Genomic DNA, 57,671 nt, shown 5'->3' with positions numbered 1-57,671 from the left:
CCTCAGCAAGATGGCCAGGCAACCCAACATGACGATTCAGGTGCTGCCGCACACCGAGTGGGCTGCTGCGCGGGTGTCGCCTGCGTTCGTCGGACTTTCGTACGCCCAGGAGACCTCACCTGAAGTGATCGTTGTTGATGCGGTCGCCAACTGCATCATCCTCGAAGAGCGGGACGTTATGGCCAGCTACGTACACGCGTTTGACACGCTCAGGTCAGCAGCGCTCACTCGGACTGAGAGCATGGCTTTCATCGAGAAGATCGCGAACAGTGTCGCCGCAGGGAACGAGGAATCGTGAGCAGCCAGGACATAGTGACTTCCTTCGAGAGGTCTTCGTATTCCTCCGGGGGGCAGGGAACTGAGTGCGTCGAGGTGGCCCATACCGCCGACGGCGGCCGCGCCGTCCGCGACAGCAAGGACCCGGCCGCCGGGCTCCAGTTCTACGGCCCCGGCCACTGGGCCGCGTTCATCGACGGCGTGAAGGCGGGCACCTTCGGCGGCTGACGGATCGGCCCGGTGCGCGCGGGCGGGCGCATTCGTGAGCCCGCCAGACCTGTCAGTGGCGGCGAGCACGTGGCTGCGATCATGTGGCGGCGCGAGTCGGCAGCTCCGCGTGAGGGGCAGGTTAGGGTCGGCGTCATGTCTGCCGAGCCCGCCCCCGTACTCACACTGCGTCCCGCGACCCGCGCCGACCTGCCTGCGGTGCTCGCTCTGCTCGCCGATGAGGATCGGGTGGTGGACCCGGCGGCCGTCACGGTCACGGAGACGTACGAGCGCGCCTTCGCGGCGATCGATACCGACCCGCGCAACGAGATGTTGGTCCTGGTCGAGGACGCCGACGGGCACGTCGGTGGGGCGGTCGTGGGCTGTGTGCAGGCGACGTACATCCCCGGGCTCGGAAAGGGAGGCGCCGAGAGGGCCCTGATCGAGGCCGTGCGGATTCGCGCGGACCGGCGAGGTGGCGGGCTGGGGCGGATCTTGATGGAGCGGGTGATCGCGAGGGCACGCGCGCGTGACTGCGGACTGGTCCAGCTGACGAGCAACAAGCAGCGCGAGCACGCGCATCGCTTCTATGCCGGGCTCGGCTTCGCCCGCAGCCACGACGGGTTCAAGCTCAGGTTCTAGGGTTCGCCGCCAGGAGAGAACATGCGGAGCTCAGGCTGCGGAGCCGGATCGCCGCCCCGTCCGGATGGGGTCCCGCGAGGCAGCTCCGCGGTGAGCGCGCGCCGTGTTCCGCCGTGCGGCGGAGGCGGATCATCATGCGGTCTGACGTGCCGGGCCGGGCGGTGCGCGAGATTCAGGGAATGACGACGACGGACCCCGCCCCGCCGGAACCCCGCGTACCGCCGCCGGCCCGGCCGCCGGTGCCGCCACCCCCGCGCTGGGCCGTCCGCGCCGCCCATGTCGCGGCCTGGTCGACCGTCCCCTCCGGGGTGTGGCGCGTCGCGCTCGTGCTCGGGGTGATGGAGCGGGAGGAGTTCCTCGCCGCGTTCCCCGACAACTCCCCGTTGATCGGCCTGGCTTACGTACTGCTGATCGGTGCGGTCGCCGAGGCGGCCTCGTACCTCACGCTCGGGCTGGTACGGCCCTGGGGAGAGACGGTGCCGCGCTGGATTCCGCTCCTCGGAGGACGTCCGGTCAACCGCAGGCTCGCGGTCCTCGCCGCTTCGCTGGGAGCCCTCACGGTCACCGTCCTGTGGTGGGTCCTCTTCTTCGGCGGACTGCTGACCGCCCCCAGCCCGGACCCCGGCATCTCGGCCGGTGAAGCCCTCTTCGTCGCCGCCTACGCTCCCCTCCTGCTGTGGGGCCCGCTCCTGGCGGCGGTGACCTGGTCGTACCACCAACGGCACCGGGCTCGCACGGGGTGGTGATCCAAGTCGCGTTCCCGTTGCATGTCCCGCTGGTAAGAGGTACTTGTCGCTTACCTGACTCCCCGCCGGACGTCCAGCTTCATGAAAGGGCGAAGCTAGGCGGATGCACCCGGGCCATGCTCGGCGGACCCCTCGGACCCGCCCTGGCCCGCCCCAGGAGCCGCCGCCTCCAGCTCCGCCACCGTGCCCGACATCACCGTACGGATGTGGCGTGTCAGGTGGTCCGCCGGCCAGTCCCACCAGGCCACGGCCAGCAGGCGTGCGACGTCCGCCTCCTCGTACCGGGTGCGGATCAGGCGGGCCGGGTTGCCGCCGACGATGCCGTAGTCCGGGACGTCCGAGACGACCACGGAGCGCGAGCTGATGATCGCGCCGTGCCCGATGCGTACGCCCGGCATGATCACGGACTCGTAGCCGATCCAGACGTCGTTGCCGATCACGGTGTCGCCACGGTTGGGGAGGCCCGTCAGCAGGTCGAAGTGGTCGGCCCAGGAGCCGCCGAGGGTCGGGAACGGGAAGGTGGACGGGCCGTCCATGCGGTGGTTGGAGCCGTTCATGATGAAGCGCACCCCCGTGCCCAGCGCGCAGAACCTGCCGATCACCAGGCGCTCCGGGCCGTAGTGGTACAGGACGTTGCGGATCTCGAACTCCGTGGCGTGCTCGGGGTCGTCGTAGTACGAGTACTCCCCGGCCTCGATCAGCGGCGAGGTGACCAGAGGCTTCAGCTGCACCACGCGCGGCTGGCCGGGCATCGGGTGCAGGACGGTGGGGTCCGCCGGGACAGGTGCGGGAGCGGAACTCATGGGGCCTCTTCAGGGGAGGGGGAGGGGAGTGGGGAGCGGGGTACGGGTAGGCGTGCGAAGGTCATCGTGGCATCCGGGCCCGGCTGGGCGGGTATTTTCCCGCCCAGCCGGAACGGCTCCCCCCGCGACCAGTCGGCCGCCACGCCCCGCATCACCAGCGCGCTGTCCAGCACCGCGCTGCCCGGCGGGAAGCGGTCCAGGTCCTCGAAGAACGATGAGCGTACGGTACGGGGCCGGCCCGCCGTCACCTTCCAGGCGTCCGTGGACAGTTCGAGGACGTCCAGGTGGGCGCCCCCTGCGTTGGGGGAGAGGCCGCGGCTGCCGAGGCGGAAGAACTCCGACGCCTCCGCCAGGTCCGCGAACAGCCCGCTGCCGTGCAGTTCCTCGGCCGGTTCCACCGTCGCGTCGACCGTCACCTCGCCGTCCCGGGTCGCGAAGGCCACCCGTACGGCGTCGGCGTCCTCCCGCACCGTGAAGTCCGCGCGGCCGTGTTCGCCCGGGTAGATCCGGCCGCCCGCGAAGGCGTTGAGGCGGGAGGCGGTGTCGCGGCGCGGGATGTAGACGCCCCGCTCGACGCCGTCCGGCCCGTCCCACTCGACGGCGATCCGGTGCGCCGCGTTCTCGCTGGTCAGCCCGGTCGCGGCCGGGGCCCAGCCGGGGCGGACACCGCCGATCCGCAGCAGGCAGATCCCGGCCACCGCCTGGCCGCGCACCAGCTGGGGCCGCAGTGGCGCGGGCAGCAGGGCCGCCGCGACGTACGGGTCGACCCGGTAGTTCACCAGGAGGCGGCGTTCGATGACGCTGGAGAGCCGGGACCGGATCATGAGGCGTCGCCTTCCGGCGCCGAGCGCCACTTGGTGCTGCGGAGCACGATCTGCTCGGGGCACACGGCGCTGAGGAAGCGCCCCACGCACATGGCGAGCCGCTCCTCGGCGAGCGAGTAGAGGATGCGGTTGGCGTCCCGGCGCTCGGTGACGAGCCCGGCCCCCTTGAGCACGCCCAGGTGGCGCGAGATGGACGGGGCGCTGATCGAGAACCGGCTCGCGATCTCCCCGGCGGCCAGCTCGCCGCCCCGCAGGTCCTCCAGGATCTGGCGGCGGGTGGGGTCGGCGAGGGCGCGGAAGGCGCTTGCCTCTTCGTCGGCGGGTGAATCCATGTGTGCGTGTTTAGCACATGAGCTAAGCAGCTAAGCGGTCGCCATGGGAAAGCCCCCGCGAGCCATGTCCTCGCGGGGGCTCTCCGTTCATCCGCCCGCCATGGTGAAGGTTGAGAAGACGATCACGAGGCAGGACGTCCGTGGTGTGCCGGTGTCACGTCAGGGGGCGAGCAGCAGTACGTCCGCGCGCTCCTTGGCGGCGGCGTAACGCTTCGCCACGTCCTGCCAGTTGACGACCCGCCACATGGCCTCGATGAAGTCCACCTTCTGGTTCTTGTACTGCAGGTAGAAGGCGTGCTCCCAGGCGTCGAACACGAGGACCGGGACCGAGCCCTGGCCGACGTTGCCCTGGTGGTCGTAAACCTGCTCGACGATCAGCTTGCCGCTCACGGGCTCGTACGCGAGCACGCCCCAGCCGGAACCCTGGGTGGTGGCCGCGGCCTTCGTCAGCTGGGACTTGAATCCCGCGTAGGAGCCGAAGGACTCGGTGATCGCGTCGGCGAGGTCGCCCACGCCGTCCGCCGCGAGGGGCTCGCCGCCGCCGTCACCGGTCATGTTGTGCCAGTAGATCGAGTGCAGGATGTGGCCGGAAAGGTGGAACGCGAGGTTCTTCTGGAGACCGTTGATCGCTCCCCAGGCCTCCTTGTCGCGGGCCTCTTCCAGCTGCTCCAGGGTGTCGTTCGCGCCCTTGACGTACGCGGCGTGGTGCTTGTCGTGGTGCAGCTCGATGATCTGCGGATTGATGACCGGTTCGAGCGCCGCGTAGTCGTACGGGAGTTCCGGGAGCGTGTACGTGGCCATGATGCGAGCCCTCCGACTGCTGGGAATGCCGTCCAGTTGTTATTGCAATCTATGTGCAGAAGCAGGCTAACAGCAGGAGTGTTCCGAAGTGATCAGCCCTTCGGCCTAGGGCCTGCGGCGCTGTGCGCGCGGCTCGCCGCCCCGCCGCCCCGCGATGCCCGCCGAACGCCGAACGCCGAACGCCGGCCGCCGAACGCCGAACGCCGAACGCCGGGCTCCGCCCCGTTCGTACGAGGAGGAGCCCGGCGTTCGGCGGACGTCGTGCGGGAACTACTTCCGCTGCGCCGGAATCTCGGCCGCGTCGCCGGCGCCGGCGCCGTCGCCGCTCTCGGCCTCGCCGTCCCTCCGCCGCTGACGTACGACACCGATGCCGATCAGCACCAGGGTCAGCGCTCCCGTGGCCAGCAGCTGGTCGCGGGTGTCCGGCTGGCGCAGCATCAGCAGGAAGATGCCCACCATGGCCACCAGGGCGACGATCGTGCCGACGGGGAAGAGCCACATCCGCACGACCAGCTTCTCCGGTGCCTCCCGCTCGGTGCGGCCGCGCAGGATCAGCTGGGAGGCCGCGATGAAGATCCACACCACCAGGATCACCGCGCCGATCATGTTCAGCAGCCAGGGGAAGACGTCGTCCGGCCGCCAGTAGCTGAGCAGCACGCAGGCGAAGCCGAAGACCGAGGAGAACAGCACGGCGTTGCGCGGCACCCCGGAGGTGATCTTCCCGAGCACGGCCGGGCCCTGACCCCGGACGACCAGCGACCGGGCCATGCGCGAAGCGCCGTAGATGTTGGCGTTCATCGCGGAGAGCAGGGCGATGAGGATGACCACGTTCATGATCTGCGCGGCGCTCCCGACGCCGAGGTGGTCGAGCATCGCGTAGAACGGGCCGACCTCGGCGACCTTCGGGTTGTCCCAGGGGACCAGCGTGACGATGACCGCCATGGAGCCGATGTAGAACACCGCGATGCGCCACATCGCCGTGCGGACCGCCTTCGCGACGCCCTGCACCGGGTTCTCGGACTCGGCCGCCGCGATGGTGACGGTCTCCAGACCGCCGTACGCGAAGACCGAGGCGAGGAGTCCGATGATGAACCCGTCCATGCCCTTGGGGAGGAAACCCCCGTCGCCCGAGAGGTTGGACAGGCCGGGCGCGTCCGTGTCGGGCAGCACGCCGAGGATCGCCAGCAGACCGAGCACCAGGAACAGCGTGATCGCGATGACCTTGAGCGCGGCGAACCAGAACTCGAACTCGCCGAAGTTCTTCACGGCGGCCAGGTTCGTCCCGAGGAAGATCACCATGAACAGGGCGACCCAGGCCCATTCCGGCGTTCCCGGCAGCCAGCCGCTGACGATCTGCGCGGCCCCGATGCCCTCCAGGCCCACGGCGACGCAGAGCAGGAACCAGAAGGACCAGCCCGCGGTGAATCCGGCCCACGGGCCGATCGCCCGTTCGGCGTGCACGGAGAAGGAGCCGGAGGCCGGGTTGGCGGCCGACATCTCGCCGAGCATGCGCATCACCATCATGACGAGCAGCCCGGAGATGGCGTACGCGACGATGATCGAGGGCCCGGCCGCGGCGATCCCGGCACCCGAGCCGACGAACAGACCGGCGCCGATCACCCCGCCGAGGGCGATCATCGAGAGGTGCCGCTGTTTGAGACCGTGGGTGAGCGCGGAGTCCGCCCGGTTCCCGGCGGGGGCCGTGGAGTCAGCAGTGGGGGCCGTGGAGCCAGCGGTGGGGGGAGACGCGGAGATCCGGGGCATGGACGAGCTCTGTTCGGTAGCCGAGACAAGGGACGAACCCACAGTCTGAGCATCCGTACCGCTCACACGGAGCGGGTGTCCGCTATGCGGTCACCTGGCTCACACAAGGTGCACGCCCGCCTACCGGCCGGTGGCGTCCGCGTTCCCGGGCGAGCCCGCCCGGCGCTCCCGCCGCTGACGCCCCACCGCCACCAGCAGCACCAACGCCGTCGCCCCGGCCGACCACAGCACCTGCGGGCGTGCCGCCTCGTCGGTCAGCATCAGCAGCAGCACGCCGAGCAGTCCGGCCAGCGTCACCCAGGTCAGATACGGGAACCACCACATCCGCAGAGTGAGCGCCTCGGGAGCCTCCTGCTCCAGCCGGGCGCGCAGTCGCAGTTGGGAGGCGGCGATCAGCGCCCAGACGAACAGCAGCACCGCGCCGACCGAGTTGAGCATGTAGAGGAACACCGTGTCCGGCCACAGCAGGTTGAGCAGGACGGAGACGAACCCGAAGGCCACCGAGGCCAGCACCGCCCGCCGCGGCACACCGCCTTCCGTTCCCTTCTCCGTACCGCCTTCCGCCCTGTTCTCCGTACCGCCCTTGCCCGAGACCTTCAGCAGACCGCGCGGGGCCTCCCCGCGCTCCGCCAGCGAGAAGATCATGCGGGAGGAGCCGTACAGATTGGCGTTGAGTGCGGAGAGCAGTGCCACGAACACCACGATGTTCATGATCTGCCCGGCCGACGGCACCCCGATCGTGTCCAGCACCTTCACATACGGGCTGAGCCCGGCCTGCTGTGCGGTCCACGGCAGCACGGTCACGATCACCAGCATCGAGCCGACGTAGAAGAAGAGGATGCGCACCACCGCGCTGCGCACCGCCCGTCCCACCGCACGCGCCGGGTCGTCCGTCTCGGCGGCGGCGATGGTGACGACCTCCAGCCCGCCGAAGGCGAAGACCACGGTCAGCACGCCGGAGACGACCCCGCCCCAGCCGTTCGGCAGGAAGCCGCCCTGGCCGGTCAGGTTGGTCATGCCGACCGGGTCGGTGTCGGGGAGCCATCCGAGGACCGCCAGCAGCCCGAGCACCAGGAAGACCACGATCGCGCCGACCTTCAAGGAGGCGAACCAGAACTCGAACTCGCCGAAGTTCTTCACCGCCGTCAGGTTCGCCGCGGTGAAGACCACCATGAACAGCAGCACCCACGCCCAGGGTTCGATGCCCGGCACCCAGCCGTGGGCGATCTGCGCGGCCGCCGTCGCCTCCACGGCGAGGACCACCACCAGCAGGAACCAGTACAGCCAGCCGACGCTGAACCCGGCCCACCGCCCGAGCGCCCGCTCGGCGTGCACGGAGAACGAACCGGAGGCGGGCATCGCGGAGGACATCTCGCCGAGCATCCGCATCACCAGCATCGCGAGCGTCCCCGCGATCAGATACGAGACGACGATCGCGGGCCCGGCCACCGCGATCCCGGCGCCCGAGCCGACGAAAAGACCGGCTCCGATCACCCCGCCGAGCCCCAGCATCGTCAGATGGCGCTGCTTGAGCCCGTGCGACAGCGGCTCGGCCGGAACGGCGGCGGGCGAGGGAGCAGAAGCGGGCGAGGGAGCAGAAGCAGGAGTGGGAGCGGAAGCAGGATTGGGGGGAGGGGCCTCGTGCATGGGCTCGTGCATGGGGGAGGGGTCACTCTCGGACTCAACGGGTCATCCGCGGGCCGATCAGCGCGAGCTGATCGTTTATGGGGAAGCTACAGTCTCGCCGATCGCCGCCCTCCCGCCAAAATGCGCCGACACCGCCCCAACCTCAGTGACGAGCGTCACGTGGGGGTGTGATTGATGCGCGAGCTTTGTGCGAACCCCACCAAGCCATCAACCGCCGCTTTGTGGGCGGCTGATGGTGATCGATCGTTAACCCGTGGGCTAACGTCGGCGGGAGCCCGACCCCACCCTGCCCGGCCGGGGGCCGTCCCGGCCCACCTGCCCTCACCCGCGGAGTCCCGATGAGCACTGCTGCCGCCCCCGTCCGCTCCGGAGCGGTCCTCGCCGACCTGCTGCCCGCAGTCCGGCACCGCTACGCCGTGGACGCGGCCCTCGTCCTCGGCGGCGCCGCCCTGACCGGCATCGCGGCCCAGATCGCCGTTCCGGTCCCCGGCTCCCCGGTCCCGGTCACCGGCCAGACCTTCGCGGCGCTCCTCATCGGCACCGCGCTGGGCGCCCGCCGCGGTTTCCTCTCCCTGGCGCTGTACGCACTCGTCGGCATGGCCGGCATGCCGTGGTTCGCCGAGGCCTCCTCGGGCTGGGCGATGCCGTCCCTGGGCTACGTCTTCGGCATGCTCCTGGCCGCCACCGTCGTCGGCGCCCTCGCCCGGCGCGGCGGCGACCGCTCGATACTGCGCACCGCGGGCACGATGGCCCTCGGCTCCGCGATCATCTACGCCATCGGCGTGCCCTACCTCGCGCTGTCCACCGGGATGTCGCTGAGCGCCGCCGTCGCGGCCGGCCTCACTCCGTTCCTGATCGGTGACGCCCTCAAGGCGGCACTGGCCATGGGCGCGCTGCCCGCCGCCTGGAAGCTCCTCGGCCGCCGCGGCTGACCCGCTACCGAAGACTCAGCCCTCGCAGGGGCCGCCGAAGAGGCCCGCCGATCGTCCTGGAAGACCGGACCGGCGGGCCTCTTCGGCGTTTCCGGGGCGTGGAAACCGGCGGTGCTGATCACCTTTGGCCACTTGGCGAAGGCCGTCGGCGTGTTCCCCGCCCGCCGAGCGAAGCGTTCACCGCACAGAATCGGCCCCCAGGCCTGCGAATCATCGAATGGGGGCTTCCGCCCCCGCTGACGGCTGCCCCGCGAAGTTCGTGCCACACTTCGCACCATGCGCGTGTACCTCGGATCCGACCATGCCGGCTACGAACTCAAGAACCACCTCGTCGAGTGGCTCGGCGCCCACGGCCATGAGGCCGTCGACTGCGGCCCCCACATCTACGACGCCCAGGACGACTATCCGCCGTTCTGCCTGCGTGCCGCCGAGAAGACGGCCGCCGACCCGGACAGCCTCGGCATCGTGATCGGCGGCTCCGGCAACGGCGAGCAGATCGCCGCCAACAAGGTCAAGGGCGTCCGCGCCGCACTGGCCTGGAGCGAGCAGACCGCCGCCCTCGGCCGCGAGCACAACGACGCCAACGTCATCGCGATCGGCGGCCGGATGCACACGGTCGAGGAGTCCACGAAGTTCGTCGAGATCTTCCTCTCCACGCCGTACTCGGGCGAGGAGCGCCACACGCGCCGCGTCGAGATGCTCGCGGCGTACGAGACCACCGGCGAGCTTCCCCCGGTCCCGGCCCACCACCCGCGGCAGGGCTGACCGCCCCGCCCCGTCGCCCGCAGCGGGGCTGACCGCCCCGCCACCTCCACCCCACGCCTTCCCGTGCCGCCGGGTCCCGGACCCGGCGGCACGGCCATGCCACCGCCGGCCCTTTCAACAGGAGCTCCACCGTGCCCGAGGGACACACCATCCGCCGCCTCGCCGACGACCACGCCGAACGGTTCGCGGGCACACCGGTACGGGTGAGCAGCCCGCAGGGCAAGTTCTCCGACAGCGCGGCCCTGCTCGACGGACGGCCCCTCACCGCCACCGACGCCCACGGCAAGCACCTCTTCCTCGGCTTCGGCGACACCGGCTGGGTCCACATCCACCTCGGCCTCTTCGGCAAGCTCGGCTTCGGCACCGCCCCGCCCTCACCGCCCACCGACACGGTCCGCCTCCGGCTGGTCAACGCCGGCCACCACGCGGATCTGCGCGGCCCCACGACCTGCGCCCTGATCACCGAGCCCGAGAAGCGCGCGATACACGAGCGCCTGGGCCCGGACCCGCTGCGCGGCGACGAGGACGGGGAGCGCGCCTGGCGGCGGATCTCCCGCAGCAGGACCACCGTCGCCGCCCTGCTGATGGACCAGAAGATCATCGCGGGCGTCGGCAACGTCTACCGCGCCGAGGTCCTCTTCCGCCACGGCATCGACCCGTACCGCACGGGCAGGGACCTCACCCGCGCCGAGTGGGACACGATCTGGGCGGACCTGGCGGAGCTGATGCGCGAAGGCGTGAGGAACAACCGGATCGACACGGTCCGCCCCGAACACCTTCCCGAGGCCATGGGCCGCCCGCCCCGCAAGGACGACCACGGCGGCGAGGTCTACGTCTACCGCCGAGCGAACCTGCCCTGCCACATCTGCCGTACGGAGATCCGCACCGCGGACCTGGCCTCCCGCAACCTCTTCTGGTGCCCCCGGTGCCAGCCCCCGGGCCCCTCCGGCGACCGATAGCCGCGAGCTCCTCCGACGACCGAGAACCGGGGGCGGGCTCCGGTGACCGAGGAACCCGGTGGCTCCGCCGGCCGACCGCCCTGGAAGGCATCCGGTGGCTGAAAACCCGGGTGGCCTCCGCGCACGCGTTCCCGTCCGCGCCCCGCGAGAACCGTGTCATATGCCACGCGAAGCGGGGTCCCGTCGTGCGAACGACCCCGTTTCGAGCGCATTGTCACCGGGGTCCCCCTGCACCGGACGCGTCCGGGTGGATAGGGTCCCGGCAATGGCCCGTAGCGGAGGAGTAGACGACTTCTGGGCCCGGTGGCGCAGAAAAATGCACCGGGCCCGCATCGGCCTGCGTAAATCCGGGGTCGACTACTTCCGCGGCGACGGCTCCGACTGGATCGCCCTGGCCGGTCTGCTGCTGACGGTCCCGGCCATCACCTTCGCCACCATCGCCAGCCCGGTCTGGATCGACCCGGCCGCCCTCGCCCTGCCCATCGTGGCGGGCGGCCTCCTGCTGCGTCCCGCCAGCCTGCTGAGCCTGTACGCGACGGCCGCCGGCGCACTGATCGTGGAGGCGCTCACCCTCGGCCCGTACCTGGACGGCCCCGCCCGGGTCACCCCGGGCACCGTGCTCGTGGTCGCCGCCTGCGGATTCTTCGGGCTGATCCTCGCCCAGTTCCGGGCCCGGGTCGGCGTGCCCTGGCGGCGCGGCGGCACGATGCTCTTCGACCTGCGCGAACGCATCCGGGTCCAGAGCGCCCTGCCCCGGCTGCCCCAGGGCTGGCACCGCGAGATGGCCCTGCGTCCGGCCGGCGGCCAGTCGTTCTCCGGGGACTTCGTCGTCGCGGCCCGCACCCACGGGGGCCGCACCCTGGAGGCCGTCCTCACCGACGTATCCGGCAAGGGCATGGACGCGGGCTCCCGGGCCCTGCTGCTGTCCGGCGCCTTCGGCGGGCTGCTCGGCTCGCTGCCCCCGCACGCCTTCCTGCCCGCCGCCAACGGCTATCTGCTGCGGCAGGACTGGGACGAGGGCTTCGCCACCTCGATCCACCTGGTGCTGGACCTGGAATCGGGCGACTACGAGATCTACTCCGCAGGCCATCCGCCCGCCCTCCAACTGCACGCGGGCAGTGGGCAGTGGGAGGAGAAGTCCGGGGAGGGGCCCCTGCTCGGCGTCTACGACGGGGCCGAGTTCGACGCCGTGAAGGGATCGCTCGCGCCCGGCGACGTACTGATGCTGTTCACGGACGGTCTGGTGGAGGCAGCCGACCGGGACATCGCCGAGGGCATCGACCGGTTGACGGGCGAGGCCGACCGCTATGTCTCCACCGGCTTCGAGGGCGCGGCCTGGCACCTGATCGAGGCCTGCGCCAAGGACGTCAACGACGACCGGGCCCTGCTGCTGCTCTCCCGCCGGGCCTAGGGCCTCTCGGCCGACCACCGGCCACAGCACGCTCGGAAGGCCGCCCGGGGCCGATGGAGAGGCCGAAGGCGAGGCGGCGTGCGGGCGTTACGCGGGCGGCGCGCGGACGCCGCGTCAACAGCCGTACGCGTAAGACGAGTTCGGATGCGCTGCCGGATGCGGTCTTGGACAGGATCCCGGACGGGCCCCGGACGGGTTCCCCGATGCGGTCGTAGGGTCGGCCCATGACCGAACGCGATCTGAGCATCTCCGAGGTGGAGGCCATCGCCCGCGAGGCCCATGCGCGGCAGACCGACAAGGCGGGCCGCCCGTACGTGGAGCACCTGGCGGCGGTGGCCGAAGGTGTACGGGTGCGGGGCGGCGACGACGGACAGATCGCGGCGGCCTGGCTGCACGACGCGGTCGAGGACGACGCTCTCTCCGCCCAGTGGCTGGCCGACGCCGCCCTGCCGCAGCAGGTGAAGGACATGGTCCTGGCGGTGACCAAACGGCCGGGCGAGGAGCTGTCCTCGTACGCCGCGCGGATCCTGGCCACCCCGGGCGCACTGCTCATCAAGGAGGCGGACCTCGCGCACAACGCGGATCCCGCCCGCCTCGCGGTCCTGGACGCGGCGACGCGTACCCGGCTGACGACGAAGTATGCGCAGGTGCGAGGCCTCTTGGGGCTGGTCGGCCGTGAATCACCCCCGGACCGAAAGAATCCGGCCAACCCGGAGACGCACTGATCCACCCGCGGCCCGGCCGCGGGTGGATCAGGGGAAAGCCGGCGAGGAGGGGCGGCCGGCCGGTCCGCCGGGGGGCTCAGTGCTTCGCGGGGTCCTTCCGGAACGCCCACGCCATGTCGGGCTCGGTGGCCCATTTCAGGGCGCGGCCCACCGGCGGGGTGCACATGAGCGTCACGGCCACCGCCGTCGCGAGCGAGACGACGACCAGCCCGACCGGGTCGGAGAGCCAGGTGTAGCGGTCGAACAGGCCCGCGTACTCGGCCCCCTTGGTCAGGAAGCCATGCAGCAGATAGCCGCAGATCGTGCCGGCGCCGAGCACCGTGAACCACCTGGCCCGGCCGGGCACCCAGGCCAGGAAGCCGATCGTCAGCGCCAGGGCGCAGCCGGACATCGCGAGCGTCATCGCCGCGCCCGACCACCACGGGGCGTCCATCTCCTGGGCGCTGTTGGCGCGGTAGAGCCAGCCGAGCTGCACGTGCGGGGCGATCCAGTACGCGAAGAGCAGCGCGCCCGCGAACAGCGGCACGGACAGCAGCCGCACCTCGCACCGCCTGACCAGCCGGAAGTGCTCGGGCTTCATCAGCAGACCGAGCACGAAGAACGGCAGGAACTGCAGCACCCGCTGGAGATCGAGGTCGTCGCCGATGTCGGGGGAGACGGAGGCGAGCAGGGCGATGGCGAGCGCCACCGGCAGCGGATGGCGCAGCGTGCGCCAGATCGGTGTGGTCACCCGCCAGATGAACAGGGCGATCAGGAACCAGGTCAGGAAGAACGGGTCGATCAGGCTGATCGCCGTGTCGGGCGAATCGTCCGCGTACCGCTTGAAGAGCGAATAGGCCGTCTCGAACAGCACGTACGGCACCGCGACTCCGGTGATCAGCCGCTTCACCTTGGGCGGTGTCATGTCGAACGACCGCGAGAAATAGCCGGAGATGAGGATGAAGGCCGGCATGTGGAACGTGTACACGATCATGTACAGCGCCCGGGTGGCGCGACTGCCGTCCATCACGGGTTCCCAGGCGTGCGCCACCGCGACGAGAACGATGGCCAGATATTTCACATTGTCGAAGTAGGGATCGCGCTCCCTCGCTGCCGCGGGCTCCAGTGCGGCTGAGCCCGGCGCGCCGGGCTCGGGGGCGGGCCGGGGTGCGGTGGTGGTGGGTGTCCGCTCGTGTCCGGGCTCCCGGGTCGCCGGGGGGAGCGGGGCCCTCTGAAATACGCTCGGAGCTTGGAACATCTCAGGAACTTTAGACCGGTCGATTGCCCCGCGTAAAACTACGGGGAAGGAAACATGTGTTCCCGTATATTCGAATGCAAAACCGTCCAGCGCTGCCCGTTATGACACTCTTGGTCCCGTTTAAATGGGGCATATCGGCAGGGTGTTGGTCGAAGTGAATTACGTCGCATTCATGCTGTCCATTAGCTGTGAATGGCGTGTGCGGATGCGGAAACGATCACTGCGGCGAATATTCGAACGCGGGTATTTCACAGTCCGCACACAGTCCGCGCACAGAAAGAGTGAAGGCGGCGAGACTTCCGCGCGCTCCCCGCGTGCCTCCCGCGTGCTCCCCGCGCTCGGGGTGGGGGCGGCCGCCGCCGATGTCTGTCGCCGCGACGGCGCCGGCCGGCGAAGGATGGCGGGATCCCGTCGCTCCGTTCCGTCACCCGGCAGCAGCCACGGAGGAGTTGGTGGCACGATGGGGAGGACGGGGCGCGCGGTGGTGCACGTTTCCGGGCCGGCAAGGCGGACCGACCGAGGATGTGATCAGACGTGGCTATTTCACTGTCTATGGTGCTGCTGTTCGCGGTCATCCTGGTGGTAATGATCCGTGGCGGCTCCATCAAGGCCGGTCCCGCGATCGTGGCCGCGCTCTTCGGCTTCTTCCTGGCGTCGACCGGCATGGCCCCGTCGATCAACAGGTTCATGGACTCGATAGCCGACACCATCAACCAGATCAGCTTCTGAGGCCGCAACGCGCGAGGGCCGGGCCGGAGGATGATCCTCCGGCCCGGCCCTCGACTGCCTGGAGCGGGCGACGGGAATCGAACCCGCGTAGCTAGTTTGGAAGACTAGGGCTCTACCATTGAGCTACGCCCGCAAGCGTCGCACCGCAGGTCCGTGGACCGCGGCACGAAGAGCATCGTAGCGGGTCGGCGGCGATGCCCGCACACCCGTTGTGCCGGCCGCCGGGCCGGACCCGCATCGAAGACCGGACCGAACCCGGACCGAACCCGACCGAACTCCGGCCGAACCCGAACCGGGCCTGGGCCGGACCGGTGGAACCGCGCGGTAAGGCGTCGGATCCATGGCTCCTGTGCATGTACCCTACGTGTCGCACCGACGGGGTGTGGCGCAGCTTGGTAGCGCGTCCGCTTTGGGAGCGGAAGGTCGTCGGTTCGAATCCGGCCACCCCGACCACCGGCAAGATCGCATTGTGGGAGTCCTCCCCCTTGCCGTTACTATGCAAAATGCGTGCCCGTGTGTCTGATGTACCGGGCTCGGTCCGCGAAGCCGCCACTCGGCGGCCGAGCAGAACCCCAAGAAGTCAGCCACCAAGGAGACCGAACCGTGAAGAGCGCCGTGGAGACCCTGAACCCGACCCGGGTTCGGCTCAGCATTGAGGTGCCCTTCGAGGAGCTCAAGGACAGCCTCGACGCGGCGTACAAGAAGATCAACCAGCAGGTCACGGTGAAGGGCTTCCGCAAGGGCAAGATCCCCGCCCGGGTCATCGACCAGCGGTTCGGCCGCGGTGCGGTGCTGGAGGAGGCCGTCAACGACGCCCTCCCGAAGTTCTACACCGAGGCGGTCAACGAGGGTGAGCTGAACGTCCTCGGCCAGCCCGAGGTCGACATCACCGAGCTGAAGGACGGCGAGCTGCTGGCCTTCACCGCCGAGGTTGACGTACGCCCCGAGATCGAGATCCCGGACTACTCCGGCATCGAGGTCACCGTCGACGCCCTTGAGGTCACCGACGAAGAGGTCGAGAAGGCCGTGGAGCAGCTCCGTGAGCGCTTCGCCGCCACCAACCCGGTCGAGCGCGCCGCCGCCGACGGCGACGTCGTCACGATCGACCTGGAGGCCAAGGTCGACGGCGAGATCCTGGAGGACGGCGTGGCCGACGGTGTCTCGTACACCATCGGTTCCGGCGAGCTCCTCGACGGCATCGACGAGGCCGTGACCGGCCTGGAAGCCGGTGGCGAGGCCACCTTCACCTCCGAGCTGAAGGGCGGCTCGGCCGAGGGCAAGGCCGCGGAGGTCACCGTCAAGGTCACCGCCGTCGCCGCCCGTGAGCTCCCCGAGCTGGACGACGACTTCGCCCAGATGGCCAGCGAGTTCGACACGCTGGAGGAGCTGAAGGCCGACAGCCGCAAGCGCCTGGAGACCACCAAGCAGTACGACCAGGCCACCCAGGCCCAGGAGCGGGTCCTGGAGGAGCTGCTGAAGCTCGCCGAGGTCCCGATCCCGGAGAAGCTGCTCGCGGACGAGGTCCAGACCCGCAAGCACAACCTGGAGCACCACCAGCTCGGTCAGATGGGTCTCGACCTCGAGAAGTACCTCGAGATCCAGGGCAAGACCCTGGAGGAGTTCGAGAACGAGACCTCCGAGCAGGCCATCAAGGGCATCAAGACGCAGTTCATCCTGGACGAGCTCGTCAACAAGGAGAAGCTGAACGTCAACCAGGAGGAGCTCACCGAGCACCTCATGCGGCGCGCGCAGTCCTCCGGCATGAGCCCCGACCAGTTCGCCCAGGCCGTCGTCGAGGGTGGCCAGGTGCCGATGCTCGTCGGCGAGGTCGCCCGCGGCAAGGCGCTCGCCGTCGTCGTCGAGGCCGCCAAGGTCGTCGACACCAACGGTGAGGTCGTCGACCTCGAGGACGAGGACGAGGCTGCCGCCGAGACCACGGAGACGGTCGAGGCCGCCGCCGAGGACAAGGCGGAGGGCAAGGCCGAGGAGAAGAACGAGGCCTGAGCCTCGTCCCGATCCACAGGGCAGCCTCCGGGCTGACCGCTACGACGGGCCCCGGACGCACCACGCGTCCGGGGCCCGTCGCCGTATCCCCGTCGCCCCCTGCCGTATCCCCGTCGCTCTCCCCGCCGTATCGCTGTGCGGCCCCGGAACCCTTGTGCCCACTGCGGACCTTGCGCTCCCAGCGAACAGTTGCGGAAGCGGGATGGCGTTGTCCCACCTGCGCGTTAGGGTCCATGAAGAGGAAGGGTGGGGCAGTGACTTCACCCGCCCGGTACGAAGACGCTGAGACGGCCGGAGCCGTCAGAGACGAGCAGGTGGATACGTGACGAATCTGATGCCCTACGCCGCCGGAGAGCCGTCCCTCGGTGGAGGCCTCGGTGACCAGGTCTACAGCCGACTGCTCGGCGAGCGCATCATCTTCCTCGGTCAGCAGGTCGACGATGACATCGCCAACAAGATCACCGCACAGCTTCTCCTCCTTGCCGCCGACCCGGACAAGGACATCTACCTCTACATCAACAGCCCCGGTGGTTCGGTGACGGCCGGCATGGCGGTCTACGACACCATGCAGTACATCCCCAACGACGTCGTCACCATCGGCATGGGCATGGCCGCCTCCATGGGCCAGTTCCTGCTCACCGGCGGCGCCGCGGGCAAGCGCTTCGCGCTCCCGAACACCGACATCCTCATGCACCAGGGTTCGGCCGGCATCGGCGGCACGGCCTCGGACATCAAGATCCAGGCCGAGTACCTGCTCCGCACCAAGACGCGGATGGCGGAGATCACCGCCCGCCACTCCGGCCAGACCGTCGAGACGATCATCCGCGACGGCGACCGCGACCGCTGGTACACGGCGGAGGAGGCCAAGGAGTACGGCCTCATCGACGAGATCATCACGTTCGCGTCGGGCATCCCGGGCGGCGGCGGCACCGGTGCCTGACCCGGTCCCCACCGGACCGGCGGCACCGCCTCCCGCGCACCTCTCGTACGCCGAGACCTCCAGCCCACAGAACGCCACCAGGATGGTGAACACCCACATGAACAACTTCTCCGGCGCCTCCGCGAGCGGCCTCTACACCGGCCCGCAGGTGGACAACCGCTACGTCGTCCCGCGCTTCGTGGAGCGCACCTCGCAGGGTGTGCGCGAGTACGACCCGTACGCGAAGCTCTTCGAGGAGCGCGTGATCTTCCTGGGCGTCCAGATCGACGACGCCTCGGCCAACGACGTCATGGCGCAGCTGCTGTGCCTGGAGTCGATGGACCCCGACCGCGACATCTCGATCTACATCAACAGCCCCGGCGGCTCGTTCACCGCGCTCACCGCGATCTACGACACGATGCAGTTCGTGAAGCCGGACATCCAGACGGTCTGCATGGGCCAGGCGGCCTCCGCCGCCGCCGTCCTGCTCGCCGCGGGCACCCCGGGCAAGCGCATGGCGCTCCCGCACGCCCGGGTGCTCATCCACCAGCCGTCCTCGCAGACGGGCCGCGAGCAGCTCTCCGACCTGGAGATCGCGGCCAACGAGATCCTCCGTATGCGTACGCAGCTGGAGGAGATGCTGGCCCGGCACTCGACGACCCCGCTGGAGAAGATCAGCGAGGACATCGAGCGCGACAAGATCCTCACGGCCGAGGACGCCCTCGCGTACGGTCTGGTCGACCAGATCGTTTCCACCCGCAAGACCACCGCGGGCGCATCGCTCTGACGTCGGTCTTTCCCCTTGGCACATTCCGTTCGCACGACCACGGCCGTGTGAACCGTGCCAAGGGGGGCCCGAACGGGGGCCCAGGCAAGGTACCGTCGGATAGAGGCACCAGGAGCCGCTGAACCAGGCGTCTCCCAGGCGAAGGGGAAGCACCTCGTGGCACGCATCGGTGATGGCGGCGACCTGCTCAAGTGCTCGTTCTGCGGAAAGAGCCAGAAGCAGGTGAAGAAGCTCATCGCGGGACCCGGTGTGTACATCTGCGACGAGTGCATCGATCTCTGCAACGAGATCATCGAGGAGGAGCTCGCGGAGACGAGCGAGGTGCGCTGGGAGGAGCTTCCCAAGCCTCGCGAGATCTACGAGTTCCTGGAGGGGTACGTCGTCGGGCAGGAGCCCGCGAAGAAGGCCCTCTCGGTCGCGGTGTACAACCACTACAAGCGGGTCCAGGCCGGGGAGAACGGCGGCGGCGCCGGTCGTGAGGACGCGATCGAGCTCGCCAAGTCGAACATCCTCCTGCTGGGCCCCACGGGTTCCGGTAAGACGCTCCTCGCGCAGACGCTGGCCCGGATGCTCAACGTCCCGTTCGCCATCGCGGACGCGACGGCGCTGACGGAGGCCGGCTATGTCGGCGAGGACGTCGAGAACATCCTGCTCAAGTTGATCCAGGCGGCCGACTACGACGTCAAGAAGGCCGAGACCGGGATCATCTACATCGACGAGATCGACAAGGTCGCCCGCAAGAGCGAGAACCCGTCGATCACCCGCGATGTCTCCGGCGAGGGCGTGCAGCAGGCCCTGCTGAAGATCCTGGAGGGCACCACCGCCTCCGTACCGCCGCAGGGCGGACGCAAGCACCCGCACCAGGAGTTCATCCAGATCGACACGACGAACGTGCTGTTCATCGTGGGCGGCGCGTTCTCCGGCCTGGAGAAGATCATCGAGTCCCGGGCCGGCGCCAAGGGCATCGGCTTCGGCGCCACGATCCGCTCCAAGCTGGAGATCCAGGCGAGCGACCAGTTCCAGGAGGTCATGCCGGAGGACCTGGTGAAGTTCGGGATGATCCCCGAGTTCATCGGCCGTCTCCCCGTGCTGACCTCGGTCCACAACCTGGACCGCGAGGCCCTGCTCCAGATCCTCATCGAGCCGCGCAACGCCCTCGTCAAGCAGTACGAGCGCCTCTTCGAACTCGACGGTGTGGAGCTGGACTTCGAGCGCGAGGCGCTGGAAGCCATCGCGGACCAGGCGATCCTGCGCCAGACCGGAGCCCGCGGTCTGCGCGCCATCATGGAGGAAGTCCTCCAGTCCGTGATGTACGAGGTCCCGTCCCGCAAGGACGTCGCCCGCGTCGTCATCACCCCGGACGTCGTCCGCAACAACGTCAACCCGACGCTGGTCCCGCGCGAGCCGCGCGCGATCGGCAAGAACGACGGCGGCCGGCACGAGAAGTCGGCGTAGCCGCAGACGGCTTGCCTGCGCCGAAGGGGCGCCCACCGGTTCAACCGGTGGGCGCCCCTTCGGCGTTGAGCGATCAGACCTTGGTGCGGGAGGTGTTGTAGAGCTTGGCGGCGAGGGCGGCCGCCTCGTCCTGAGACATCGGCTTGTTCGTCATGGCTCCACCGATGTCGAAGCCGATCACCATGCCCACCGTGCTGTAGTCGGCCCAGATACAGATCGGCATGGTCATCTCCTTGGGCCCCTTCTGCGCCGTGCCGTCCGCCTTCTCGTTGATGACCTTGACGTCCTGGCACTTCATCAGCGCGCCCTCGAAATCGGCCGGAGAGACGGACTTCGGGCTGCCCAGCAGCGACCCCTCGGTGTCCTCGCTCGCCGCCGCCTTCTTCTTGGCGTTCTCGAAGGAGTTGTCGATGACCTTCTCGGGGTCCTCGATCTCGCCCCAGACGCCGTGGAGCATGAGCATCTTCGCAAGGAGGGGGTTCGTCTTGACGTCACCGCTCCCGTACTGGGCGCCGACCTGGTGAGGGTTCTTGACTCCCATGGCCTCGGCCTTGGACTTGTCCGTGCCGGTCATCGCGGACTCGGGCTTCTTCTCGGAAGGATCCTGCTTGTAGTCGTCCACCGAGGCCGCCGGCGTCAGCTTGTACCCCTTCGTGGAGTCCGCCACGTCACTGTTGCCGCCGCCGGAGGTCAGGAAGTACACCCCGCCCGCGATGACCGCCAGCGCCACCACGGCGACACCGACGATCAGGCCGGTCTTCTTCTTGGGCTGCTGCGGCGGCTGCCCGCCGTACCCCGGCTGGCCGCCGTACGGAGGCGCCGGCGGCTGCTGGCCGTACGGGCCCGGCTGCTGGGCCTGCGGGTAGCCGTAGCCCTGCTGTGGCTGCTGCCCGTACGGGTTCGGCTGCTGCGGCGGGACGCCCTGGGGGGCCTGCTGCGGGTAGCCGTAGCCGGGCTGGCCCTGCGGGGGACCCTGGGGCGGCGGGGCCCCGTACGGGCCAGGCTGCTGGCCGTACGGTCCGGGCTGGCCCTGCGGCGGCTGCCCGCCGTACGGGCCCGGCTGGTTGTAGCTCATTGCGGTGTCCCCTCCATTTTCCTTATGCGTTGCCAACATCCTGACGGAAGCCGCCCTGACATGGAGGATCGGGTCGGACACCGTTACTGAACCAACCCGTTTCAGTGCAGAGCTGTGACGGCCCTAAACTGTCTCCCGTGACCGAGAACTCATCGCAGCAGCCAGCCAGCAACCCCGAACTGCCGACCCAGTACGCGCCGGCCGAGGTAGAGGGGAAGCTGTACGAGCGCTGGGTGGAGCGTGGTTACTTCGAAGCCGACGAGCACAGCGACAAGCCGCCCTACAGCATCGTCATCCCGCCGCCGAACGTCACCGGCTCCCTCCACCTGGGCCACGCCTTCGAGCACACCCTGATCGACGCGCTCGTCCGCCGGAAGCGGATGCAGGGCTTCGAGGCGCTGTACCAGCCGGGCATGGACCACGCCGGCATCGCCACCCAGAACGTCGTCGAGCGTGAGCTCGGCAAGGAGGGCAAGTCCCGCCACGACCTGGGCCGCGAGGCCTTCGTCGAGCGCGTCTGGCAGTGGAAGAACGAGTCCGGCGGCCAGATCTCCGGCCAGATGCGCCGCCTCGGCGAGGGCGTCGCCTGGTCCCGTGAGCGCTTCACCATGGACGAGGGCCTGTCCAAGGCCGTCCAGACCGTCTTCAAGCAGATGTACGACGACGGGCTGATCTACCGCGCCGAGCGCATCATCAACTGGTGCCCCCGCTGTCTCACCGCGATCTCCGACATCGAGGTCGAGTACCAGGAGGACGACGGCGAACTCGTCTCCATGACGTACGGGGACGGCGACGAGACCATCGTCGTCGCCACCACCCGCGCCGAGACGATGCTCGGTGACACCGCCGTCGCCGTCCACCCCGACGACGAGCGCTACCGCCACCTGGTCGGCAAGCGGATCAACCTGCCGCTGACCGACCGCACCATCCCCGTCGTCGCCGACCACCACGTTGACCCGGAGTTCGGCACCGGCGCGGTCAAGGTGACGCCCGCGCACGACCCGAACGACTTCGAGATCGGCAAGCGCCACGACCTGCCGTTCCTCACGGTCCTGGACGAGCGCGCGGTCATCACCGTCCCCGGCCCCTTCCAGGGCCTGGACCGTCTTGAGGCCCGTTCCGCCATCGTCGCCGCCCTGCGCGCCGAGGGCCGGATCGTCGCCGAGAAGCGGCCCTACGTCCACTCCGTCGGGCACTGCTCGCGCTGCAAGACCACCATCGAGCCGCGTCTCTCGCTCCAGTGGTGGGTCAAGGTCGCCCCGCTCGCCAAGGCCGCCGGCGACGCGGTCCGCGACGGCAGCGTCAAGATCCACCCGCAGGAGATGGAGAAGCGCTACTTCGACTGGGTCGACAACCTCCACGACTGGACGATCTCGCGCCAGCTCTGGTGGGGGCACCGCATCCCCGTCTGGTACGGCCCGAACGGCGAGGTCGTCTGCGTCGGACCCGACGAGGAGGCGCCCACCGGCGAGGGCTGGACCCAGGACAGCGATGTCCTGGACACCTGGTTCTCCTCCGGCCTGTGGCCCTTCTCCACGCTCGGCTGGCCCGAACGGACCGACAGCCTCGCGAAGTTCTATCCGAACTCCGTCCTGGTCACCGGCTACGACATCCTCTTCTTCTGGGTCGCCCGGATGATGATGTTCGGCCTGTACGTCAACGACGGCGTCCCGCCGTTCTCCACCATCGTCCTGCACGGCATGGTCCGCGACGAGCACGGCAAGAAGATGTCGAAGTCCTTCGGCAACGTGGTCAACCCGCTGGACTGGATGGACAAGTACGGCTCCGACGCCCTGCGCTTCACCCTCGCGCGCGGCGCCAACCCCGGCACCGACGTCCCGATCGGCGAGGAGTGGGTCCAGGGCTCGGCGAAGTTCTCCAACAAGATCTGGAACGCCACCCGCTTCGCTCTGATGAACGGCGCCACGATCGAGGGCGAGCTGCCCCCGGTCGAGGAGATGTCGGTCACCGACCGCTGGATCCTGTCCCGGCTCAACAAGACGGTCGCGGAAGTCGACGCGTTCTATGACGACTTCCAGTTCGCCAAGATCAGCGAGTCCCTGCGCCACTTCGCGTGGGACGAGGTCTTCGACTGGTACGTCGAGCTGTCCAAGACCACGTTCTTCGCGGGCGGCCGCCCGGCCGAGGTCTCCGGCCGGGTCCTCGGCGAGGTCCTCGACGTGATGCTGCGGCTGCTGCACCCGATCGTCCCGTTCGTCACGGAGGCGCTGTGGACCGCGCTCACCGGGCGCGAGTCGATCGTCATCGCCGAGTGGCCGGGCGACTCCGGCTTCCGCGACGACGCGGCCGAGAAGGAGATCGAGCTGGTCCAGCAGGTCGTCACCGAGGTCCGCCGCTTCCGCAACGACCAGGGTCTCCAGCCCGGCCAGAAGGTCCCGGCCCAGCTGACCCTGACCGGCACGGAGCTCGCCCCGCACGAGGCGGCCATCCGCCAGCTGCTGCGGCTCCAGCCCGCCGGGGACGGCTTCCAGGCCACCGCGTCCCTCCCGGTCGCCGGGGCCACCGTCGCCCTGGACCTGTCCGGCACGATCGACGTCGCGGCCGAGCGCAAGCGCCTCACGAAGGACCTGGAGGCCGCGCAGAAGGAGAAGGCCCAGGCCACCGGGAAGCTCGGCAACGAAGCCTTCCTGGCCAAGGCCCCGGACAACGTGGTCGACAAGATCCGCGGCCGGCTCGCCAAGGCTGAGGCCGACATCGAACGGATCGGCGCCCAGCTGGCGGGCCTCCCGCAGAGCTGATCAGCTGATGAAGAAGCCCCCGCACCCCCGACCGACCGGGGGCGCGGGGGCTTCGCCGTACTCCCTCCGTGCCCGCCCGTCCGCACTGTGCCGGGCGCCGCGTGCGATGTCGGTGCCCATCCGTAGACTGGGCCCGTGAGTGAGCCCCGCCCTTCAGACCGGCATGACGCGTCCGATCCCGACGACACCTTCGAGGAGATCGTCGACGAAGCGACCCAGCGCGACCCCGACCTGGCGGTGATCGAGGCCGGGAGCCGCACACTGCGCACCCAATCGGGCCACCCGCAGGGCGAAGCGGTCCCGGCCCGCCCGGCCGACCCCGAGACCGACAAGGCGCTGCGCGCGGTGGAGCAGGAGCTCGCCGGACGCTGGGGCGAGACCAAGCTGGAGCCGTCCGTCACGCGCATCGCCGCGCTGATGGACGTCCTCGGCGAGCCGCAGCGCGCCTACCCCTCCATCCACATCACCGGCACCAACGGCAAGACCAGTACGGCCCGCATGATCGAGGCCCTGCTCAACGCCTTCGAGCTGCGCACCGGCCGCTACACCTCCCCGCACGTCCAGTCGATCACCGAGCGGATCAGTCTCGACGGCTCCCCGATCGAGCCCGAGCGCTTCATCGAGACGTACGAGGACGTCAAACCGTACGTCGAGATGGTCGACGCCCAGCAGCCCTACCGGCTCTCCTTCTTCGAGGTCCTCACCGGCATGGCGTACGCGGCCTTCGCCGACGCGCCCGTCGATGTGGCGGTCGTCGAGGTCGGTATGGGCGGCACCTGGGACGCCACCAACGTCATCGATTCCACGGTCGCCGTCGTCACCCCGATCTCGCTGGACCACACCGACCGCCTCGGCACCACGCCCGCCGAGATCGCGGGGGAGAAGGCCGGGGTCATCAAGCAGGGCGCCACGGTCATCCTGGCGCAGCAGCCGGTGGACGCCGCGCAGGTGATGCTGAAGAAGGCCGTCGAGGTGGACGCCACCGTGGCCCGCGAGGGCATGGAGTTCGGCGTCACCTCGCGCGAGATCGCGGTCGGCGGACAGTTGCTTACCCTGCGCGGCCTGGGCGGCGAGTACGAGGAGATCTTCCTCCCGCTGTACGGGGCCCACCAGGCGCACAACGCGGCCGTCGCGCTCGCCGCCGTCGAGGCGTTCTTCGGTATCGGCGCCGAGCAGGCCCGGTCCCTCGACATCGACGCGATCCGCAAGGCGTTCGCCTCGGTGCTCTCGCCCGGCCGCCTGGAGGTCGTGCGCTCCAGCCCGACCGTCGTGCTGGACGCCGCGCACAACCCGGCGGGAGCCAAGGCGGCGGCGGACGGCATCTCCGAGGCGTTCAGCTTCTCCCGGCTGATCGGCGTGGTCGGCACGAGCGGCGACAAGGACGCCCGAGGTCTCCTGGAGGCCTTCGAGCCGATCTTCGCCGAGGTCGTCGTCACGCAGAACTCCACGCCCCGCGCGATGGACGCGGACGAGCTGGCCGCCGTCGCTGTCGAGGTCTTCGGCGACGACCGGGTCCAGGTCGAGCCGCGGCTGGACGACGCGCTGGAGGCGGCGATCACGCTGGCCGAGGAGGACGACGAGTACGCGGGCGCCGGGGTGCTGGTGACCGGGTCCGTGATCACGGTCGGCGAAGCCCGGCTGCTGCTGGGAAGGGGCTGAGAAGAAGGATGCGGACGCTCTGCGCCTCGACGCTGATCGGCGAGTTCTTCGTGATCGGCTTCGCCGGTCTCGTCGCGATGAAGCTGGACGACGCCTCCATGGCCGTGGTCTGGACGGTGTGCGGCATCGGCATGGCCCTGTCCGTACTGCTCTGCGGAATGATCACCCGGCCCGGCGGTGTCCAGCTGGGCTGGGCGCTCCAGATCGCGCTGGTCCTGAGCGGGTTCGTGGTCCCGACGATGTTCATCCTGGGGCTGGCCTTCGGCGGCCTGTGGTGGGCCTCGATCCACTACGGCCGCAGGATCGACGAGGCCAAGGCGAACTGGGCCGCCCAGCAGGAAGCCGGCGAGGCCACGGACTGAGGCCGGAGCCCACCGGAGCGGCTCACCCGGCCCCGGGGATCCCGGCCCCTGGGCCCCGGCCCTGGGACCCCGGCTCCCGACCCCCGGGATCCTGGCCTCCGATCCCCGGGACCCCGATCCCCGACTCCCGGCCCCTGGGCCCCGGCTCCCGGAGACCCCGGGCCCGAAGGTGACCCAGGGTGAACCCGGGCGCAGACCCGTCTCCGTACCCCTGTAATCTCGCCTCACCGCACCCGTATGCCTGGCCTTGCAAGGAGCCGTACATGACTCAGCGCACTCTCGTCCTGCTCAAGCCCGACGCGGTCCGCCGTGGCCTGATCGGCGAGATCGTCGGCCGCATCGAGCGCAAGGCGGACTGGCGGATCACCGCGCTGGAGCTGCGCACCCTGGACCAGGAGACCCTGGAGCAGCACTACGGCGAGCACAAGGGCCGCCCGTTCTACGAGCCGCTCGTGGAGTTCATGGCATCCGGTCCCGTCGTCGCCCTGGTGGCCGAAGGTGAGCGGGTCATCGAGGGCGTCCGTGCCCTGGCCGGCCCCACCGACCCGATCGCCGCCGCGCCCGGGTCCATCCGTGGCGACTTCGGCACGATCACCCGGGAGAACCTCATCCACGCCTCGGACTCCGAGGAGTCCGCGGAGCGAGAACTGAAGCTTTTCTTCCCGGGACTTTCCTGACCCGATCGGCCAAACAGCGCTGTACGCCTGGGGCGACCGAAGTAATTCGGTCGCCCCTCGGCATAGGGTTTGGGATCGCGGGAACGCATCCCTCCGACGTAACGTCACCATGGGTAGAACGGGCACCCGTTCCGCTCGCCATGGCGAAGAACCCTCGCGCTGTGTCCGTGCATACGGCACTACGATGGAAGCTTCCACGCCCGCAGCGCCAACCTCGCCTACCAGAACAAGCCATCTTCGCTTCTTGGGAAGGCCCGACGCATCCTCATGGGGAACAAGGGGAACTCAATGTCGTTCATCGGCCGTGACATGGCTATCGACCTCGGGACTGCCAACACGCTGGTGTACGTCAGGGGGCGCGGCATCGTCCTGAACGAGCCGTCCGTCGTGGCCATCAACACCAACACCGGCGGAATTCTGGCGGTCGGCTCCGAGGCCAAGAAGATGATCGGGCGCACGCCGGGCAACATCGTTGCCGTGCGGCCGCTGAAGGACGGCGTGATCGCCGACTTCGAGATCACCGAGCGGATGCTCCGCTACTTCATCCTCAAGATCCACAAGCGCCGCTACCTGGCCCGCCCCCGCGTCGTCGTCTGTGTGCCCTCCGGCATCACCGGGGTCGAGCGCCGCGCCGTCATCGAGGCGTCCACCCAGGCCGGCGCGCGCCAGGTGCACATCATCGAGGAGCCCATGGCCGCGGCCATCGGCTCCGGCCTGCCGGTCCACGAGGCCACCGGGAACATGGTCGTCGACATCGGTGGCGGCACCACCGAGGTCGCCGTGATCTCGCTCGGCGGAATCGTCACTGCCCAGTCGATCCGCACCGCCGGTGACGAGCTGGACAACGCGATCATCCAGCACATCAAGAAGGAGTACTCACTCCTCCTCGGTGAGCGGACCGCCGAGCAGATCAAGATCACCATCGGTTCGGCGTACGACCTGGACAAGGACGAGCACACCGAGATCCGCGGTCGCGACCTGGTCTCCGGGCTGCCCAAGACGGTTGTCATCTCGGCCGCCGAGGTCCGCAAGGCCATCGAGGAACCGGTCAACGCGATCGTCGACGCCGTGAAGACGACGCTCGACAAGTGCCCGCCCGAGCTGTCCGGCGACGTCATGGACCGGGGCATCGTCCTCACCGGCGGCGGCGCGCTGCTGCGCGGACTGGACGAGCGGCTGCGCCACGAGACGGGCATGCCGATCCACATCGCCGAGGATCCCCTGGACTCGGTGGCGCTCGGCTCCGGCAAGTGCGTCGAGGAGTTCGAGGCGCTCCAGCAGGTGCTGGACGCCCAGCCCCGCCGCTAGGACGGAGAGAACCAGCCGATCCGGCGAGCGGACGCTGCGGCTCCGCCCGCCGGATCGTTGATACAGATCGTTGCTGTACCCGTACCGAGGCGCGCAGGTGCTGATGTACGGACAGCGACGTACACACAGGCACGAACACACAGGCACGAACATTCCGACGAGGAAGGCACGGCCGCCGCACGTGAGGGACACACGAGAGAGCCGGCTGCTCCTGGTGCTGCTGATCGCCATCGCATTCGCCCTGATCACGGTGGATATCCGAGGTGGCGAGGAGTCACCGGTCGACGGCGCGCGGCAGGCCGCGGCCACCGTCTTCGGGCCGGTCGAGAACGGCGTCGCGGCAGCGGTCGACCCGGTGGGCAACGCCATAGGCGCGGTACGGGACTCCGGCGACCGGCACGACCGGATCTCCGCCCTGGAGCTCGAGAACGCCGCGCTGAAGGCCAAGCTCGGCAGCGACGACCGCAACAACAGCCGGGTCCGTCAGCTCGACGCCATGCTGAAGAACGCGGGCGCCGGACAGTACGGCATCAAGGGCGCCGAGGTCATCGCCATAGGAGCGGCCCAGGGCTTCTCCTGGACGGTCACCATCGACGCCGGGTCGAACGACGGGATCCGCCGCGACATGACCGTCCTCAACGGGGAGGGGCTGGTCGGCCGGGTCACCACCGTCGGCCCCAGCACCGCGACGGTCCTGCTCGCCAACGACCCCGACTTCACCGTCGGCACCCGGATGGAGAAGACCGACGAGCTCGGCTTCGCCACCGGCCAGGGCTCGCGCCCGCTGTCGGTGCAGTTCCTCAACGGCAAGGCGAAGGTGAAGGCCGGCGACCGGCTGGTCACCTTCGGTTCCAGCAAGGACAAGCCCTTCGTGCCCGGCGTCCCGGTCGGCGAGGTCGTCCGCGTCGACCCCTCCGGCGGCGCGCTGACCCGGACCGTCTACGTGAAGCCGTACGTCGGGTTCACCAAGCTCGACATCGTCGGCGTCGTCGTCCAGGCCCCCCGCGAGGACCCGCGCGACACCGTCCTGCCCAAGAAGCCCGTCAAGACGAAGCCGAAACCGACCCCCACGGTCACCGTCACCGTCCAGCCCAACGGCGACCTCGTCGACGGCTCCGGCAAGGTCGTCGGCAACATCAACGAGAAACCGGGCGGCGACGCCGCCGGTGACGCGGCCAACAGCCAGCAGGGCAACGCCCAACCCGACAACGCGGCCAACGACCAGGAGTAGAGCTGATCCCCATGCGCATCAACCGGACTCTGCTCTCCACCGCCCTGGTCGTCGTCGCCCTCGTCGTCCAGGTCTCCGTCCTCGCCCGCCTCCAGCTCCCCGGCGCCGTCCCCGACCTGCTGCTCCTCACCGTCCTCGGACTCGCCTTCGTGTACGGGCCCGTCAGCGGCTCCCTCATCGGCTTCGGCGCCGGCCTCCTCGCGGACCTCGCACCCCCCGCCGACCACGCCGCCGGGCGCTACGCCCTGGTGCTCTGCGTGATCGGCTACCTCGCGGGCCTGGCCCGGCCGGAGAACGGGCAGCTGAAATCGGCCTTCGCCCCGATGGCCGTGGTCGTCGCCGCCGCGATCGGGGCGACCCTGCTGTACGCGGGCGTCGGCGCGCTCGTCGGCGACACCTCCGCCCGCCATGTGGGCCTGGGCAGCCTGCTGTTCACGGCCGCGATCTACGACCTGCTGCTGGCGCCCTTCACCGTGCCGCTCATCATGGCGCTGGCCAGACGCACCGAGAACGACCCGCTCGCCGATGCCTCGTCCGGCGGCAACGACGTCGCCGCCGGCTGGCTCGCCTCGGGCACCGGCCTGCGGATCGGCAACCAGCGCAGCGGCCTGCGCGTCAAGGCCGCCCGCAACCGCGCCGCCCGCGCGGGCAAGATCAAGGGGGTCAAGCGACTGTGAAGCCGTACGCGACCGAGGACGCCGGGGGCGCCGCGTGAGGCTGTATTTCCCGGGGGACGACCCCCGTACCCCCAGCCGGACCACCACCGGGGGCACTCCGTGAGCAACATTCCCGAGACCGGGCGGACCCAGCGGGTCCAGATCCGGCTCATCGTCATCCAGGTCCTCGTCTTCTCGCTGCTGCTCACCCTCGGCGGGCGCCTGTGGTACCTCCAGATCCGCAACGGCGACGAGTACACCGCCGAAGCGGCGGGCAACGGGGTGCAGCAGGTCGTCCAGCCCGCCGTGCGCGGCTCGATCCTCGACGCCCGCGGCGTACCGCTCGCCGACAACGAGACCCGCCTCGTCGTCTCCGCCAGCCGCACCGAGCTGCTGAAGATGAAGGACGACGGCGTCGGCGTCCTCACCCGCCTCGCCGACGTCCTGGACATGAAGGCGCAGGACGTCCGGGACAAGGTCCGCCTCTGCGACTCCAAGACCCCCCAGCCCTGCTGGAACGGATCGCCCTACCAGCCGATCCCGGTCACCGACGAGGCCACCACCCAGCAGGCCCTCCAGATCCGCGAGCGCGCCGAGGACTTCCCCGGCATCACCGCCGAACCCACCGCCGTACGCCGCTACACCGCACCCGGCAAGGCGAGGACCGCGCAGGTCCTCGGCTACCTCTCGCCCGTCACCGACGACGAGATCCAGCAGGCGCTGGACGGTCCTTCGCCCTATCTGCGCTCCGACCAGGTCGGCCGCTCCGGCCTTGAGCGCACGTACGACAAGGAGCTGCGCGGCAAGGCGGGCGTCACCCGCTACGAGGTCGACAACCTCGGCCGCGTCATGGGCGAGGCGGAGAACGAGCCGGCGGTGTCCGGCTCCAGCCTCGTCACCAGCATCGACGCCCGCGTCCAGGCGGTGGCCGAGTACGAGCTCGCCCAGGCGATGAAGACCGTCCGCCAGGAGACCGACAAGATCACCGGCCGGAAGTACGAGGCCGACTCCGGCGCCGTCGTCGTCATGGAGTCGAAGACGGGCCGCGTCGTGTCGATGGCCTCCCAGCCCGACTACGACCCCAACGCCTGGGTCGGCGGCATCTCCGGCAAGGAGTACGCCAAGCTCACCAGCAAGAAGTCCAACTACCCGCTGCTCAACCGCGGCATCCAGGGCCAGGCGCCCGCCGGCTCGATCTTCAAGGTGGTCTCCGCGAGCGCCGCCGTGCGCGGCGGCCACGCCTTCAACGACCTCTACCAGTGCAGCAGCTCCTACAGCCTCGGCAACCAGACCTTCGCGAACTTCGAGTCCAAGGGCCATGGCCCCATCACCCTCGGCGACGCGCTCAAGTACTCCTGCAACACCGTCTTCTACCGCCTCGGCCACGACGAATGGGTACGTGACGGCGGCATAAAGCCGAAGAAGAACGCCAATGACTGGTTCTACCGCACCGCCCGCGACTTCGGGCTCGGCTCCGAGACCGGCATCGACCTGCCCAACGAGGTCAAGGGACGCATCCCCGACCGCGAGTGGAAGCAGAACTTCTGGGAGGCGAACAAGGACGCCTGGTGCAAGGAGGGCAAGAAGGGCGGCACCTACGTCCAGCAGATCGCCTACGAGAACTGCCTCGAAGGCAACCAGCTCAAGGCCTACGACAGCATCAACTACGCGATCGGCCAGGGTGACGTGCTCGTCACCCCCATCCAGATGGCCACCGCCTACGCCGCCATCAGCAACGGCGGCACCCTCCACGCGCCCACCGTCGGCAAGGCCGTGATCAGCCCCGACGGCAAGACCGTCAAGGAGATCAAGCCCAAGGTCAGCGGCAAGCTGCCGGTCGACGCCCAGACCGTCAAGGACCTCGACAAGGGGCTGCGCTCGGTGGTCGAGGGCGGCACCGCCGCCTGGCGGTTCGGCGGCTGGCCGCAGGACAAGATCCCGATGCGCGCCAAGACCGGCACCGCCCAGGTGTACGGCAAGCAGACCACCTCGTGGTTCGCGACCTACACCGACGACTACACCATCGTCATGACGATCTCCCAGGGCGGCACCGGCTCCGGCGCCTCCGGGCCCGCCGTCCGCAAGATCTACGACGCGCTCTACGGCCTCGACGCCGAAGGCAACCAGGACCTGAAGAGGGCGCTGCTGCCCGAGCCCCAGAAGGCGCTGCCGAAGATCCAGCCCGACGGCTCGATCTTCGCCCCGGAGATCAAGCCCTACGACCCCACCCCGGTCGAGCCGGAAGGACAGCCGGTGGAGCCCGAAGAGCAACTGCCCGTGCAGCCCACGGGCCAGCCGGGACTCACCGGATCGCCGGCGGCGACGGGGAGGCAGCCCTGATGGCAGGTGGATTCTCCGTCTCCCGGTACGGCCCCGACCAGGGCGCCTGGACCAGGCTGACCGCCCGCGACTCCCTCGTCCGGCGGCTGGACTGGCCGCTGCTCGGGGCCGCGCTCGCGCTCTCGTTCATCGGCTCGCTGCTCGTGTGGTCCGCGACCCGCAACCGCGACCACCTCACCCAGGGCGACCCGTACTTCTTCCTCATGAGGCACGCCCTCAACACGGGCATCGGCCTCACCCTGATGATCGGCACGATCTGGCTCGGCCACCGCACCCTGCGCGGGGCCGTCCCGGTGCTCTACGGCATCTCGGTGCTGCTGGTCCTGGCGGTCCTCACCCCGCTCGGCACCACGGTCAACGGCGCCCACGCGTGGATCAAGCTCCCCGTCGGCTTCTCGGTCCAGCCCTCCGAGTTCACCAAGATCACCATCATCCTGGTGATGGCGATGCTGCTGGCGGCCCGCGTCGACGCGGGCGACCAGGCCCACCCCGACCACCGCGCCGTCGCCAAGGCGCTGGGTCTGGCGGCCATCCCCATGGCCGTCGTCATGCTGATGCCGGACCTCGGCTCGGTGATGGTCATGGCCGTCATCGTCCTCGGCGTCCTGCTGGCCTCCGGCGCCTCCAACCGGTGGGTCTTCGGCCTGCTCGGCACGGGCGTGGCCGGAGCCGTCGCCATCTGGCAGCTCGGCCTGCTCGACGACTACCAGATCGCCCGCTTCGCCGCCTTCGCCAACCCCGCGCTCGACCCGGCGGGCGTCGGCTACAACACCAACCAGGCCCGCATCGCGATCGGCTCCGGCGGACTCACCGGCACCGGGCTCTTCGAAGGCACCCAGACCACCGGTCAGTTCGTGCCCGAGCAGCAGACCGACTTCGTCTTCACCGTCGCCGGCGAGGAGCTGGGCTTCCTCGGAGCGGGTCTGATCATCCTGCTCCTGGGCGTCGTCCTGTGGCGCGCGTGCCGGATCGCCCGCGAGACCACCGAGCTGTACGGCACGGTCGTCGCCGCCGGGATCATCGCCTGGTTCGCCTTCCAGTCCTTCGAGAACATCGGCATGACGCTCGGCATCATGCCGGTCGCCGGGCTGCCGCTGCCCTTCGTCTCCTACGGAGGATCCTCGATGTTCGCCGTCTGGGTGGCGATCGGACTGCTCCAGTCGATCCGGGTGCAACGGCCGCTCTCCGCCTGAACCCGGGCGGTCGCGGGTAGGTGTCCGTATATGGCGGACACCAAGCGCGAGATCGAGCGGAAGTACGAGGCCACCGACGACACCCGGCTGCCCGACCTGACCCGGGCGGCCGGGGTCGACCGGATGGTCCACCGCGGTCCGACCGAGCTGGACGCCGTCTACTACGACACCGCCGACCTCCGCCTCGCCGCCGACGCCCTCACCCTGCGCCGCAGGACCGGCGGGGCCGACGAGGGCTGGCACCTGAAGTTCCCCGTCGCCACCGGCATCCGGGACGAGATCCACGAACCCCTCGCCGACACCCTGCCGCGCCCGCTGGCCGCCCTGCTCCGCTCCCGGGTCCGCCACGCGGAGATCACCCCCGTCGTCCGGCTGCTCTCCGCCCGCGACCTCCATCACCTCACCACCGCCGACGGCACCCTCCTCGCCGAGGTCAGCGTCGACCGGGTGCGCGCCGAGCGGCTCGCGGGGGAGGGGACCGGCACCGCGGCCGCCTGGACCGAGATCGAGGTGGAGCTGGCCGACGACGGCGACCCCGCCGTCCTGGACGCCGTCGAGAAGCGGCTGCGCAAGGCCGGGGTACGCCCCTCGGAGTCCTCGTCGAAGCTCGCGAGGGCACTGGCGGAGACGACACCGAATCGCGACGAGAACGGACGGGAGAAAGACTCGCCGTACACCTCGGGCGACCACGTCCTGGCCTACGTACGCGCACAGATCCGGGCGATCGTCGACCTCGACCCCGCCGTCCGCCGCGACCTGCCCGACTCCGTGCACAGGATGCGCGTCGCCACCCGCCGGCTGCGCAGCACCTTCAAGACCCACCGCAAGCTCCTCGACCGCGAGGTCACCGACCCGCTCGGCGCGGAGCTCAAGTGGCTCGCCGCCGAACTGGGCCTCGACCGCGACCAGGAAGTCCTGGACGAACGCATCGGCGCCCGCGTCGAGGCCCTGCCCGCCACCCTGGCCCTCGGCCCGGTGCGCGGCCGCCTCCGCGCCTGGTCGGCCGCCCGCCGCACCGGATCGCGCCGCAGGATCATCGACGTACTCGACGGGAAGCGGTATCTGGACCTCCTGGACGCCCTCGACGCGCTGAGCGCCGACCCGCCCCTGCTGCCCGCCGCCGGCCGCGCACCGGAGAAGGCCCTGCCCCGGGCGGTGCTGAAGGACTACGGCCGCCTCGCCACCCGCGTCGGCCACGCCCTTCGCCTGCCGCCCGGACCGGAGCGCGACGCGGCACTGCACGAGGCCCGCAAGGCCGCCAAGCGCGCCCGGTACGCGGGAGAGGCGGCCCGGCCCGCACTCGGCAAACCCGCCAAGCGCTTCGCCAAACGCGTGAAGGCCGTGCAGAGCCTCCTCGGCGACCACCAGGACAGCGTCGTCGCCCGCGAGGCCCTGCGCACCCTCGCGATCCAGTCGCACGCGGCCGGGGAGACCGCGTTCACCTGGGGACTCCTGTACGGACAGGAGGAGGCCGCCGCCGAGGCCCGGGAGCGTGAACTGCCCGAGGTCTGGGCCCGCGCCGCCGCCCCCGGACTGCGCGCGGATCTGAAGCACTGAGCGCCGGGGTACGCTGGATGGTCACCCCTGTCGGCTACGAAGGTTCGCGAGATGTCTGCCGCATCGGTCTTCCCACAGCTCGAAGCTCTGCTCCCGCATGTGCAGAAGCCCATCCAGTACGTCGGCGGTGAGCTGAACTCCACCGTCAAGGAGTGGGACAGCTGCGACGTCCGCTGGACCCTCATGTACCCCGACGCCTACGAGGTCGGACTCCCCAACCAGGGCGTCATGATCCTTTACGAGGTGCTCAACGAGCGCGAAGGCGTCCTCGCCGAACGCACGTACAGCGTCTGGCCGGACCTCGAAGCGCTGATGCGCGAGCACGACGTGCCGCAGTTCACCGTGGACAGCCACCGCCCCGTCGGCGCGTTCGACGTCTTCGGGCTGAGCTTCTCCACCGAGCTGGGCTACACCAACATGCTCACCGCCCTGGACCTCGCGGGCATCCCGCTGGAGTCCAAGGACCGTGACGTGGACCACCCGATCGTCCTCGCGGGCGGCCACGCCGCGTTCAACCCCGAGCCGATCGCGGACTTCATCGACTGCGCGGTCGTCGGCGACGGCGAACAGGCCGTCCTGGAGATCACCGAGATCATCCGCGCCTGGAAGGCCGAGGGCCGCCCCGGCGGCCGCGACGAGGTGCTCTTCCGGCTCTCGAAGACCGGCGGCGTCTACGTCCCGCGCTTCTACGACGTCGAGTACCTCCCCGACGGCCGGATCGGCCGTGTCGTGCCCAACCGGTCCGGTGTGCCGTGGCGGGTCTCCAAGCACACGGTGATGGACCTCGACGAGTGGCCCTACCCCAAGCAGCCCCTCGTCCCGCTCGCGGAGACCGTGCACGAGCGGATGTCGGTGGAGATCTTCCGCGGCTGCACCCGCGGCTGCCGTTTCTGCCAGGCCGGCATGATCACGCGCCCCGTGCGGGAGCGAAGCATCACCGGCATCGGCGAGATGGTCGAGAAGGGTCTCAAGGCGACCGGCTTCGAGGAGGTCGGCCTGCTCTCGCTCTCCTCCGCCGACCACAGCGAGATCGGCGACATCGCCAAGGGCCTCGCCGACCGCTACACCGAGGACAAGGTCGGCCTCTCGCTGCCCTCGACCCGCGTCGACGCGTTCAACGTGGACCTGGCCAACGAGCTGACCCGCAACGGCCGCCGCTCCGGTCTCACCTTCGCCCCCGAGGGCGGCTCCGAGCGGATGCGCAAGGTCATCAACAAGATGGTCTCGGAGGAGGACCTGATCCGCACGGTCTCCACGGCGTACGGCAACGGCTGGCGTCAGGTGAAGCTGTACTTCATGTGCGGCCTGCCCACCGAGACCGACGAGGACGTCCTCCAGATCGGCGACATGGCGGTCAACGTCATCGCCAAGGGCCGCGAGGTCTCCGGCCAGAACGACATCCGCTGCACCGTCTCCATCGGCGGGTTCGTCCCCAAACCGCACACCCCCTTCCAGTGGGCCCCGCAGCTCAGCGCCGAGGACACCGACGCCCGGCTGAAGAAGCTCCGCGACAAGATCCGCGGCGACAAGAAGTACGGCCGCTCCATCGGCTTCCGCTACCACGACGGCAAGCCCGGCATCGTCGAGGGCCTCCTCTCGCGCGGCGACCGCCGTGTCGGCTCCGTCATCCGCGCGGTCTACGAGTCCGGCGGCCGCTTCGACGGCTGGCGCGAGCACTTCAGCTACGACCTCTGGATGAACTGCGCCGGGAAGACGCTGCCGGAGTTCGGGGTCGACGTCGACTGGTACACCACCCGCGAGCGCACCTACGAGGAGGTCCTGCCCTGGGACCACCTCGACTCCGGCCTGGACAAGGACTGGCTCTGGGAGGACTGGCAGGACGCGCTCGACGAGACCGAGGTCGAGGACTGCCGCTGGACCCCCTGCTTCGACTGCGGCGTCTGCCCGCAGCTCGACCTGGACATCCAGATCGGCCCGACCGGCAAGAAGCTCCTGCCGCTCAGCGTCGTGAACAAGTAGCCCGCCCCTCGACGACGGCGCGGTGACGCGAAGGCCCGGTTCCGGCAACTGCGGACCGGATCTTCGCGTCCTTCACGGCATGGACGACGAAGAGCACCAGGAGCTGGACCGCCACGCGCCCGGGACCGCCCCGAACAGGCTGGTCAGGGTCGTGGTGCGCATCGTGGTGCTGGTCGTGGTCCTGCCCGTCCGGATGGTCTGGGACGTCCTGGCCGCCGGCTGGCACACCTTCGACCGGGTCGTGCTGCCCCCGGCCGCACGGGCGCTCGCCGCACTGGCCAGAGCGCTGGGGCGGAGCCTGGAATGGCTGTTCGGCGCCATCGGCTGGCTGCTGGGAACGCTGATCGGCGTCCTGGTGCTGATTCCGCTGAGGTGGCTGTACACCTCGGTCCTCACCCCGCTGGGCCACGGCCTGCGGTGGATCGGCACCGCCCTGCTCGTCCCCGCGGCACGCGGTCTGGGAACCGGCCTCCTCTGGCTGGTCGCCATGCTGCTCGTCCTGCCGGTGGTGGTTGTGTGGCGGTACGCGCTCGTCCCGGTGGTGCGCTACGGACTGGTCGTGCCGATGGTGTGGCTGTACGGGAAGGTCCTCACCCCGCTCGACCACGGCACGGCCTGGGTCCTGGGCAAGCTGTGGCAGGGCACGGCCTGGACCGTGGGCAGACTGTGGCAGGGCACGGCCTGGGTCCTGGGTCACGCCTGGCGGGGTACGGCCTGGGTCCTGGGCCAGGTCTGGCGAGGGATCGCGGCCACCGGACGCGGGCTGGGCACCGTGCTCCTCCGGCTGGTCATGACGCTGCTCGTCGCCCCCGCCTCCTGGACGTACCGCCGGATCCTCGCCCCGGCCGGCCGGGAGATCGCCGCCGCTTTCGAGGTCGCCTGGCGGATCGCCGGGTACATCTCCCGGGCCGTCGGCCGGGCCATCGCCTGGTTCGCGTGGCACCTGATCGGCGCACCCGTCTCCTGGGCCTACCGCACCGTGTGCACCCCCGTCGGCCACTTCGTGCGCGACTCCGTGTGGGCCCCGGCCCGGCGCGCCGCCGCCGAGGCGGGCCGGACCGCCCGTGCGGCCCTCGCGACCGCCCGGGAAACCGTGCGCCAGGCCCGCCGCGACGCCTGGCGGGCGCTGGCCGGTGGCACGGACGGCGCACCGTCCCGGGAACCGCTGGGGGTCCCTGCGCGTACTCTGGGTAGTACAACGACTGTCCCCAGCGCGGCGCAGGCGTCCGAGACCCCTCCGGCCGGCGAGAAATTCGTCAAGCGGGAGTGAGTCCGGAGCGGCACCCCGGGGCCACCGCATTTCGTGGGCGGCGCGCCACCGCGCCCGCCCCGCACCGAGGAGAAGAACCACTGGGCAAGCGACAGCCCGAAGGCCCGCCGCCCGCACCGGCAGTGCAGCGCATCCGCCTGCGCTACACCAAGCGCGGCCGCCTCCGGTTCACCAGCCACCGAGACTTCCAGCGGGCCTTCGAGCGGGCACTGCGCCGCTCCGAGGTGCCCATGGCGTATTCGGCGGGCTTCACCCCCCACCCCAAGGTCTCCTACGCCAATGCCGCACCCACCGGCACGGGCAGCGAGGCGGAGTTCCTGGAGATCGCCCTCACCGAGGCGCGGGACCCCGACGTCCTGCGTGCCCTGCTCGACGAGTCGCTGCCGGACGGCCTCGACATCATCGACGCGGTGGAGGCCCGCACCTCGGGTCTCGCCGACCGGCTCACCGCCTCCGTCTGGGAGATGCGCCTGGACGGCGTCGACCCCGACGAGCTCCGCGCGGCCGTGGCCGCCTTCAACGACGCCGGGACCGTGGAGGTCCAGCGCAAGGCCAAGAACGGCATCCGGACGTTCGACGCCCGCGCCGCCGTCGCCGATCTGCGAGTCGTCGACGCCCCGGCCGATAGGCCGGGCGAGCGGCCCTGTGCGATACTGCGCCTGGTTGTGCGGCACGTGACACCTGCCGTGCGACCCGACGACGTCCTGTCCGGTCTCCGAGCTGTGGCCGACCTGGCGGATGGGGTATCCCCTGTTCGAGCGCAGCCGAGAGCTTGGGGAACGGTCCCCGCTGCGGTGACGAGGCTGGCGCAGGGGCTCTTCGACGAGGAGTCCGGCACGGTGACCGACCCGCTCGCGCCCGACCGCGAGGCCGCCCCGACCGCACCTACCGCGGTCGCCGGGGCAGCCGTCGCGACGGCGCCGGAAGGTGCAGGTTCCGCGTAAGGCGGTCGTTGTAGCGCAGCCCTCCGACTCGGGAGCCACCTGGGTCGGGCCGCGCACTGACCCACAAGACTTTCGCCAGGCCGTACGCACACCGCATACGGAACCGGCGAGCCAGACATCAGTTCCCGTGCGGCGCCCGCGCCCCGGACGGCGGTATCGCACCACTGCGGACCATGCCGGACCGGAATCAGACGCGGCGCCCGGGAGCACGACGGGAGAACCGCCCGCATGCCTCAGCCGAACGAACCCGGCACGACCGGGAACAACGAAGAGAACACCCCCGGCGACAAGCTGCCGCCGCGCCGCAGGCGCCGCGCCGCTTCCCGCCCGGCGGGCCCGCCCGGTGCTGCCGCGGCCCCCGCCGAGGACGTCACGCCGGCCATACCTGCCGACGGGTCCGCCGCCCCGGCCGCGGACGACACGCCCGGCGAGACGGTCACCGAGACCGCCGCGCCCGCCCGTACGCGCCGCCGCGCCGTGCGCAAGGCCACCGCGCCGGCCGGCGCCCCGGAGCCGGTGGAGAGCACCCCGGCCGCCGAGGCCCCCGCGCCGGTCGCCGAGGTCCCCGCGCCGGTTGCCGCGCCTGCCGCCGAGGAGGCGCCCGCCGCGCCCGCGCCGCGCACCCGTCGTCGCGCGGTCCGCAAGGCGACCGCCCCGGCCGGTCCGCCGGAGGCCGCCGAGGCTCCCGCCCCGGTCGTCGAGACGCCGGCCGAGCCCGTCGCCGACCTCGACCCCGAGGCCGTCGACCCCGAGGAAGAGACCGTGGTCGCCGTGGAGATCCCCGCCGAGGCCCCCGCGCCCCGCCGCCGTCGCGCCTCCCGCAAGGCCACCGCCCCCGCGGGCGCCCCGGCCGCCGCGGAGGCCGTCGTGGTCGAGCCCGCTGTCGCGGCCGAGCCCGCCAAGGCCGCCGAGCCCGCCGCTCCCGTCGCCGGGGCGGAGCCCGCAGAGGCCCCTCGCGGCCGCACCCGCCGCCGTGCTTCGGCCCCGGCCGGTACGCCCCAGGCCGCCGCGCCCGTCGCCGAGCCGGTGACCGAGCCGGCGCCCGCAGCCGAGACCCCCGCCGCCGAGGTGGAGGCCGAGGAGGAGACCCCCGCTCCGCGCGCCCGCCGCCGCGCGTCCCGCAAGGCGTCCGCGCCCGCCGGTACGCCGCGGGCCGCCGCCGAGCCCGCCGAGAACGCCGCCGAGCCCGTCGAGGCCGGCGAGAGCCTGCCCGCTGCCGTCGCCGAGGAGCTCGCCGCCGAGGTGGAGGAGGTCGAGGAGGCCGCCCCGCGCGGCCGCCAGCGCCGCCGGGCCACCGCCGCCGGCCGCCCCGAGTTCACCGCGAAGACCGAGGAGCCGTCCCGCAAGGGCCGGCGCGCGACGCGCCCCGCCGTCGCCGTCTTCCAGGCCCCGGTCTTCTCCGAGCCGATGTTCCAGACCCCCGAGACCGCGGCCGCCGCCGCTGCCACGGTCGGTTCCCCCTCGCCGTACGACGAGGTGGAGGAGGCCGAGGAGCAGCAGACCGCCGAGGTCGAGCAGGCCGCCGCGCCCGCCGAGGCCACGCCGCAGGGCGGCTCGCGCCGCCGTCGCCGCCGCCGTGGCGAGGCCGCCGAGGCAGAGCAGCAGGCCGCCAAGCCCGTCGAGAGTGCCGAGGAGCCCGCCGAGGAGGCCCCCGAGGCCGAGGCGGACGAGCAGGAGGGCGAGGACACCGACGAGTACGGCGACCGCCCCTCGCGCCGTCGCCGTCGTGGCGGCCGCCGTCGCCGTCGTGGCGAGGCCAACGACACGGACGACGAGCAGAACGCCGACGAGGCGCCCGCGCCGTACCGCGCCGAGGAGACCCGCTCCGAGGACGGGCAGGACCGGGGCCGGGCCCAGGACACGGACGAGAGCGACGAGGACGACGACTCCTCCGCCTCCGGGTCGAGCAGCAGCCGTCGCCGTCGCCGTCGCCGTCGCCGCAGCGGTGACGCCGCCGCCGAGGCCGACCACGGCACCGCCGACGACCCGGAGCGTACGGTCGTCAAGGTCCGCGAGCCCCGCAAGAAGGAGGAGCGCGAGCCGGGCACCGGCTTCGACGAGGTCCAGTCCATCAAGGGCTCGACCCGTATGGAGGCCAAGAAGCAGCGCCGCCGCGAGGGCCGCGAGCAGGGCCGCCGCCGGGTCCCGATCATCACCGAGGCGGAGTTCCTCGCCCGCCGTGAGGCCGTCGAGCGGGTGATGGTCGTCCGCCAGAGCGGCGAGCGCACCCAGATCGGCGTTCTCGAGGACAACGTGCTCGTCGAGCACTACGTCAACAAGGAGCAGGCCACCAGCTACGTCGGCAACGTCTACCTGGGCAAGGTCCAGAACGTGCTGCCGTCCATGGAGGCCGCGTTCGTCGACATCGGCAAGGGCCGCAACGCCGTCCTGTACGCCGGTGAGGTCAACTTCGAGGCGCTCGGCATGGCCCACGGGCCGCGCCGCATCGAGACCGCGCTCAAGTCCGGCCAGTCGGTCCTGGTCCAGGTGACCAAGGACCCGATCGGCCACAAGGGTGCGCGTCTGACGAGCCAGGTCTCGCTGCCCGGCCGCTACCTCGTCTACGTACCCGAGGGCTCGATGACCGGGATCAGCCGCAAGCTGCCCGACACCGAGCGCTCCCGCCTCAAGACCATCCTCAAGAAGATCGTTCCCGAGGACGCGGGCGTCATCGTGCGCACCGCCGCCGAGGGCGCGAGCGAGGACGAGCTGCGCCGTGACGTCGAGCGGCTCCAGGGGCAGTGGGAGGACATCCAGAAGAAGGCGAAGGGCACCAGCGGCTCCAACGCGCCGACGCTGCTCTACGGCGAGCCGGACATGACCGTCCGGGTCGTCCGCGACATCTTCAACGAGGACTTCTCCAAGGTCATCGTCAGCGGCGACGAGGCGTGGGAGACCATCCACGGTTACGTCTCGCACGTCGCGCCCGACCTCACCGAGCGGCTGTCGCGCTGGACCTCCGAGGTCGACGTCTTCGCGACGTACCGCATCGACGAGCAGCTGATGAAGGCGCTGGACCGCAAGGTCTACCTGCCCAGCGGCGGTTCGCTGGTGATCGACAAGACCGAGGCGATGATCGTCGTCGACGTCAACACCGGCAAGTTCACCGGCCAGGGCGGCAACCTGGAGGAGACCGTCACCAGGAACAACCTGGAGGCGGCCGAGGAGATCGTGCGCCAGCTGCGGCTGCGCGACCTCGGCGGCATCGTCGTCGTCGACTTCATCGACATGGTGCTGGAGTCCAACCGGGACCTGGTGCTGCGGCGGCTCCTGGAGTGCCTGGGCCGCGACCGCACCAAGCACCAGGTCGCCGAGGTCACCTCCCTGGGCCTGGTCCAGATGACCCGCAAGCGGGTGGGCCAGGGGCTGCTGGAGTCCTTCTCCGAGACCTGCGTCCACTGCAACGGGCGCGGGGTCATCGTCCACATGGAGCAGCCGACCTCCGTCGGCGGTGGCGGTGGTGGCAAGAAGTCCAAGAAGCGCGGCCGCGGCGGCGCGGGCCACGAGCCCGGTCACGAGCAGGACCACGACCACGACGAGCACGCGGCCGAGCCCGCCGAGACCGAGGCCGAGCTGGCCGCGGAGGTCGCCGCCCCGGTGGCCGTGGAACCCGAGGTCACCGCCGACGAGGAGTTCTACAGCAGCCCCGCCGAGGCCGAGGCGGCCGCCACGCGTGGCCGCGGCCGTCGTCGGGCCTCCCGTAGGGCGTCGGCCCCGGCCGGCGCCCCGAAGGCCGAGGCGCCCGCCCCGGCCCCCGTCGCCGAGGCCCGGCCCGAGCCGGTCCTCGACACCCCCGCCGAGGCTCCGGTCGCCGAAGCCCCGGAGGCCCCCGAGGCTCCGGTCGAGGCCGCGCCCCAGGGGCGTACGCGCCGACGGGCCACCCGCAAGGCGACCGCCCCGGCGGGTTCGCCGAAGCAGGCCGAGGCCGCGGTGCCGGTCCGGCCGGCCGAGCCCACCACGGACCCGGTCGCGGTCGAGGACCCGGTCGTCGAGGCGCCCGCCGCCGAGGCACCGGCCCCCGAGGCACCGGCCCCCGAGGCACCGGCCCCCGAGGCACCGGCCCCCGAGGCACCGGCCCCCGAGGCACCGGCGGAGAAGGCCCCCGAGGCCGAGGCCCCCGTGGCCGCCCCGCCGCGTGCCCGGCGCCGGGTGACCCGCAAGGTCACCGCCCCGGCGGGCTCGCCCACCGGCGCCGAGGAGGCGGCGGTCGTCGTCGTCGAGCCGGCGGCCGAGGCGAAGGCCTCGGCAGCCGAGGCCGCTGAGGCCGCGGCGACCGGCGAGTCGGAGGAGGCGCCGGTGGCGAAGAAGACGGCCCGCAAGGCCGCCGCCAAGAAGGCCCCGGCGAAGAAGGCGGCGGCCAAGAAGACCGTCGCGAAGAAGACCGCCGCCAAGAAGACGACGGCGAAGACGACCGCGAAGAAGACGACGAAGAAGACCGTCGCCGCCGAGCAGTCGTCGCCGTCCGTAACGGCTTCCGCGCCTTCCGTGGAGGGCGAGTCGTCGGCGAGCTGATGAATCCGTAACCGGTCGTTCATCTTCAGGTGTCCCGCTCCGAGCACGTCGGAGCGGGACACCTGCTTTGTTTCAGAACTGATGCGGGGGCCGGTTAACGGATCAGGAATGGGTCAAGAAATTCCTGATAATGTGACGACGGTTGCCATGCGTGTGAGCGTTCCTCACGAAAACTACGGTTGGTGACAAGGCCCGGCGAAGATACCGACCGGGCCGGATTCCTCGGCAGGGCGTCGGCATCGCGCCGGTGGGGTTACGCGCGACCTCGGTAAGACGTCCCGCACCTCGGAGCTCTGCCTGGTACGAGCTCTTGCGGTGTTCAAGGAGGACGTTCATGACGAGCATCAACGAACAGCCGATTCCCGCTGCCCGCCCGGTCATCGGCGAGGACGAGATCGAGGCCGCGGTACGCGTGCTGCGCAGCGGTCGTGTCGTGCAGGGCCCGGAGGTCGCGGCTTTCGAGGACGGCTTCTCGCGCCTGGTCGACGACCGGCACTGCGTCGCCGTCAACTCGGGCACCTCGGCTCTCCACCTGCTGCTGCTGGCCCTGGGCATCGGCCCGGGTGACGAAGTGATCGTCCCCTCCTTCTCCTTCGCCGCCTCCGCGAACGCGGTCCGCCTCGTGGGTGCCGACGTGGTGTTCGCCGACATCGAGCCGGGCAGCTTCGGCCTCGACCCAGCGGCGGTCGAAGCCGCGATCACGCCGCGCACCGCCGCGATCATGCCGGTGCACCTGTACGGTCACCCCGCGGCGATGGACAAGCTCATGCCCATCGCGGACAAGCACCGGCTCGCCGTGGTCGAGGACGCCTGCCAGGCCCACGCCGCGGCACTGAACGGCACCCCCGTCGGCGCGTTCGGCGCGGGCGGCACCTTCAGCTTCTACCCGACCAAGAACATGCACTCGCTCGAAGGCGGCATGGTCACCACGGCCGACGCGGAACTGGCCCGCACCCTGCGCCTGCTGCGCAACCAGGGCATGGAGCAGCGCTACGCCAACGAGATCGTCGGCGCCAACATGCGGATGACCGACGTGTCCGCCGCCGTCGGCCGCGTACAGCTCGGCAAGGTCGAGGGCTGGACCGAGCAGCGCCGCGCCAACGCCGCGTACCTCGACGCGCACATCACCGCCCCGGCCGTCACCACGCCGCCGGTGGCCGAGGGCGCCCGGCATGTCTACCACCAGTACACCGTGCGGATCAGCGGCGACCGGGACGCCGCGATGGCCAGGCTCACCGAGGCGGGCATCGGCAACGCGGTCTACTACCCGACGCCGATCCACCGGCTCAAGCCCTACTGGGAGCCGGACCAGAAGGCCGGCCGCACCTGGGATCTGCCCGAGACCGAGAAGGCCGCCGCCGAGGTCGTCTCGCTGCCCGTCCACCCCTCGCTCACCGAGGGCGACCTGGCGCGGATCGCCGCCGCGGTGAACTCCCTGGGGGAGAACCTGTGAGCGCCGCACTGAAGGCCGGACTCGTCGGCCTCGGCTCCATGGGCCGCCACCACGCCCGCGTCCTCGCCGGCCTGGAGGGCGTCGAGCTGGTCGGCGTCGTCGACCCGATGGGCGACAAGAACGGCTGGGCCCAGGGCGCCCCCGTCCTGTCCGCCGTCGAGGAGCTCATCGCCCTCGGCGTCGACTACGCCGTCGTCGCCTGCCCCACCGGCCTGCACGAGGAGGTCGGCCTCCAGCTCGCCGACGCCGGTGTCTGCGCCCTGGTCGAGAAGCCGCTCGCGGACACCGTCGAGGGCGCCCGCCGCCTCGTCGACGCCTTCGAGTCGCGCGGCCTGGTGGCCGGCGTCGGCCACATCGAACGCTGCAACCCGGCCCTGCTCTCGCTCCGCGCCCGCCTGGAGGCCGGCGAGCTGGGCGACGTCTACCAGGTCGTCACCCGCCGCCAGGGCCCCTTCCCGCACCGGATCGCCGACGTCGGCGTGGTCAAGGACCTGGCCACCCACGACATCGACCTGACGGGCTGGGTCACCGGCCGGACGTACACGTCGATCGCCGCCCACACCGTCTCCAAGTCCGGCCGCCCGCACGAGGACATGGTCTCCGCCGTGGGCCAGCTGTCCGACGGCACGATGGTCAACCACCTGGTCAACTGGCTGAGCCCGCTCAAGGAGCGGTTCACCTCGGTCACCGGCGAGCGCGGCTGCTTCATCGCCGACACCCTCACCGCCGACCTCACGTTCCACTCCAACGCCGCGGTCACCACCGAGTGGGAGGCGCTGCGCGCCTTCCGCGGGGTCTCCGAGGGCGACATGATCCGCTACGCCATCCCCAAGCGCGAGCCGCTGCTCGTCGAGCACGAGCTGTTCCGCGACGCTGTGCAGGGCAAGCCCGCCGACATCTGCACAATGCGCCAGGGGCTTCGCACGGTCGAGGTGGCCGCCTCCGTGCTGGAATCCGCCGCCAACGGCACCACGGTCCTGATCCCGACGGACCAGGAGCAGGGGCAGGAGCCGAGCCGGTGACCGTACCCGATGTCACGGTGGTCGTAGCCGTCTACAACACGATGCCGTACCTCACCGAGTGCCTCGACTCGCTGGTGGGCCAGAGCATCGGTCATGAGCGGCTGCAGGTCGTGGCGGTCGACGACGGCTCGACCGACGACAGCGGCAAGGAGCTCGACCGCTTCGCGCAGCGGTACCCGGACGTCTTCACCGTCGTCCACCAGCCCAACTCGGGCGGCCCGGCCGCTCCGAGCAACCGCGCCCTCGATCTGGCGACCGGCCGATTCGTGTACTTCATCGGCTCGGACGACCACCTGGGCGAAGAGGCGCTGGAGCGGATGGTCGCCTGCGCCGACGCCAACGATTCCGATGTGGTCGTCGGCAAGATGGTCGGCACGAACGGGCGTTACGTCCACCAGAAGCTGTACACCGGCAACCGCGACGTCACCCTCGACGACTCCGCGCTGCCCTTCACCCTGGCCAACACCAAGTTGTTCCGCCGGGAACTGGTCGAGAGGCACGGACTCCGCTTCCCCGAGGACATGCCGGTCGGCAGCGACCAGCCGTTCACCATCGAGGCGTGCGTCCGGGCCCGGAAGATCTCCGTGCTCTCCGACTACACCTGCTATTACGCGGTCAAGCGCGGCGACGCGAGCAACATCACCTACCGGGCGAACCACCTGGCCCGGCTCCGCTGCGTCCAGCGGATCATGGAGCACACGGCCGTTCTGATCCCCGCCGGTCCGCGGCGCGACGCCGTGTTCAAGCGCCACTTCGACTGGGAGCTGACCAAGCTCCTGCAGAAGGACTTCCCCACGCTCGACGCCGACACCCGCCGCCAGGTGGGCGAAGGCGTCGGCGCGCTGGTGGACGCCTACTTCACCGACGGCCTGCGCGACGGCACCGGGGTCAAGCGCCGGGTGCGCTTCGGCCTCGCCCGGAGCGCCGCCGTCGACGAGCTCACCCGCGCCATCGCGCAGGAGACCGAGCACGGGGCGCCGCCCTTCCTGCTGGAGGGCGACCGCGCCTTCGCCGCCCACCCCGGGTTCCGGGACGCGGCCGTCGGCCTCGACGACCGGTACTACGAGGTGCTCGGCGAGTCGGTGGCGGGCCGGCTCTCCACGAGTACGCGACTGGTGTCGGCGAGCTGGGAGCAGAACGGCGAGGATCTCTCGCTCACCGTGAAGCTGCGCGTCGGCATCACCGGCGACGCCTCCTCAGCCGTCGTCGCCCTCGCCCAGGGCGCCATGCCGAAGAGCGCGGACAAGCCCGGCGCGCGCAAGCTCCCGGAGGACACCCCGCGCCCGGAGCGCGTCGGCACGCTCACCGCCGACGCGGCCGAGGACGGCGGCGGCACCCTGCTGACCGCCCGCTTCCCGCTGGCGCCCACTCGGACCAAGAGGGGCGTCCGCCTCTACGTGGACGTGGCAGGCTCTACGTATGAGATCCCGGTCCGCACCGAAGGCCGGCCGATGCCGCTGGCGCGCCGCTGGGGGACCACCGACCCCCACCGCGTGGCGGCGAACACCAACCCGAAGGGCCGGCTCGTGATCACGACGGCCCCCCTGCGGGAACCGAAGCCCGGTGTGGGCGCACGGCTGCGCCGAACGCTGTCCAGGTCGATCGAATCGAAATCGAAGAGGAAGTAACCCGTTGACATCCTCCCCCTCCTGAATGGAGGGGGATTCCTACGGCTCGTGCCGTGGGGTTTTCTGCTTCGTCGCCGACTGCCCGCCCGGAGAACTCCGTTGAGGTCTTACACCAGCTCCACAGACTGTCACCGAGAGCCCCTCGGCCAGCACGTTCTTCGCGGCGTTCACGTCACGGTCGTGAGTGACACCGCACACGCACGTCCAGGTGCGGACGTTCAGCGGCATCTTCCCCTGAAGCGTTCCGCAGGCGGAGCACAGTCTGGAGGAGGGGAACCAGCGGTCGACGGCGACCAGGTCCCTTCCGTACCAGGCACACTTGTATTCCAGCATGCCGCGCAGCGTGGTCCAGGCCGCGTCCGAGATGGCGCGGGCCAGGGAATGGTTCTTGACCATGTTGCGTACGGTCAGGTCCTCGATCACGATCGTTTGGTTCTCACGAACGAGCCGAGTGGTCAGCTTGTGCAGGTGATCCCGCCTGCGGTCGGTAATGCGGGCATGGACCTTCGCGACCTTCCGGCAGGCCTTCGCCCGGTTCGCTCCGTCACTCCTGGTCTTCTTCGCCAGGTTCCGTTGGGCTTTCGCCAGGCGAGCCCGGTCCTTGCGTTCATGCCGGGGGTTGGTGACCTTCTCCCCGGTGGAGAGCGTCACCAGGCTGGTGATCCCGGCGTCGATCCCGACCGCGTTCGTGGCCTCGGGCATCGGTGCGGGGATGTCGTCGCACAGCATGGAGACGAACCAGCGCCCGGCCGCGTCCTGCGACACGGTCATGGTGGACGGGGATGCCCCTTCGGGAAGGGGACGGGACCACACGATGCCGAGCGGTTCGCGCATCTTCGCGAGGGTGAGCTGCCGTGGTAGCGGAAACCGCTGGTGGTGTACTCGGCGGACCGGCGGGACTTCTTCCTCGACTTGAAGGCCGGGTACTTGGCCCGCTTGCCGAAGAAGTTGGTGAACGCCATCTGCAAGTGCCGCAGCGTCTGCTGCAACGGCACCGACGACACCTCGGACAGGTAGGCCAGTTCCTCGGTCTTCTTCCACGAGGTGAGCATCGCGGAGGTGGCGTTGTAGTTGACCCGCTCCTGACGAAGCGTCCACGCCTCGGAGCGTGCGGCGAATCCCAGCTCGTTGCCCTGCTCCACAGGAGCTGTGTTTCCTCCCCGAGCCAAAGCACGGGGTATCCAGACAGGAGGAAAAGATGAATATCTGTGTAGTCGCGCTCGGCAAGATCGGACTTCCGCTCGCCGTGCAGTTCGCCGCCAAGGGCCACAAGGTCATCGGCGCGGACGTCAACGAGAAGGTCGTCGAACTCGTCAACGCGGCCACCGAGCCGTTCCCCGGTGAGCACGACCTCGACGTCAAGCTCAAGGAGACCGTGGGCGCCGGCCTGCTCTCCGCCACGACGGACACCACGGCCGCGGTCGCCGCGTCCGACGCCGTCGTGGTCGTCGTCCCGCTCTTCGTGGACGCCGAGGGCACTCCCGACTTCGGCTGGATGGACGCCGCCACCAAGGCCATCGCGGCCGGCCTGAAGCCCGGCACCCTGGTCAGCTACGAGACCACGCTGCCGGTCGGCACCACCCGTACCCGCTGGGCGCCGATGCTGGCCGAGGGCTCGGGCCTGACTCCCGGCGAGGACTTCCACCTGGTCTTCTCCCCGGAGCGGGTGCTCACCGGCCGGGTCTTCGCCGACCTGCGTCGCTACCCCAAGCTCGTCGGCGGCATCGACGAGGCGTCCGCCGAGCGCGGCGTCGCCTTCTACGAGGCCGTCCTCGACTTCGACGGGCGCCAGGACCTGCCCCGCCCCAACGGCGTGTGGGACCTCGGCACGGCGGAGGCCTCCGAGCTGGCGAAGCTCGCCGAGACCACCTACCGCGACGTCAACATCGGCCTGGCCAACCAGTTCGCCCGGTTCGCCGACCAGAACGACATCGACGTCAAGAAGGTCATCGAGGCCTGCAACAGCCAGCCCTACAGCCACATCCACCAGCCCGGCATCGCCGTCGGCGGCCACTGCATCCCGATCTACCCGCGGATGTACCTGTGGAACGACCCGGAGGCCACCGTCGTGCGCTCGGCCCGCGAGGCCAACGCCGCGATGCCCGCGTACGCCGTCGACCTGCTGGCCGCCGCCTACGGCGACCTGGACGGCGTCGGGGTCCTGGTGCTGGGCGCGGCCTACCGCGGCGGCGTCAAGGAGACCGCGTTCTCCGGTGTCTTCGGGGTCGTCGAGGCACTCAAGGCGCGCGGCGCGGTGCCCTTCGTCTCGGATCCGATGTACACCGCCGAGGAGCTGACCGCCCTCGGCCTCGTCCCGCACGAGCGCCAGGCCGTCACCGCCGCGATCCTCCAGGCCGACCACGCCGAGTACCGCGAGCTGGCCGCCGCCGACCTCCCGGACGTCCGCGTCCTGGTCGACGGCCGCCGCACCACGGACCCGGCCAACTGGTCGGGCGTACGCCGCGTGGTCATCGGTGGCTGAACACCAGCCAGTAGAGAGAATGGAAGACATGCGAGAAGGACGCCCTGGACGAGTCGTGATGCTCGTCGACAACACCATCGACGGTGACTCACGTGTTCAGAAGAGCGCGCGGGCCATGGCGGAAGCGGGGTGGGAGGTCCACCTCATCGGTCGGGCGCCCTCTTCCGGATCCGACAGCTACCTGATCGGCGACGCCCAGATCCACCGGCTACCGCTGAGGCGGCTGCCCCCGCGCACGACCCTCAGGCGGCGCGTGTCCAAACTCCGCTACCCCCTGTCCTACCCCAGCCAGGACCGGGCGTTGCTCAAGACCCGGAGTATCAAGGTCATCTGGGCTGAACTGGAGATGAACAAGGCCGCGGTCGATGCGCGCACCGGTATCTCCAAGGAGCCGAAGACCAAGCAGCTGCCGCTGCTGGCTCAGCGCGCCGCTGGGAAGCTCCGGCGCACCACAATCAAGGTCCGGACGCGGCAGACGAAGGATCGCACCGGCAGCTGGGGCGATCAGGACGGGGCCTGGGAGGAGGTGGAGCGACGTTTCTGGAGCACCGCCATGGGAGACCGGGCTTGGCGCCGGCTCGACCCGCTGCCGCTCCGCTACGAGCTCAGCTACCGTGACAAGATCGAGCAACTCCAGCCCGATCTGATCCACGCCCATGACTTCCGGATGATTGGCGTCGCGGCCCGTGCGGCGGTCCGCGCCCGCCAGTCGGGCCGGAAGGTCAAGGTCGTCTACGACGCGCACGAGTTCGTGCCCGGTCTGGCACAAGCCAGCCGCTCGCGGAAGTGGCTGGCCTCGCAGGTCGCCTACGAGCGCGAGCACATCGGATTCGTGGACGCGATCGTGACGGTCTCTCCCGCCCTGGCGGAGATGCTGGAGACCGCGCACGGCCTCGCCGAGCGGCCGGTGGTGACGCTCAACGCACCGCCCAAGCTGGTGCCGGACGCGGCGGCCGACGGGGAGACCTGGACCACGGCCGAAGGCGCGCGGGACGTCCGTGAGGCGTGCGGCCTGGGGCCGGACATCCCCCTGGCTGTCTACTGCGGAGGGGCGGCGCCTCAACGGTGCCTGCATACCATCGTGGAATCGTTGCAGCACACACCCGACGTGCACGCGGCATTCATGATCAACAACCTCGACGGGGACTACGTGAACTCCCTGCGAGCGCTCGCCGCCGAGATCGGGGTCACGGACAGGATCCACCTGATGCCGTACGTTCCGTACGACGTGCTGGTGCGGTTCCTGTCCACCGCGGACGTCGGCATCCACCCGCTGCGCAAGGGCCCCGTCAACCACGAGGTCGCGCTGAGCACGAAGTTCTTCGAGTTCATGCAGGCGCGGCTGCCCGTGGTGGTCAGTGATGTCAAGGCCATGTCGGACGAGGTCACGCGCGTCGGCAACGGCGAGATCTTCCGTTCCGAGGACAGCAAGGACTTGGCACGGGCCGTCGGCATGATCCTCAACGACCGGAGCCGCTACACCGCCGCGTACGACCGGCCAGGCATGCTCGACGAGTGGAGCTGGGAGGCACAGGCGGAGAAGTATGTCGTCCTGTACGAGCGGCTGCTGAAGGACCTCGGCTGATCACCGCGGCCGGTCGGCGCACCGACCGGCCGTGACGGCGAAGGGCTCACCCGCGGGCAGCGGATGAGCCCTTCGCCGGTTTCACGGGGTCAGGCGCGGCGGGTGGCCTGCTCCATGAGCTGGACGACGCGCTGGGCCGCCGTGCCGTCGCCGTACGGGGCGCCACGCGGGACCTTCGGGGCGGGGCGTGTGGCGAGGGCGGACCATTCGGCGGGAGCCATCGCGTGGGGGTCGGGGACCAGGTAGTTCCAGCCGTCCTCAAGGGTCTCGACCCACTCGGTCTCCGGCCGGATGGTCGTGCAGACGCGATCCAGCAGGAATGCTTCCTTCTGGAGCCCACCGGAGTCCGTCACCACACCGGACGAGGCGAGGACGGCGGCGACGAGCCCGGCGTACGGCAGCGGTCGGCCCACGTGGACGGACCCCTGCGTCAAGTTGATGCCGTGCTGCGTGGCGCGGGCTGTGAGCCGGGGGTGGGCCAGGAGCGCCACCGGAACGGGCAGCGAGGCCAGGGCCCCGATGATGGCGGACAGCCGCTCGGGGTCGTCCGTGTTGTCCGGGCGGTGCAGGGTCGCGAGCAGGAACGGCTCGGCGGGGTCGATGCCTTCGGGCAGCGCCGGAGCCGGGTGCTCCCCCGAGAGGACGGCGTCCCGGATCCGCAGGCAGATGTCGACCATCACGTCGCCGGCCAGCGCCGACCGCTCGGCGAGGCCCTCGGCGGCGAGATGGCGCATGGCCTCCTCGGTCGGCGCCAGCAGCAGATCGGCGCAGTGGTCCGTCAGTACCCGGTTGTGCTCCTCGGGCATCCGGCGGTTGAACGACCGGAGGCCGGCTTCCAGGTGTGCGACGGGAAGGTGCTGCTTCACCGCCGAAAGGGCCCCGGCGATCGTGGAATTGGTATCGCCGTACACCAGGACCCAGTCGGGCTGTTCGGCTTCCAGCACCGGGTCCAGGGCGGAAAGCACCGACCCGGTCTGTACTCCGTGGCTTCCGGAGCCGACGCCGAGGTGCACATCCGGGTCAGGGATGCCGAGACCGGAGAAGAAGACATCCGAAAGGTCCGCGTCGTAGTGCTGTCCGGTGTGGACGATGACGTGCTGGTGATCCGTCTGAGCGAATGCTGCTGCGACAGGAGCCAGCTTCACCAACTGGGGGCGGGCACCTACGATGCTGATGACTTTCATTGCACGCTCTTCTTCTCAGTGGTTTGACGTGGAGGTACGGGGAACTCCGTCACGTTCACGAACGTGACGGGAGCTGTCGAGGCCTGCACTCACGGATTGCTTCGCGCGAGGGCCACGGGCAGAGCCGCCAGGACCCCGGCTGCGGAGCAGACGTTCGAGTGGATGTTCCAGGCAATGGTAAGCAAACGCGGCCAGGGCCAGGCTCAATACCAGTGTCGTGACCCAGATGCCGACGATGTCGAGACCTCCCACCGGGGCGCCGAACACTCCCACCAGAGCTCTGAGCACGATCTCGTGGAATAGATACCAGGCGAACGACCACTGTCCCAGCCTGACCATGACGGGCCCGGCCAGAAGAGTGCGCCGCCGCTCCACGTCGGCCGTCGCCGCCGCTCCACGTCGGCCGTCGCCGCCGCCGCGACCAGGAGAGCGAAGAACGGCGCGGACAACAGGTGGGAAGCGCTGTAGGGGCTGTACCAGACACTGTCGGACACCGCGTCGGACCAGGGGATCAGCACCAGGTGCCAGACGGCGACCAACGCGACGGCCGTAGGAAGCCCGCACGGAGGGCGCCAACCGCGCTTGACGGCCAGCCCTGCGGCGATGCCCAGAGTGAACTGGAGCGTCCGGGTCGGTGGGAAGTAGTCGAGCGCCCACAGCCGTACCAGCGAGTCGGTGAACAGAGCGCCGCTCAGCCAGATGCCAACCGAGCCCGCGCACACGGCGACGGCGACCACCGCGCGGCCGCGTGAACTCCGCATCAGGGGGAGCGACAGCAGCACCGGGAAGAGCAGGTAGAACCATGCCTCGTCGCTGAGTGACCAGGCCGCGGGGTTCCCTCCCACCAGATAGGAGCGTTCGGGAACCCAGGAGTTCACGAGGGCCAGTGTGGCCGCTACCCCGCGCAGGGAGATATCGGTGCCCAGAGCGCGCCACACGGCGACGGAAGCCATGGTCGACACCGCCAGCAGGGGCCAGATCCGGGCGAACCGGCGCCAGAGGAAGACGCCTGTCGGCACGGTCTTGCCGTCGTACGTCCAGGCCAGCACGAACCCCGACAGGATGAAGAAGAAGGTCACCCCGCTCCGTCCGTACCAGGCGAGATCGCTGATCCCGGGCAGCTCACCGGCCTGCCGGGACAAGTGGTAGAGCACCACGACCAGGGCTGCCCAGAAACGTAGTCCGGTCAGCGAATCCAGCCGGGCTCGACCTGTGGCCTCTGGCTTGAGGTCCCGCACCATGAGCGTCACTTTCTTCCAGGGGTGGAGATGTCAGAGGCCATCGGGGGAGGTCAGGCTGGCCCCGGCCCACGGACCTTGGGCGAGCTTTGATCGGCGGGGGCCATGAACGACGGCTAAGAGCTCCGGCCTGTCAGCATCTTGGTCATCAGGTTCGTCGTGGCTCGCTGGATCTGCGTGTTCACATGCTCCGGGGCGCTGAGGGCGAGCGGCCAGTGGAACGTCCCGGCGACGAAGACCAGGGTGCCTGCACCGTCCTGGCACAGACTTGTGTTCTGGATCCTGCGGCCCCGGCCCATCCGGTCACTGTACGGAGACTCGGAGAGCAACGTCTGTTCGGCGTTCTCGGGCCGTGGCATGGAGTCGTCGAAGCCGTCCGCCTCGACAGCGATCAGATCCGGGATCTGGTCGTCGTCGCGCAGTCCCGTCCCCGCCCAGAACCAGTGCTTGCTCTCCCGGACCACCAGCGGCACCGGTTGGGCAGGCATCCCGTTGTACTGGACTCCCAGCAGTCCCTGTTCGGCCTGGCGGTGCTTCTTGCCGATGGTTCGCCAACGCTCGGTTGCTCCGCCCGCGCCGGGGTCAGGGTCCTCGTCCTGCTTGTAGCAGGTCACCACACGACTCTGGCGGTCGTCGCCGGACGCCTCGACACGTATGTGGAAGTAGATGTTGTTCGATCCGAAGAACGCGAGGTGGGTTCCTGCGGCGACCGCCTCCTCGGCCCAGTCGCGCATGTCCTTCGACCAGTACTCGTCGTGTCCGGAGAAAATGATCGCCGTGTACCGGGACGCGTCGAGCAGGCCTTCGTGAAGGTCGACGCTGCTGGCGTACGTGACGTCGTATCCGGCTTCCTCCGCCCAGCGGACCGCACTGGTGTCCATCTCGAACCACGAGGGCAGCCCGACATGCGCGTAGGGACGGTCGAAGGAGACCTGGAATGCGCGCTCCGGATTTCCGCCTATCTTCCCGTCGGGGGTGAAACCCTTGTACAGGTTCTTCCCGATGCGGCCGTCCGAAGGCCACATGTTGTAGGCCTGGTATGTCGTGAACGGAATCACCATCAGGACATCGGAACGCCGCTTCGGCTCGCGTATGACGAAGGGGGTGTAGCTGCGGAAGCCGTCGTCGGAGGTGAACACCGCCAGATGCAGCCCGGACACCCAGGTTTCCGGTATCTCCAGGGTCCAGGAGACCGGCCAGTCGCAGGCTATGAGTCCGGTCGCGGCATCGGCCTCGGGCCTGGTGCGGGCTTCCACGTCCACCGGGTCGCTGGTCACCAGATGCCGGGCTCCCTGGCCTCCGTAGTGGCCGAGGCGGTAGATCGCCACAGTGCATGCCTGTGCGGTGTGGGACCACAGGTGGAAGTCGATGGATTCGCCGGGACCGGCGGAGGTCGTCGAGGCGTATCCCTGGATCTGCGCCGCTTTGTCGTTCGCGGCGACCGTCCCGTCGTGTCCGGCGACCCATTCCTGCGATCCGGTGGCCGTGTTCTCGTCGACCACCGGATTCTTGCCAGTGCTCGCCTCGGGACGCTGGATGTCCGCGGACTCCGCCTCACCACGCAACTGATAGCCGGCGACGGCAACCGCCCCGATACCCAGAGCGCCCAAGGCAGTACGACGAGACAGTTTTGACACAGACAGGTCCTCCGGGCCGGACGAAGGGCCTTCCGCCGCACTCGTCTCATCACGTGCGCGACAGGACTGCACGGAGGGGCGGTGCGACCGGTCGGCAAACGGCCATCCTATGGGTGGCAAAAGCAGGAAGTCTGCTGATGCGCTATGCAGTTGGACACATTTTGTTCGCCTGTCCCTGCGCAACGGAAGGGAGACAGCTGCGTGGCTCAGGTCCGTGCCTCTTCGAGAGCTCCGTCCTTCTCCTCGTATACCGCCCCGCTCTGCGGGCACTCCCACACCCCCGGCTCGCCCTCGCGCGCGACCAGCCGGACCCCGCTGTGACCGACCCAGCCGATCTGCCGGGCGGGCACACCGACGACCAGGGCGAAGTCGGGGACGTCCTTGGTGACCACGGCGCCGGCCGCGACCATCGCCCACCGGCCGATACGGACCGGCGCGACACACACCGAGCGGGCGCCGAGCGAGGCGCCCTCGGCGACCTTCACGCCGACGGCCTCCCAGTCGCCGCCGCGCTTCTGCTTGCCGTCCGGGTCGACCGAGCGGGGGTTGTGGTCGTTGGTGAGGACGACGGCGGGGCCGACGAAGACGCCGTCGCCGAGCTCGGCGGGCTCGTACACGAGGGCGTAGTTCTGCAGCTTCACGTTGTTACCGATTCGCACGCCGGTGCCGACGTACGCGCCACGGCCGACGACACAGCCTTCGCCCAGCCTGGCCCCCTCGCGGATCTGCGCCAGCTCCCAGACGCTGGAACCGGCCCCGATCTCGGCGGTCTCGTCGACCTGGGCGGTGGGCTGGACCCTGTAGTTCACGGCATGCCTTTCGGAGAGCTGATGTGCCCGGAAAGCATAAGGGTGTCCCCGCACGCCGCCCCGCGGTGGGACGGTGGGCGGGACACCGCCCCGCACGCCGGTCTGGTGGGTCGGACGACGCTGCCGGTCCGGTGTTTCTCCGGTGCCTTGACGCCGGTGCCGGTGCCGGTAAACGTAAAGGAACTCGATGCGTCGACCGTCGACGCGTGTATCCGGGCGGTAGAGGCAGCCGACGTCGACCTTCCCGTCCTTGTAAGCCGTCGGACATGGGCTGGCCAGCAGCCCAGAAATTATTAGGGTCGCGCATTTCCCATGCATACCGACCATGCAGTGTTAACCGGGATACTGCTGCTGAATTTACCCGCCACAAGCGTACGAGCCTTGCTCCATCCTGTTCCGGTGTCAAACTCCCATAGGTAAGCATTTACTGGAAGGTTATTTACGTAAGAATTCACGGATCCGAAATCGAGGAATTCAAACAAATTGAAGCATGCGTTGGTGCTGGCGGAAACTATCTTCTCTCCGCCAAATTGTGTTCTGTCGTAAACGCAGAGGTATCTCGAGGCGCAGCCGCCGACAGCGGAGGCCGGTGTCGCTGTCGCCAGTGATACTCCCGCGAGCAGCGCCAAGGCCGAAACTCCGATTGCGGTGTTTTGTCTCCAGCTCATGCTGTCTTCCTCCATAACTGAACACGGAATGAACATTTCGCGCAACAGGTAGGTTCCCATGCCGTCCGCATCCTGCACAGTTGTTCCAAGCCAACCTGGTGGCCGGTCACAACGGCGCTCTAGAAGAGCATTTGAGATGTGGTCCGACAAAACGTATGCCTCGAAACCGCTGAGCTTGACTCCGCCAGGGATCTTGGAGTTGAGGTGCTCGTTGTCCCTTGCCCCCTTCCGAGTGCGCGAGTCCCGCCTCTGACTGTGCAGGGTGCTCGGGCGAGTGACTGTTCAGGGTGCTCGGGCGAGCAAACGCTGCTGGTACGACGCCGATGCTCGCGCTCAGCCCCCGCAAGAGGTGGCATTGATCTGAGAGGGCGGAATGAGAGTGCATAGGAGTTTTGTCGTCACCTGAACGTGTGGCGGTGCGGCATCCCGGCCGGTCGTCGGCCATGGGCATGTTGGGCTGGTCGCTGTGAGCGAGCG

The 57,671-nt window shown here is 70.0% G+C and carries 46 protein-coding genes, 2 tRNA genes and 1 pseudogene (1 of these 49 running past the window's edge); 34 read left to right on the top strand and 15 right to left on the bottom strand.

Annotation, left to right across the window (positions count from 1 at the left end):
• The 4 genes from ACGF2Y_RS19360 to ACGF2Y_RS19345 form a co-directional block, all read left to right on the top strand.
• Positions 1-298: the final stretch of a helix-turn-helix domain-containing protein gene (locus tag ACGF2Y_RS19360; RefSeq protein ID WP_392948762.1), read on the top strand. It extends 584 nt beyond the left edge of the window; the window shows 298 of its 882 coding nt (coding positions 585-882); the start codon falls outside the window, past its left edge; it ends in the stop codon at positions 296-298.
• Positions 295-504, top strand: a complete 210-nt coding sequence (locus ACGF2Y_RS19355; protein ID WP_392948761.1) for a DUF397 domain-containing protein — start codon at positions 295-297, stop codon at positions 502-504. The genes ACGF2Y_RS19360 and ACGF2Y_RS19355 overlap by 4 nt, the downstream gene beginning before the upstream one ends.
• 135 nt (positions 505-639) lie before the next feature.
• Entirely contained in the window at positions 640-1,125 is a 486-nt protein-coding gene (locus ACGF2Y_RS19350) for a GNAT family N-acetyltransferase (protein ID WP_392948759.1), read from the top strand.
• 179 nt (positions 1,126-1,304) lie between these two features.
• Positions 1,305-1,871, top strand: a complete 567-nt coding sequence (locus tag ACGF2Y_RS19345) for a hypothetical protein (protein ID WP_392948756.1) — start codon at positions 1,305-1,307, stop codon at positions 1,869-1,871.
• A 95-nt stretch (positions 1,872-1,966) separates the two neighbouring features.
• Here ACGF2Y_RS19345 and ACGF2Y_RS19340 read toward each other — a convergent pair whose 3' ends face one another.
• From ACGF2Y_RS19340 to ACGF2Y_RS19315, 6 genes are all read right to left on the bottom strand, one after another.
• Positions 1,967-2,674 carry a CatB-related O-acetyltransferase gene (locus ACGF2Y_RS19340; RefSeq protein ID WP_392948753.1) on the bottom strand — a complete coding sequence of 236 codons (708 nt, stop codon included), beginning with the start codon at positions 2,672-2,674 and terminating at the stop codon, positions 1,967-1,969.
• Positions 2,671-3,498, bottom strand: coding sequence for a DUF2071 domain-containing protein (locus ACGF2Y_RS19335; protein WP_392948750.1), 828 nt, complete (start codon positions 3,496-3,498; stop codon positions 2,671-2,673). The genes ACGF2Y_RS19340 and ACGF2Y_RS19335 overlap by 4 nt, the downstream gene beginning before the upstream one ends.
• On the bottom strand, positions 3,495-3,830 hold the full coding sequence (locus ACGF2Y_RS19330; RefSeq protein ID WP_392948748.1) for a metalloregulator ArsR/SmtB family transcription factor: 336 nt from the start codon (positions 3,828-3,830) through the stop codon (positions 3,495-3,497). The genes ACGF2Y_RS19335 and ACGF2Y_RS19330 overlap by 4 nt, the downstream gene beginning before the upstream one ends.
• Positions 3,831-3,989: 159 nt before the next feature.
• On the bottom strand, positions 3,990-4,631 hold the full coding sequence (locus tag ACGF2Y_RS19325; protein WP_018959211.1) for a superoxide dismutase: 642 nt from the start codon (positions 4,629-4,631) through the stop codon (positions 3,990-3,992).
• A 270-nt stretch (positions 4,632-4,901) separates the two neighbouring features.
• Positions 4,902-6,395 (bottom strand): amino acid permease, encoded by a 1,494-nt coding sequence (locus tag ACGF2Y_RS19320; RefSeq protein ID WP_392948745.1) that lies wholly within the window; start codon positions 6,393-6,395, stop codon positions 4,902-4,904.
• A gap of 120 nt (positions 6,396-6,515) precedes the next feature.
• Complete coding sequence (locus tag ACGF2Y_RS19315; protein ID WP_392948742.1) at positions 6,516-8,042, bottom strand: amino acid permease; 1,527 nt, start codon at positions 8,040-8,042, stop codon at positions 6,516-6,518.
• 338 nt (positions 8,043-8,380) lie between these two features.
• Here ACGF2Y_RS19315 and ACGF2Y_RS19310 point away from each other — a divergent pair, with 338 nt between their 5' ends.
• The 5 genes from ACGF2Y_RS19310 to ACGF2Y_RS19290 all read left to right on the top strand — a co-directional run bounded on the left by ACGF2Y_RS19310 (position 8,381) and on the right by ACGF2Y_RS19290 (position 12,834).
• Complete coding sequence (locus ACGF2Y_RS19310) at positions 8,381-8,974, top strand: biotin transporter BioY (RefSeq protein WP_392948741.1); 594 nt, start codon at positions 8,381-8,383, stop codon at positions 8,972-8,974.
• Positions 8,975-9,250: 276 nt separating this feature from the next.
• Entirely contained in the window at positions 9,251-9,739 is a 489-nt protein-coding gene (locus ACGF2Y_RS19305) for a ribose-5-phosphate isomerase (protein ID WP_392948740.1), read from the top strand.
• Between the two features lie 131 nt (positions 9,740-9,870).
• Complete coding sequence (locus tag ACGF2Y_RS19300) at positions 9,871-10,698, top strand: Fpg/Nei family DNA glycosylase (RefSeq protein WP_392948737.1); 828 nt, start codon at positions 9,871-9,873, stop codon at positions 10,696-10,698.
• Between the two features lie 265 nt (positions 10,699-10,963).
• A complete protein-coding gene (locus tag ACGF2Y_RS19295; RefSeq protein ID WP_392948735.1) occupies positions 10,964-12,109 on the top strand; it encodes a PP2C family protein-serine/threonine phosphatase in 1,146 nt (381 codons plus the stop codon).
• Positions 12,110-12,333: 224 nt separating this feature from the next.
• The gene (locus ACGF2Y_RS19290) at positions 12,334-12,834 is read left to right on the top strand and encodes an HD domain-containing protein (RefSeq protein ID WP_392948732.1); all 501 of its coding nucleotides are present in this window, start codon (positions 12,334-12,336) and stop codon (positions 12,832-12,834) included.
• Positions 12,835-12,910: 76 nt separating this feature from the next.
• Here the strand turns inward: ACGF2Y_RS19290 and ACGF2Y_RS19285 are convergent, their stop codons facing one another.
• Positions 12,911-14,071 (bottom strand): acyltransferase family protein, encoded by a 1,161-nt coding sequence (locus ACGF2Y_RS19285; protein ID WP_392948730.1) that lies wholly within the window; start codon positions 14,069-14,071, stop codon positions 12,911-12,913.
• A gap of 534 nt (positions 14,072-14,605) precedes the next feature.
• On the opposite strand from ACGF2Y_RS19285, the gene ACGF2Y_RS19280 reads away from it, so the two are divergent.
• Positions 14,606-14,800 (top strand): hypothetical protein, encoded by a 195-nt coding sequence (locus ACGF2Y_RS19280; protein WP_392948728.1) that lies wholly within the window; start codon positions 14,606-14,608, stop codon positions 14,798-14,800.
• A 59-nt stretch (positions 14,801-14,859) separates the two neighbouring features.
• On the opposite strand, the gene ACGF2Y_RS19275 is transcribed toward ACGF2Y_RS19280, so the two are convergent.
• A tRNA-Gly gene (locus tag ACGF2Y_RS19275) sits at positions 14,860-14,933 on the bottom strand.
• Between the two features lie 243 nt (positions 14,934-15,176).
• Between ACGF2Y_RS19275 and ACGF2Y_RS19270 the strand changes: the two genes are divergently transcribed.
• From ACGF2Y_RS19270 to clpX, 5 genes are all read left to right on the top strand, one after another.
• A tRNA-Pro gene (locus ACGF2Y_RS19270) sits at positions 15,177-15,253 on the top strand.
• A gap of 150 nt (positions 15,254-15,403) precedes the next feature.
• Positions 15,404-16,804, top strand: coding sequence for a trigger factor (gene tig, locus ACGF2Y_RS19265; protein WP_392948725.1), 1,401 nt, complete (start codon positions 15,404-15,406; stop codon positions 16,802-16,804).
• A gap of 334 nt (positions 16,805-17,138) precedes the next feature.
• A complete protein-coding gene (locus ACGF2Y_RS19260; protein ID WP_030077754.1) occupies positions 17,139-17,744 on the top strand; it encodes an ATP-dependent Clp protease proteolytic subunit in 606 nt (201 codons plus the stop codon).
• A gap of 82 nt (positions 17,745-17,826) precedes the next feature.
• A complete protein-coding gene (locus ACGF2Y_RS19255) occupies positions 17,827-18,510 on the top strand; it encodes an ATP-dependent Clp protease proteolytic subunit (protein ID WP_006124415.1) in 684 nt (227 codons plus the stop codon).
• 156 nt (positions 18,511-18,666) lie between these two features.
• Positions 18,667-19,965 (top strand): ATP-dependent Clp protease ATP-binding subunit ClpX, encoded by a 1,299-nt coding sequence (gene clpX / locus ACGF2Y_RS19250; RefSeq protein WP_392948722.1) that lies wholly within the window; start codon positions 18,667-18,669, stop codon positions 19,963-19,965.
• A 73-nt stretch (positions 19,966-20,038) separates the two neighbouring features.
• Here clpX and ACGF2Y_RS19245 read toward each other — a convergent pair whose 3' ends face one another.
• On the bottom strand, positions 20,039-21,040 hold the full coding sequence (locus ACGF2Y_RS19245) for a hypothetical protein (RefSeq protein ID WP_392948720.1): 1,002 nt from the start codon (positions 21,038-21,040) through the stop codon (positions 20,039-20,041).
• 137 nt (positions 21,041-21,177) lie between these two features.
• Between ACGF2Y_RS19245 and ACGF2Y_RS19240 the strand changes: the two genes are divergently transcribed.
• The 17 genes from ACGF2Y_RS19240 (at position 21,178) to ACGF2Y_RS19160 (ending at position 47,591) form a co-directional block, all read left to right on the top strand.
• On the top strand, positions 21,178-23,799 hold the full coding sequence (locus tag ACGF2Y_RS19240) for a valine--tRNA ligase (protein ID WP_392948717.1): 2,622 nt from the start codon (positions 21,178-21,180) through the stop codon (positions 23,797-23,799).
• Between the two features lie 135 nt (positions 23,800-23,934).
• Positions 23,935-25,458 (top strand): bifunctional folylpolyglutamate synthase/dihydrofolate synthase, encoded by a 1,524-nt coding sequence (locus tag ACGF2Y_RS19235; protein WP_392948714.1) that lies wholly within the window; start codon positions 23,935-23,937, stop codon positions 25,456-25,458.
• An 8-nt stretch (positions 25,459-25,466) separates the two neighbouring features.
• Positions 25,467-25,820, top strand: coding sequence for a DUF4233 domain-containing protein (locus tag ACGF2Y_RS19230; RefSeq protein WP_392948711.1), 354 nt, complete (start codon positions 25,467-25,469; stop codon positions 25,818-25,820).
• Between the two features lie 263 nt (positions 25,821-26,083).
• Positions 26,084-26,497: a nucleoside-diphosphate kinase gene (ndk, locus tag ACGF2Y_RS19225; RefSeq protein WP_096631747.1), complete on the top strand. Its 414-nt coding sequence runs from the start codon at positions 26,084-26,086 to the stop codon at positions 26,495-26,497.
• Positions 26,498-26,785: 288 nt separating this feature from the next.
• Positions 26,786-27,805, top strand: a complete 1,020-nt coding sequence (locus ACGF2Y_RS19220) for a rod shape-determining protein (protein ID WP_006124407.1) — start codon at positions 26,786-26,788, stop codon at positions 27,803-27,805.
• Between the two features lie 181 nt (positions 27,806-27,986).
• Complete coding sequence (gene mreC, locus ACGF2Y_RS19215; RefSeq protein WP_392948709.1) at positions 27,987-29,036, top strand: rod shape-determining protein MreC; 1,050 nt, start codon at positions 27,987-27,989, stop codon at positions 29,034-29,036.
• An 11-nt stretch (positions 29,037-29,047) separates the two neighbouring features.
• Complete coding sequence (gene mreD, locus ACGF2Y_RS19210) at positions 29,048-29,713, top strand: rod shape-determining protein MreD (RefSeq protein WP_392948706.1); 666 nt, start codon at positions 29,048-29,050, stop codon at positions 29,711-29,713.
• 99 nt (positions 29,714-29,812) lie between these two features.
• Entirely contained in the window at positions 29,813-32,032 is a 2,220-nt protein-coding gene (gene mrdA, locus ACGF2Y_RS19205; RefSeq protein WP_392948703.1) for a penicillin-binding protein 2, read from the top strand.
• Positions 32,032-33,225, top strand: coding sequence for a rod shape-determining protein RodA (gene rodA / locus ACGF2Y_RS19200; protein ID WP_392948700.1), 1,194 nt, complete (start codon positions 32,032-32,034; stop codon positions 33,223-33,225). The genes mrdA and rodA overlap by 1 nt, the downstream gene beginning before the upstream one ends.
• 30 nt (positions 33,226-33,255) lie before the next feature.
• Positions 33,256-34,782: a CHAD domain-containing protein gene (locus ACGF2Y_RS19195; RefSeq protein ID WP_392948698.1), complete on the top strand. Its 1,527-nt coding sequence runs from the start codon at positions 33,256-33,258 to the stop codon at positions 34,780-34,782.
• A gap of 51 nt (positions 34,783-34,833) precedes the next feature.
• Positions 34,834-36,762: a TIGR03960 family B12-binding radical SAM protein gene (locus ACGF2Y_RS19190; protein WP_392948696.1), complete on the top strand. Its 1,929-nt coding sequence runs from the start codon at positions 34,834-34,836 to the stop codon at positions 36,760-36,762.
• 79 nt (positions 36,763-36,841) lie between these two features.
• Entirely contained in the window at positions 36,842-38,032 is a 1,191-nt protein-coding gene (locus tag ACGF2Y_RS19185; RefSeq protein WP_392948693.1) for a hypothetical protein, read from the top strand.
• 122 nt (positions 38,033-38,154) lie between these two features.
• Entirely contained in the window at positions 38,155-38,976 is an 822-nt protein-coding gene (locus tag ACGF2Y_RS19180) for a TIGR03936 family radical SAM-associated protein (RefSeq protein WP_392948691.1), read from the top strand.
• Between the two features lie 228 nt (positions 38,977-39,204).
• Positions 39,205-43,488, top strand: coding sequence for an Rne/Rng family ribonuclease (locus ACGF2Y_RS19175; RefSeq protein WP_392948688.1), 4,284 nt, complete (start codon positions 39,205-39,207; stop codon positions 43,486-43,488).
• Between the two features lie 334 nt (positions 43,489-43,822).
• Positions 43,823-44,941, top strand: a complete 1,119-nt coding sequence (locus ACGF2Y_RS19170; RefSeq protein WP_392948686.1) for a DegT/DnrJ/EryC1/StrS family aminotransferase — start codon at positions 43,823-43,825, stop codon at positions 44,939-44,941.
• Positions 44,938-45,963: a Gfo/Idh/MocA family protein gene (locus tag ACGF2Y_RS19165; RefSeq protein WP_392948684.1), complete on the top strand. Its 1,026-nt coding sequence runs from the start codon at positions 44,938-44,940 to the stop codon at positions 45,961-45,963. The genes ACGF2Y_RS19170 and ACGF2Y_RS19165 overlap by 4 nt, the downstream gene beginning before the upstream one ends.
• Entirely contained in the window at positions 45,960-47,591 is a 1,632-nt protein-coding gene (locus tag ACGF2Y_RS19160; RefSeq protein WP_392948681.1) for a glycosyltransferase family 2 protein, read from the top strand. The genes ACGF2Y_RS19165 and ACGF2Y_RS19160 overlap by 4 nt, the downstream gene beginning before the upstream one ends.
• 39 nt (positions 47,592-47,630) lie before the next feature.
• Here the strand turns inward: ACGF2Y_RS19160 and ACGF2Y_RS19155 are convergent.
• Positions 47,631-48,760 (bottom strand): annotated as a pseudogene (locus ACGF2Y_RS19155) (RNA-guided endonuclease InsQ/TnpB family protein).
• A 29-nt stretch (positions 48,761-48,789) separates the two neighbouring features.
• On the opposite strand from ACGF2Y_RS19155, the gene ACGF2Y_RS19150 reads away from it, so the two are divergent.
• Positions 48,790-50,073, top strand: coding sequence for a nucleotide sugar dehydrogenase (locus ACGF2Y_RS19150; protein ID WP_392948678.1), 1,284 nt, complete (start codon positions 48,790-48,792; stop codon positions 50,071-50,073).
• Between the two features lie 28 nt (positions 50,074-50,101).
• On the top strand, positions 50,102-51,658 hold the full coding sequence (locus ACGF2Y_RS19145) for a glycosyltransferase family 4 protein (RefSeq protein ID WP_392948675.1): 1,557 nt from the start codon (positions 50,102-50,104) through the stop codon (positions 51,656-51,658).
• Between the two features lie 89 nt (positions 51,659-51,747).
• Here ACGF2Y_RS19145 and wecB read toward each other — a convergent pair whose 3' ends face one another.
• From wecB to ACGF2Y_RS19120, 5 genes are all read right to left on the bottom strand, one after another.
• Positions 51,748-52,842: a non-hydrolyzing UDP-N-acetylglucosamine 2-epimerase gene (gene wecB, locus ACGF2Y_RS19140; RefSeq protein ID WP_392948672.1), complete on the bottom strand. Its 1,095-nt coding sequence runs from the start codon at positions 52,840-52,842 to the stop codon at positions 51,748-51,750.
• Between the two features lie 203 nt (positions 52,843-53,045).
• Positions 53,046-54,083: an acyltransferase family protein gene (locus ACGF2Y_RS19135; RefSeq protein ID WP_392948670.1), complete on the bottom strand. Its 1,038-nt coding sequence runs from the start codon at positions 54,081-54,083 to the stop codon at positions 53,046-53,048.
• A gap of 113 nt (positions 54,084-54,196) precedes the next feature.
• The gene (locus tag ACGF2Y_RS19130; RefSeq protein ID WP_392948667.1) at positions 54,197-55,690 is read right to left on the bottom strand and encodes a N,N-dimethylformamidase beta subunit family domain-containing protein; all 1,494 of its coding nucleotides are present in this window, start codon (positions 55,688-55,690) and stop codon (positions 54,197-54,199) included.
• Positions 55,691-55,923: 233 nt separating this feature from the next.
• Positions 55,924-56,526, bottom strand: a complete 603-nt coding sequence (locus tag ACGF2Y_RS19125; RefSeq protein WP_392948664.1) for an acyltransferase — start codon at positions 56,524-56,526, stop codon at positions 55,924-55,926.
• 293 nt (positions 56,527-56,819) lie between these two features.
• Positions 56,820-57,254, bottom strand: coding sequence for a peptidase inhibitor family I36 protein (locus ACGF2Y_RS19120; RefSeq protein ID WP_392948661.1), 435 nt, complete (start codon positions 57,252-57,254; stop codon positions 56,820-56,822).
• Positions 57,255-57,671 lie beyond the last annotated feature (417 nt).

This window comes from Streptomyces sp. NPDC048142 (assembly GCF_043202835.1).
Lineage (GTDB): Bacteria > Actinomycetota > Actinomycetes > Streptomycetales > Streptomycetaceae > Streptomyces.
Note: the sequence above shows the minus strand (reverse complement) of the source record. Positions and strands in the feature narration are given on the sequence as shown.

Coding starts and splice junctions, on each gene's coding strand:
- ACGF2Y_RS19350 (WP_392948759.1), top strand. CDS start 640: ATGTCTGCCGAGCCCGCCCCCGTACTCACACTGCGTCCCGCGACCCGC.
- ACGF2Y_RS19345 (WP_392948756.1), top strand. CDS start 1,305: ATGACGACGACGGACCCCGCCCCGCCGGAACCCCGCGTACCGCCGCCG.
- ACGF2Y_RS19340 (WP_392948753.1), bottom strand. CDS start 2,674: ATGAGTTCCGCTCCCGCACCTGTCCCGGCGGACCCCACCGTCCTGCAC.
- ACGF2Y_RS19335 (WP_392948750.1), bottom strand. CDS start 3,498: ATGATCCGGTCCCGGCTCTCCAGCGTCATCGAACGCCGCCTCCTGGTG.
- ACGF2Y_RS19330 (WP_392948748.1), bottom strand. CDS start 3,830: ATGGATTCACCCGCCGACGAAGAGGCAAGCGCCTTCCGCGCCCTCGCC.
- ACGF2Y_RS19325 (WP_018959211.1), bottom strand. CDS start 4,631: ATGGCCACGTACACGCTCCCGGAACTCCCGTACGACTACGCGGCGCTC.
- ACGF2Y_RS19320 (WP_392948745.1), bottom strand. CDS start 6,395: ATGCCCCGGATCTCCGCGTCTCCCCCCACCGCTGGCTCCACGGCCCCC.
- ACGF2Y_RS19315 (WP_392948742.1), bottom strand. CDS start 8,042: ATGCACGAGGCCCCTCCCCCCAATCCTGCTTCCGCTCCCACTCCTGCT.
- ACGF2Y_RS19310 (WP_392948741.1), top strand. CDS start 8,381: ATGAGCACTGCTGCCGCCCCCGTCCGCTCCGGAGCGGTCCTCGCCGAC.
- ACGF2Y_RS19305 (WP_392948740.1), top strand. CDS start 9,251: ATGCGCGTGTACCTCGGATCCGACCATGCCGGCTACGAACTCAAGAAC.
- ACGF2Y_RS19295 (WP_392948735.1), top strand. CDS start 10,964: ATGGCCCGTAGCGGAGGAGTAGACGACTTCTGGGCCCGGTGGCGCAGA.
- ACGF2Y_RS19290 (WP_392948732.1), top strand. CDS start 12,334: ATGACCGAACGCGATCTGAGCATCTCCGAGGTGGAGGCCATCGCCCGC.
- ACGF2Y_RS19285 (WP_392948730.1), bottom strand. CDS start 14,071: ATGTTCCAAGCTCCGAGCGTATTTCAGAGGGCCCCGCTCCCCCCGGCG.
- ACGF2Y_RS19260 (WP_030077754.1), top strand. CDS start 17,139: ATGCCCTACGCCGCCGGAGAGCCGTCCCTCGGTGGAGGCCTCGGTGAC.
- ACGF2Y_RS19255 (WP_006124415.1), top strand. CDS start 17,827: ATGGTGAACACCCACATGAACAACTTCTCCGGCGCCTCCGCGAGCGGC.
- ACGF2Y_RS19245 (WP_392948720.1), bottom strand. CDS start 21,040: ATGAGCTACAACCAGCCGGGCCCGTACGGCGGGCAGCCGCCGCAGGGC.
- ACGF2Y_RS19230 (WP_392948711.1), top strand. CDS start 25,467: ATGCGGACGCTCTGCGCCTCGACGCTGATCGGCGAGTTCTTCGTGATC.
- ndk (WP_096631747.1), top strand. CDS start 26,084: ATGACTCAGCGCACTCTCGTCCTGCTCAAGCCCGACGCGGTCCGCCGT.
- ACGF2Y_RS19220 (WP_006124407.1), top strand. CDS start 26,786: ATGTCGTTCATCGGCCGTGACATGGCTATCGACCTCGGGACTGCCAAC.
- mreD (WP_392948706.1), top strand. CDS start 29,048: ATGCGCATCAACCGGACTCTGCTCTCCACCGCCCTGGTCGTCGTCGCC.
- rodA (WP_392948700.1), top strand. CDS start 32,032: ATGGCAGGTGGATTCTCCGTCTCCCGGTACGGCCCCGACCAGGGCGCC.
- ACGF2Y_RS19195 (WP_392948698.1), top strand. CDS start 33,256: ATGGCGGACACCAAGCGCGAGATCGAGCGGAAGTACGAGGCCACCGAC.
- ACGF2Y_RS19190 (WP_392948696.1), top strand. CDS start 34,834: ATGTCTGCCGCATCGGTCTTCCCACAGCTCGAAGCTCTGCTCCCGCAT.
- ACGF2Y_RS19185 (WP_392948693.1), top strand. CDS start 36,842: ATGGACGACGAAGAGCACCAGGAGCTGGACCGCCACGCGCCCGGGACC.
- ACGF2Y_RS19175 (WP_392948688.1), top strand. CDS start 39,205: ATGCCTCAGCCGAACGAACCCGGCACGACCGGGAACAACGAAGAGAAC.
- ACGF2Y_RS19170 (WP_392948686.1), top strand. CDS start 43,823: ATGACGAGCATCAACGAACAGCCGATTCCCGCTGCCCGCCCGGTCATC.
- ACGF2Y_RS19150 (WP_392948678.1), top strand. CDS start 48,790: ATGAATATCTGTGTAGTCGCGCTCGGCAAGATCGGACTTCCGCTCGCC.
- ACGF2Y_RS19145 (WP_392948675.1), top strand. CDS start 50,102: ATGCGAGAAGGACGCCCTGGACGAGTCGTGATGCTCGTCGACAACACC.
- wecB (WP_392948672.1), bottom strand. CDS start 52,842: ATGAAAGTCATCAGCATCGTAGGTGCCCGCCCCCAGTTGGTGAAGCTG.
- ACGF2Y_RS19135 (WP_392948670.1), bottom strand. CDS start 54,083: ATGGTGCGGGACCTCAAGCCAGAGGCCACAGGTCGAGCCCGGCTGGAT.
- ACGF2Y_RS19120 (WP_392948661.1), bottom strand. CDS start 57,254: ATGGGAACCTACCTGTTGCGCGAAATGTTCATTCCGTGTTCAGTTATG.